The following is a 57,671-nucleotide window of genomic DNA, read 5'->3' as shown; positions in this document are numbered from 1 at the left end:
AGTTTAAAGTGAAAAACTAAAAGTGAAAAATTATGAGCAAAAGTATTTTAAAAGATAAGAGTTATGCTTTCGCAATCTTAATTGTAAAGCTATCTCAATCATTAGTAAGTAAAAAAAAGGAATATGTTTTAAGCAAACAACTATTAAGAAGCGGAACGGCCGTTGGTGCATTAATTCGCGAAGCTGAATTTGCTCAAAGTAAAGCTGACTTTATCAATAAAATGAGTATTTCTTTAAAAGAAGCAAATGAAACTTTGTATTGGTTAGACTTGTTAAAAGATACTGATTATGTAACCGAAGAAACGTATTTAATTCATTATAACTTAAATAAAGAATTGATTGCAATGTTGGTTAGTTCAATTAAAACAACAAAATCTAGATTGTAAAATGATAAATTTTAAACACATAAATCAAAAGCGGAAGCGTGTCGTAATTTTTAGTTTTTCACTTTTCACTATTCACTTCAAAAGCGTCTTAATCACTGCTATTTTACTTTTTTCTATCAATTCAATAAATAGTCAATCGCTGGATGTATTGGTAAATGAAGCTTTGGAAAGCAATCCAGAAATTCAAAAATTTGAGTTGCAATACAAAAGAGCTTCTGAAAAAGTAAACGAAGTTAATACCATTCCTAATACCGAATTTGGCGTAGGTTACTTCGTAAGCGAACCAGAAACACGAACAGGAGCGCAACGCTTTAAAGTATCGGCTAAACAAATGTTACCGTGGTTTGGTACAATTACATCGAGAGAAAATTATGTCAGTTCATTAGCTGATGCAAAATATCAAGACATTGTTATTGCAAAGCGAAAATTGATGGCTTCTGTATCACAATCCTATTATAATTTATACGCCAACAAAGCGAAACAAAAGGTGCTAATAGAAAACATTAAACTATTGGAAACCTATGAGACATTAGCACTAACCTCTGTTGAGGTTGGTAAAGCATCTGCTGTAGATGTGTTGCGATTGCAAATGCGTCAAAATGAAATGCAACAACTAAAAGATGTTTTAAGTCAACAGTTTTTAGCAGAGCAAACTAATTTGAATAAGCTTTTAAATAGGAAAAATGATGTTGCTGTTACTGTGGTAGAGCGTTTAACAATGCCTTCAGAAGACTTTGAAATCATTACTGAAAATTTAGCATTACATCCCGAATTGTTGAAGTATGATAAACTATACCAATCCATAGAACAATCAGAACTATTAAACCAAAAAGAAAGCAGTCCTATGATTGGTTTTGGCTTGGACTATATCAATGTTTCCGAAAGACCAGATATGAATTTCTCGGATAATGGAAAAGATATTGTGATGCCAATGGTTTCGGTGTCTATCCCAATTTTCAATAAAAAATACAAATCTCAGACCAAGCAAAATGAGTTGCAACAGCAGGAAATAAAAGCTCAAAAACAGGAACGTTTAAACACTTTGGAAACGCTTTTAAGTAAAGCAATTAATAAGCGTATTTCTGCAAGAATAAGTTATGAGACTCAAACCAAGAACTTAAAACAAGCCAAAGATGCCGAGGATATTTTAATCAAAAGCTACGAAACAGGAACGATTGATTTTAATGATGTTCTTGATATTCAAGAATTACAATTAAAGTTTCAAATGAACCAAATAGAGTCTATTAAGGGCCACTATGTTCAGAGTACTATCATTAATTATTTAACCCAATGAAACATACATATCACGCACATGGTATGACTTGCAACGGATGTCGCAGTCATGTAGAAGATGCTTCAAAAGCAACAGTTAATTTAGAAAAGGCAGAGTTAACTATTATTAAAATATAACACTATGAAAAAATATATAATTTACTTCGGAATATTGGTAGTTGGGTTGTTGTTAGGATGGTTGCTCTTTGGTGGTTCATCAAAAGAAGAAATAGACCATAATCACGATAAGGTTGCAGAGACCAATCAAATGTGGACCTGTTCTATGCATCCACAAATTATGCAACCAGAACCAGGTGATTGTCCGATTTGTGGTATGGATTTAATCCCTGCCGAAAGTGGAAGTAATGGCCTATTAGCAGACCAATTCAAGTTAACCGAAAATGCGATGGCATTAGCCAATATTCAAACAACTGTTGTGGGCAAAGGAAATATTGATGGCAACACAATTAAATTATCTGGTAAAATTGCTGAAAATGAAGAAGAAAACGCTGTACAAGTCAGTTATTTTTCAGGCAGAATAGAACAATTGAATGTCAGTTTTACAGGCGAAGAAGTTCGTAAAGGTCAATTATTAGCCACCATTTATTCGCCAGAATTATACGCAGCACAGCAAGAATTGATTATAGCATCATCTTTAAAGGAATCACAACCTGCATTGTACAAGGCGGTTCGTAATAAATTGAAGTTATGGAAACTTTCTGAAAGTCAAATCAATCAAATAGAAGAAACTCAAAAAGTAAAAGAAAATTTTCCAGTCTATGCTACGGTTTCAGGAACAGTTACCGAAAAATTAATAGAACAAGGTGACTACATCAAACAAGGTCAACCATTGCTTAAAATTGCAAATCTCAATACGGTTTGGGCAAACTTTGATGTATATGAAAATCAAATCGATGTATTTAAAAAGGGACAAGAAGTTTTAGTGACTACAAACGCTTATACTAATAAGGAATTTAAAGGGAAAGTAGATTTCATTGGCCCAATTTTAAATACCAAAACAAGAACTGTAACCTTGCGCGTAGTACTTAATAATAAAAACGATGTATTTAAACCAGGAATGTTTGTAACCGCCAATATTGAACGAGTTTCAAGTAGTAATGATGGAGTGTTAACAATCCCAGCATCTGCTGTACTTTGGACAGGTGAACGTTCTGTGGTCTATTTAAAAACCAATCCTGACCAAACCGTTTTTGAAATGCGTGAAGTTGTTTTAGGCAATCAAATTGGTAATAAATATGAAGTTTTAGAAGGCTTATTTGTTGGCAATGAAATCGTAACTAACGGAACATTTACGGTTGATGCAGCAGCACAATTGCAAGGCAAAAAATCAATGATGAATAAGGATGGTGGCAAAGTAATGACTGGTCACGAAGGGCATTTAGGAATGGATAATAATGCATCAAAAAAAGAAAGTGACCATACTAATATGAACGAAAGATTGACAGTATCAGAAAAATTTCAAGAACAATTAAAAGTTGTTTACAATGATTATATCAATTTAAAAGATGCATTAGTTAAAGAAGATTCAAAAAACACTTCAGCTAATGCAACAAGTTTAGTAAACAATTTAGGTAAAGTGGATATGAAATTATTATCAGACAATAATGCTCATACACATTGGATGTCATTAGTCAAAGAAATAAAATCTTCGGCAACAGCTATTTCTAAAACGTCAGATATAAAAGAACAAAGAGACCATTTCAAACACCTATCATTAAACTTAATAAACGCTGTACAACTGTTTGGTGTTAAAGAAAAAGTGTATGTGGAATTTTGTCCAATGGGTGATAATAATAAAGGAGCGTATTGGTTGAGTAAAGAAGAAAAAGTAATCAATCCATATTTTGGTGAAGCAATGCTAACCTGTGGAGAAGTAAAACAAGTAATAGAATAATAAATCAAGTAATAACAATTAAATTTAAAACAATGAATTTTTCAAAGAAAAATCACGAACACAAAAACAAAAATGCAAACAACGTGAGTAAAAAAGTAATTTTAAGTATCGCTGTAATAGCAGCATTAGGTTTAACAAGTTGTAAAAACGAAACCAAAAAGGAAACAGAAACTACAACAATAGAAGTGTCAAAAGAAATCGCAATGACAGATTTATCTTTTGGAGTAAGAGGTAATTGCGGTATGTGTAAAAGTACTATTGAAAAAGCAGCTAACGGAGTAGAAGGAGTTTCCAAAGCAACTTGGGATGTTGATAAAAAGAAGATTGATGTGTCTTTTGATGATACCAAAACAGATGTAATGACAATTCATAAGGCAATAGCAGCTTCAGGTTACGATACCGAAAAAGTTACAGGAAGTGAAGAAGCTTATAAAGATTTACCAAGTTGTTGTAAATACGACCACGAAATGACTATGAATCAATAAAATGAAACTAAAAGTGATAACAATTTCAATCACAACTACTATATAAGTAATTAGAAGAGTCTTTTTCGAAAGGCTCTTTTTTATTCCCCACAACCCAAAACCCGGATCAAGCGTTTAGAATCTATCCAGTGGATAGATGTAGCGAAGAGGCCAGCTGCCGTGGTGGGCTTAAAATAACCCTCTGTCTTTTGTGTTGTATAGTTTATCCTGAGCGTACTCGAAGGGCGCGCCACCGCACTTGTAGTTTTTGGTTGCCAACCCTCACACAGCACATTACTTCTTTTATTTAAACTATTATATTTTGATAAATAAGTACAATAAAAAAGTAAAGAGCTGTTGCCAACGCACACACCAAAAACTCCCCAAAGCTATATTTACATAATGCGCTGTTATAGGTACATTCATTCACTTTCTGCCCTATAACGCCATTATGTAAAATAGCCCCACCCAGCCGCACACATCAGAACTCCACAACATCATTTAGGCTATTCATGAACACCCGAAAAATAAAAAAGTCGTGAACTAAATAGCCCCACCCAACCGCACAAATTGGAACTTCAAATAATACTTAATACGAAAAGGGATGTTTATTATAAAAAAAAACTCACACCATAGAGATGTGAGGAAAAATTGCTATAATTGACCTTAGAAAAGGTCTATTGAAAAAGAAAATTTAAATATAATAAAAATAAAAGATATAATCATATTCCTTATCTCATTCAAGCTGCACAAAACCATCGGTAAGCCTGTACTGAGCGTAGTCGAAGTATCAAAGTATTCCTAACCTCAACTCTTTGTTTGTTTCATTTCGCTAACAAATCTATTTTTAACACAAAAATCAAGGACTAAAACTATAAAGCATAGTTCCATCCCCACGGTCATTAAGAGTTCAGCGAAACAATCTCATATTAGCTAACAACAATCTCACATTAGAAACAACAATCTCACAAACAAGTTACCATCTCCACTGTCATAGAATCTGGCAGGCGAGCGTCAATCAATTGAAGCGAACGTAAAAAGAAAAACTGTCTGAGCAAAGCGAGTTTTTTTCTTTTAGAGAGCAAAAGTGTAATTGACCGCCGAAGATTCAAGACTAGATTTTTGATTCTTTTCATCAATGGAAAAGAATAAGAAACAAAGAAAGGAGAGCCTTGGATTTTAGTTTCATCCCCACGGTCATTAAGAGCTCATAGAAACAATCTTACATTAGCAACAATAATCTCACATTAGCAACAACAATCTCACAAACAAGTTACCAGCTCCACTGTCATAGAATCTGGCAGGCGAGTGTCAATCAATTGAAGCGAACGTAAAAAGAAAAACTGTTTGAGCAAAGCGAGTTTTTTTCTTTTAGAGAGCAAAAGTGTAATTGACCGCCGAAGATTCAAGACTAGATTTTTGATGAAGCCAGTGCTGAACTTGATTCAGTATCCATCAATGGAAAAGAATAAGAAACAAAGAAAAGAAAGCCTTGGATTTGTCCACTTTCCCCACCACCCTTTCAAAGGAGTAGGTTCCAGCAATTGGCAATGTTTGCCATGTGTCTGCGGTAAGTACATTACATTCTCAAAACCCTTTCAGGGAATTGTTCATTACATATACTCACCTCAACACCGCACATAAAAAAAGAGTGTTTTTTCCAAAATACCCTTTATTTATTTTTTCCATTTCTCAAACATCACCAATTACCTCCACCTACGCACTTTTCCCCAAAAAGAGTAAAGATCTTCAAAAAGAAAACCCACATCGGTAAGAGGTGGGTTCTCAGGTTACTTTTATAGGGCTAACCAAAAAGGAGTTTAAAAATAATAAAAAAAATTAAAATAAAAAAAGACAGCAAATATAAGTGCCTCACTTCACCCAGCGCACGCAGGCTATAAAGGTCAAGCCCTTCGGGTTTTGAATAAAACTTTTTTTGATTCACATTCTTTAATTAAAACAAAACTCGCACTTAAAAAAACTTTTATCCAAAAACCTTGACAGCCTTTTCCCAGGCACTTTCAGAGAGCACATCTTTTTCTTCTTTTTTCCAAAAAAATAATGTGGCGAAATGGAGTGAAACGGAATTCGCGAACTCCATTGAGTAAAAACAAAAAATAGTGAGCAAACGCAGCAAAGCATAATTTTAATTTGGAGAACTATGTCAACTTTTCAAATCAAAACCCACAAACCAGGGCGCACTTACTCAAGCCCACATTTTTTTATTTTAAGTAGGGCTGAACGTGAAGAAATAGTCCAGTGGACTATTTTAGTGAAAGAGCCAGCTGGCGGAAAAGAAACAGCGGAAACCCCTTATTTCTCCCCTGCCCTAATTGTTTTGTAATAACTATTAAAACAGAAAAAGAAAAAAACACATTATATCATTTATCTATGATGCTGCAAATAGGCGGTTTTTACGCATACTATTTAAAAGGCAGTGTTATTCCTTTTATTTCTATAAACGATTGCAAAAAAACGCTAATAAAAGGTTTTGAGTCAAGTGAAAATTCAGAATTTAATAAACATATAAAAGCTGTCACGTTAATTTCTAAAAATGAAAAAGAGTTACAAAATGTCATTGAAAAAATGGCACTTTTAAAAAAATCATACATTAAAAATATCTTTAAAAAAGCAAATTAGGGCAACAAAGGGCAACAAAAACCAAACACTCTTTTTTGCATAAAAATTGCTATACATTACAATAGTTGGTACAAGTTAAAACCAAGTCCGTACCAACTCCAAATGTATATTAATTTTTAAATCGTAGTAAAATGGGAAAAATTTCACAAGGTATTTTAGGTGGATTATCTGGTAAGGTTGGAAACGTTATCGGAGGAAATTGGAAAGGTATTGATTATTTAAGGATCAAACCATCAAGCGTGGCAAATCCACGAACAGAAGGACAAGTAAATCAACGTAATAAATTTACGATTACATTGGAATACTTACAAGCAAACAAAGGATTTATAAAAATTGGTTATAAGTCGTTTGCTACGAAGAAGACTGAATTTAATGCAGCTATGTCTTATATTTTAAACAATGCAGTAGGTGGTATTGCACCAAATTTCACAATTGATTATTCTTTAGCATTATTGAGTAGAGGTTCTTTATCTGGAGTTTTAAATGGAACTACTGATTTAACTACTGCTGGAGAAGTAACTTTTAATTGGGATGATAACTCAACAGAAGGAAATGCAGATGTAACAGACAAAGCAATGGTTTTGGTTTACAATCCAAGTAAAAAAGAATCAATTTCTATTTTAGATGGTGCTGATAGAACTGTAGGTTCTCAGATTGTAACTATTCCTGGTACATATGTAGGAGATACAATAGAGCTATTTATGGCATTTGTTTCAGAAGATGGTAAAACAGTATCAAATAGTGTTTATTTAGGCTCTGGAATAGCTAATTAATACTTGATGTTTTTTAATTCAAAAACCACTCATTTGAGTGGTTTTTTTTATTCTAAATTTGTACTTCAATCTGTTTTTATTAATCACAAAATTTCCTTTAATTTGAATAACTTGTACCCTATTTGTTGCCCTACTTCATCAAACCCAATAATAGTAAGGATAGTAAAATATTGTATAGGAAAGTAAAATCCATCTTATTTATTCATTACAACTTATATTATTCTTTTCAGACTAACAAAGTAGTATAAGAACCTCAATTTTTTACTATTTTATCAACATATTCAATAATGCGAATACCATAATTGTTTCAAGTAAATTGTATTTAGAATCATTATAAATTAGGCTTTTTGTTGTCATATTCATAATATTTAACAAAAAAAATAAATTATTCATATTATATTTATGCCATTAAAAATTAAAACTAACTAATTTATGGCTAATGTTTTATGGTTACAAGGAGGCGCATGTAGTGGTAACACTATGTCTTTCTTGAACGCAGAAGAACCTACTGTAGTTGAGCTCATTACGGATTTTGGACTCAATATCTTATGGCATCCAACTACAGGTTTGCAAATTGGAGATCAGGTTCAAGATTTATTAAGAGATATAATTGCAGGAAAAGTGCAAATGGATATCTTAGTGTATGAAGGCTCAATTATTCAAGGTCCTAATGGTACAGGAACAATGAACTATTTTGCTGATCGACCAATGATGGATTGGATTAAAGAACTATCTGAAGTTGCAGGCTATGTTGTAGCAATTGGAGATTGTGCCACATGGGGAGGAATTCCCGCTGTCGCACCAAATCCAAGTGAATCTACTGGAATGCAATTTTTAAAAAAGAACAAGGGTGGTTTTTTAGGTGCAGATTATGTTTCTAAAGGAGGTTTACCTGTTATTAATATTCCAGGTTGTCCAGCTCATCCAGATTGGATCACTCAAATTTTAGTTGCTATTTCAGTTGGTAGAATTGGAGATGTTTTAATTGATGAATATCACAGACCAAAAACATTCTTTACAGATTTTGTACAAGATGGTTGTACTAATGTTTCCAATTTTGCTCAAAAAGTAGATGGAAACTTTGGTAAACGAGGCGGATGTTTATTTTATGAAGTAGGTTGTAGAGGACCAATGACTAGAGCTAGTTGTAATAATATATTATGGAATCGTCAATCAAGCAAAACACGTTCCAATCATCCTTGCTTAGGATGTACAGAACCAGGTTTTCCTCATAACGATTTAATGAAAGGAAGTGTTTTTAAAACCATGAAATATATGGGCGTTTTTCCTAAAGAGGTACCGGAAGGAAGAAGTAAGTTAGCATACTATATGGAAGCAGGTTTCCAAAAAGTAATGCCTACAAACAAACGTATTACAGAAACTTCTAAATAATAATCAACTAAAAAAACTAAAATGTCAACAGTAAAAGAATTAAATATATCACCAGTTGGAAGAGTTGAAGGTGATTTAGATGTTAAAGTATATATAGATAACGGAAAAGTAACCAGAGCACATACACAAGCCGCAATGTTTAGAGGCTTCGAAAAAATTATGGCTGGTAAAGATCCACAATCTGGATTAATCGTTACACCAAGAATTTGTGGTATTTGTGGTGGATCACATTTATACTGTGCATCTTCTGCATTAGATACTGCATGGGGAACAAAATTGCCTCCTAATGCATTACTATTAAGAGCAATTGGTCAAGCTACAGAAACTATACAAAGTATTCCAAGATGGTTTTATGCAATATTTGCTACTGATTTAGCGAATAAGAAATACGCAAACAAACCTTTATATCCAGAAGTTGTAAAACGATGGTCTGCATACGTAGGAACAACTTTTCAAAAAGGTTTAACTGCTAGTGGTTTACCTGTACAAGTCTACGCCTTATTTGGTGGTCAATGGCCACACTCTAGCTACATGGTTCCCGGAGGCGTAATGTGTGCTCCTACCCTAAAAGATATCACAAGAGCACATGCAATTATGACACAATTTAAAAACGATTGGTTAGAACCAATTTGGCTTGGTTGTTCAATTGAACGTTATCTAGAAATTAAATCTTGGGATGACATGCTTGCTTGGGTTGAAGAAAATGAATCTCATAAAAATAGCGATTTAGGTCTTTTAATTAGAGCAGGTATTGAATTTGGATTAGATAAGTTTGGTCAAGGAGTTGGTAAATTTTTAGCAACAGGAACCTATTTACATAAAGATATGTATAACAATCCTACTATTGAAGGAAGAAATGATGCTTTAATTAGCTCAAGTGGCTTCTTTGATGGTGAAAATTGGCATGAATTTGATCACATGAAAATAAGTGAAGACGTAAAACATTCTTGGTATAAAAATCAAGAAGATGGTTTACACCCATGGGACGAACCTTTACCAGATCCTGCTAAGTCACATACTTTGCATGATTCTGATTTTGACAAACAATATTCTTGGGCTAAAGCTCCTCGTTATGACGGACATGCAGCAGAAGCAGGACCTTTAGCTCGTTGCATTATGAATGCAAATCCAAACAATAAGGATCATCAAATTCAGGACCCTTTATTTGGAGATATCATAAAAAAAATGGGACCAAGTGTATTTACACGTGTTTTAGCGAGAGTTCACGAAGCTCCACGTCTTTATAAATTTATTGACAAATGGTTATCTGAAATTGATTTAGATGGCGAATTCTATATCAAACCTGTAGAAAAAGATGGTAAAGGATTTGGAGCTACAGAAGCTGCACGTGGATCATTGGCTCACTGGATTGAAATTAAAGACGGTGTTATAAAAAATTATCAAGTAATGGCACCTACTACATGGAATGTTGGTCCTAATGATGCAAAAGGAAACCCTGGGCCTATTGAAGCTGCTCTAGAAGGAATTGATATTGAAGACCCTACAGATCCAGTTGAAGTTGGTATTGTAGCTCGTTCTTTTGATTCTTGTTTGGTATGTACAGTACATGCCCATGATGAACAGAGTGGTGTCGAACTATCCAAATTTAAACTATAAACAATTAAATATAAGATAGTTAAAAAAAAACTTTCTTAAGTTAAAAGCTTAAGAAAGTTTTTTAAGTTATATATAAAATGATATGGAAAAAATAGCAATAATGGGTTTTGGAAACCCAGTACGTAGTGATGATGGTATTGGAATGTATGTTATTGAAAAATTAAAAGAAATAATTGGAAACAATTCTTCTATCAATATTTTTGACATGGGTACCGCCGCTTTTGAAATTCTCTTTGGATTAAAAGGTCATCAGAAAATAATTTTAGTAGATGCTGTTATTAATAGCAACGAACCTGTTGGAACATTGTTTAAAGTCCCTGCTAGTGAAGTTTTAGCTGCACCAGAAGAAAACCCTTTAGTGTTTTTACATAGTATGAAATGGAACCAAGCATTATCTTATGCTAAAAAAATATTACAGGACGAATACCCAGAAGATATTCAAGTATATTTAATTGCTGTTGAGAATACAAAATTAGAATTTGACTTAAGTAAAGAAGTACAAGATGCTGGAGATAAAGTTGTTAATCTAATCTTAGAAGAGTTAAAGCCATTGGTTATTTTATAAAAATGAATAGAATATCACTTAAATCATCTCATATTTATATAGAACATGATATAGTAACTTCTATTTTTGGAAACATCCATTATGCTTATGTAACTTTTATAAAAGAACAAAAAAACTTACTTATTACACCCGTAGACAGTCAGTGGTTTGTAAAAATATATAAACCTACTCAATTTTTATTAAAATCTAGAAATTTAAAAGGTGACAAAACATTAGCTATAAGAGAAATTTTGATAGATAATGACTTAAGTATGCTAGATAGAAATTTAGATTTTACCATTATAAAAAAAACAAATTTGATAAAAATTAGTTTAAAGTGAGTAAAAGAAATAAACCTGAAGATGCATGGTTATTAGATGCTCAAGTACAATATAGAATAATAGAAAATAAAAGTCGTTGGGAAGTATCATTGGTTTTTATAGATTCAAAAGACCCAAAACATCTATTGATACAAAAAATTGGAGATTATCATTCTAAAAGATTAGCAGAAATTTATGCTAGAAACATTCAAAATACTGCCGCCAAAGATAGTAGAGGAAAACAAAAAATAAATAAAGATGATTACCATATTAACAACAACTAATTTTGAAAATCAAATACAACAAGTAGTTTCTTCTATAGATAGATTAAATGAATTAGTTATAGTGGTTACTGAAACTGATACTGTAAATTTTGATGATAAAAAAATTATCGTAAAGAATAACCTTATACAAACTCAATTAGATTGGAATGATACCGAACCTCCCTATATTTTTCCAAACATTCCTTTTTCTTCAGAAGATTTACTTGCACTTATTTTCTATAAATTAGGAAACCATCAAAAAGCTTTTCAATTTATTTCAGAAAAAAATAAAATATATCACCATTTATTAATTGCTACCCACCTACAATTTGGATATACAATTACAAATGAACAAATTAACTTTTTAAAAAAAACCTCATTACATAATTTAGCAATTGCGTATAACTTTGGGGATTTAGAAACAAAAGTTGACAAAACAACATTACAAAACATATTTGAAGAGGCTTTAAAAAATGCACAAACCAATAGTTTAAAACTGTTTTCCACAAAACATTATGTAAATCTATTATTAGATAATGGATTATATAAAGATGCCGAGAAATTAATTAATTCTGTTAAATCAAAGGCCAATTCTAATGAAGAAAAAAATGCACTAAATCATTTGCTGGTCAATGCTTTAATGCCCCAAATAACAGTCCCATATGATATCGAAAATCTAAAAAGTATTTTAAATTTACAATTAAATTCTATTTCCTATTACCAAAGCATAAACCTTACAGTCAACGCAGGTTTATTATTGATAGATGCCTCTGAAATTGCCAGTTATTTAAAAGATTATATTCAAGCTAAAGATTTAATTAATAAAGCAATTTTATATTTTAAAGAAGCCGAAATTCCTGAATTTTTAGGTGAAGCAACACTACAAAAAGCAATTTTATTATATACTTGGTCTAAAAATGGAAACCCACAATATTACAAACCTGCAATTAATACTTTTCAAAACGCCTTAAAAGTTTTTAAACGAGATACTCATCCTCAAAAATTTGCCAATATTCATCATAATTTAGCTCTAATTTATTCTGAAATTCAAGTTTCTGAAAAAGAAAAAGCCATTTGGACAGCCTTTTGTGCCTCTTCTTTTAAAGAAGCATTGGAATTTTATAACAAAGAGCAATTTCCTTATGAAAATGCCATGATTTCACATAATTACGCAACAGCTTTAATGGGGTTTCCGGAAGCAAAATTGCATAATAATCTTAAAAAAGCTTTTGACTTATTTGAACAAGCCTTAAACATAAGAACCTCTAAAGAATATCCTTTTGAACGTGCATTAACACTTTTAAATCAATTAGAATTATATTGGTTAATACATAATGAAACAGAAAAAGATGAAGTAAAAAATTACGAAATAATGCTTCAAAAAGCCAATGAAGTTATAAAATTAGTTACAGACAATGAATTGATAGAAAAGGCAAACAATCATAAAAAAGAATTAAAAAAATTAAACATATTTATAGACTAATTATGCACGAAACATCCATTGTAAATAGTATTATGAAAACTTTAGAAGTTGAGTTTGAAGAAGAAAAACTCAACAAAATGATCGCTATTTATTTAAAAGTTGGAAAATTATCTAATATAGAGCCCAGATTATTACACAATGCATTTACAGCTAAACATTATTGTGGCACTAAATTTCATCATGTAAAATTACATATAGAATCTACAGAAATAAAGATACAATGCGAAAGCTGTAATCATATAACACAAATAGAAAACTATAAATTTACTTGCGAAAATTGTCATAAACCCAGTAAAAATTTAATACAAGGAGAAGAAATGTTAATTCATAAAATAGAATTTAACGATTAAAAAAGATTACAAAGAGTTTTATAACCATTAAAATAAAAAACATCTTATGAGTGTAGATAAATCAACGAAAGCTGCTCGCGGAACCGTACAGTGTGAGAACACAAATATAAACTTGTTAAAGGCAAACGATTATGTTGCTGATATTATTAAAAGTGAAATGAAAAAAAACAAAACACTTTTAATAAATGTTACTTCTTCTGCAGGTAGCGGAAAAACAACCTTAATGCAAAAAACTGCCGAAAAATTAAAAGATAAAATTACAATGGCAGTGATGGTTGGCGATTTAGAAACCGAACGTGATGCGGAGCGAATTAGAGAAACTGGAATTCAAGCACTACAAATTGTTACAGGTGGTATATGTCATCTAGAAGCACAAATGGTACACCAAGTATTACCAGAATATCAGTTAGAAAATATTGACCTTTTATTTATAGAAAATGTTGGAAACCTAGTTTGCCCTGCTTCATTTGATTTAGGTGAAGATTATAGAGTAACCTTAATGGCTACAACAGAAGGAGATGACAAACCTAAAAAATATCCGAGAATGTTTTTAACCAGCGATTTAATGTTGGTATCAAAATCTGATTTATTGCCGTATTTACCTTTTTCTGTTGATGCCGTTATAAAAGATGCTAAAGAAGTAAATCATCAAATTGAAGTAATGCAAATTTCGGCGTTAAAAGATGAGGGTATTGATGCATGGTGCGATTGGTTATTAGAAAAAGTAAAACAAAAACAAAATAATTAATTTTTTTGCAAGCAAACACATATAAAATACAAATTAAAGGACTTGTACAAGGAGTAGGATTTCGTCCGTTTGTATACAACCTTGCTACACAAAATAAATTAACCGGAAATGTTAGTAATAACGCCAACGGAGTGGTAATTCACATAAACACTACAGAAAAAAAAATAGACGCTTTTGTACAACAAATACTAAACCAAAAACCCAAAGTATCTGTTATTACTTCTTATAATATAAATAAAATTACACCTAAAATATATATTGATTTTTCAATTGTATTATCAGAAGTAAACCACCAAATTCAAAGCCCATTAACCCCCGATTTTTCTGTATGTAATTCATGTAAAGAAGAATTAAAAGATAAAAAAAATAGACGCTTTCAGTATGCTTTTACAACTTGTGTACAATGCGGACCTCGTTATTCTATAACAACAAAATTTCCTTTTGAAAGAGAGCACACATCACTTTCTAAATTTAAAATGTGTAATACTTGTAAAAAAGAATATAACAATCCAGAAGATAAAAGGTTTCATTCTCAAACCAATTCCTGTTCAACATGCGGAATTAAACTTCAATTTAAAAACGATAAAGGTGATTTACTTGAAGAAAATCAGCAAACAATACTCCTAAAAATTGCAAAAAAATTAAAAGAAGGAAATATTATTGCTATTAAAAACACAAATGGATATTTATTATGCTGTGATGCTACAAATACAAAAGTAATTCAAAAATTAAGAAAAAATAAAAAACGACCAAACAAACCCTTTGCTGTTCTATATTCAAATATTGAAACATTAAAAAAAGATTTTGAACTTTCTGATACCCAAGAGAAATTAATTAACTCTAACATAGCTCCAATTGTAATTTTAAAAAACAAAACAAATACAATTATTAAAACAGATATAATTGCTCCAAAATTACATCAAACAGGTGTCATGCTTCCATCCTCTTCTTTATTTGAATTAATAATGAAAACTGTAAAAACTCCACTTGTTGCAACAAGCGGAAATATACATGGTTCTTCAATTATTTCTAACGAAAAAGAAGCGCAAGAAGAATTAAAAAATGTAGCAGATTATTTTATACATCATAATTTAGATATTCAATTCCCTCAAGATGATTCTGTTCTAAAAATTATAGACAAACAAACAATTATTTTACGAAGATCACGTGGGTTAGCTCCAAATTATATTGATGTTAATGCAAAAACAACAGAGCCTATTTTAGCGATGGGCGCACATTTAAAAAGCACATTTACTTTTTCTCCTAATACACATATTTATGTAAGTCAATATTTTGGAAATTTAGATAGTTACAACGTTTTACAACGATATAAAAAAACGATAAATGATTATATTCAATTATTTAATGCCACTCCAAAAACCATTTTAATTGATACTCATCCTAATTACCAAAGTAGTGTTATAGGCAAAGAATTCGCTTTAAAATGGAATACAAATCTTATAGTAGTTCAACATCATAAAGCACATTTTGCAAGTGTTTTAGGCGAACATCATTTATTTTCTTCAAAAGATCAAATACTTGGTGTTATATGGGATGGAACTGGTTTGGGAGATGACAACAACATTTGGGGAGGTGAGTTCTTTACTTATCAAAATAAAAAAATGAAAAGACTTACTCATTTTAATTATTTTAATTGGATTGCTAACGATAAAATGGCAAAAGAACCAAGATTGGCTTTACTAAGTTTAATGAGCAATGAAAATAAACAACTTATTGAAAATAAATTTTCTAAAACAGAATGGAGTGTTTATAATAAAATGTTAGCTTCAAATAAATTAAAAACATCATCTGTTGGTCGTTTGTTTGATGCCGTTGCTTCCTTATTAATAAATACAGATATTAATACTTATGAAGCAGAAGCCGTAATGTTATTAGAACAATTGGCCAGTGAATACCAACAAAAATCTTATCTAAATTTTTTAGAGAATGAAAAACAATTATCACCACAAAAAATTATAGAAAACATTATAAAAGCAAAAGAAAACAATATTCCTAAAGAAAAAATTGCAGCAAGTTTTATTTATACTTTATCAAAATGTATTCTCAAAATTTCTAAAAAAGAAAACATAAAAATAATTGCTTGTAGTGGAGGTGTTTTTCAAAACTCTTTCCTAGTAAAAATGTTACTTAAAATGACCAAAGAAGAAAATATAAATTTAAAAATTAATTGTAAATTGTCTCCTAATGATGAGAATATTTCATTTGGACAATTAATGTATAATCAATATTGTAAAAATTAAAACTATGTGTTTAGCAGTTCCAGGAAAAATAAAAAGTATTGAGCATCTTTATGATGGAAAGGTACGTATGGCAAAAGTATCATTTGGAGGGATTATAAAAGAAGCTAGTTTAGAAATGTTACCAGATGCCAATATTGATGATTATGTTTTAGTGCATGTTGGTGTTGCTATTAGTAAAGTTGATGAAAAAGAAGCCCAAAAAACATTTAAATATTTAGAAGAAATTGGAGAGTTAGGAGAATTAGAAGATGTAGATAATTATTTACCAAAAAAGGAATAGATATGAAATACATGTCAGAATACAGAGATCCAGAATTAGCAAAACAATATCTCGAAGAAATAAAAAGAACAGTTACCAAACCTTGGTCTATAATGGAAGTTTGCGGTGGGCAAACACACAGTTTGGTGAAAAACGGAATTATAGAAATGCTTCCAAAAGAAGTAACAATGATTCACGGACCTGGTTGCCCGGTTTGTGTAACTCCCTTACGTTTAATAGATAAAGCAATTCATTTAGCACAACAAAAAAATGTAATTTTATGTTCATTTGGTGACATGCTACGTGTTCCTGGATCAGAAAAAAGTTTATTAGAAGCCAAAGCAGAAGGTGGAGATATTCGTATTTTATATTCCCCTCTTGAAGCAGTAAAAATTGCCGAAGAAAACCCTAATAAAGAAGTGGTATTCTTTGCGGTTGGATTTGAAACTACAGCTCCAGCAAATGCGCTTTCTGTGATTCATGCACATAGGAAAAACTTAAAAAACTATTCTATTTTAGCGTCACATGTATTAGTACCTCCAGCCATCAAAGCTGTGATAAATGATGATGAAAGTAAAATTGATGGATTTCTTGCCGCAGGACATGTTTGTACAATAATGGGAAATTCGGAATATTATCCTATTGCTAATAAACACAATGTACCTATTGTTGTTACAGGTTTTGAACCTCTTGATGTTTTACAAGGAATATTAATGGTAATTCGTCAATTAGAAAACAAAGAAAACAAAGTAGAAAATCAATACGCTCGTATTGTTAGGGAAGAAGGAAATCCAAATGCACAACAAATAATTTTTGATGTTTTTCAAACTCAAAATCAAACCTGGAGAGGAATCGGAGAAATTCCAGAAAGTGGTTATGGTATTAAAGAAAAATATAAAGATTTCGATGCTATAAAAAAGTTTGATATTACCATTAAGGAAGCTCCAGAAAATCCAGATTGTATATCCGGTCTCATAATGAAAGGCATAAAAAAACCTTTTGAGTGTGTTCAATTTGGCAAAAAATGTAAGCCTACAAGTCCTATAGGAGCACCTATGGTAAGTAGCGAAGGTGCATGTGCTGCTTATTATCATTTTTCTGGCTTAATAGAAGCTTAATTTTTAAAACAACAAAATGTATCAATCAGATAAAATTAAAATGCAGTTACAGTGCCCTATGCCTAAGTTAGATTTTGATGTTATTACTTTAGGACATGGGAGTGGTGGTATATTAACCAATAAACTTTTAGATAGTGGTGTTTTTAATATTTTAAGCAACCCTATTCTAGATGAAAGACACGATGGTGCATTTATCAATTTAGAAAGTAAAACAGCTTTCTCTACAGATAGCTTTTTAGTTTCACCAATTTTTTTTCCAGGAGGCAATATAGGTGAATTAGCTATCAACGGAACAGTAAACGATTTAGCTATGTGTGGCGCAATCCCCAAACACCTTTCTTTAAGCTTTATAATTGAAGAAGGATTAAAAATGTCCGAATTTTGGGAAATATTAGTATCCATAAAATTTGCTTGTGAAAAATCGGGTGTTCAAATAGTAACCGGTGATACTAAAGTAGTAGAAAAAGGAAAAGGAGATAAAATATTCATCAATACATCAGGTATTGGAAGTATTCACCCAAAAGCAAATATAAACGCAAAGAACATTAATATTGGTGATAAAATTATTCTTAGTGGTAATATAGCTTCCCATGGAATGGCAATTATGTCAGTTCGTGAAGGTTTAGAATTTGAATCTCAGATACAAAGTGATACAATTAATTTAAATCATACCATCATCAACCTAATAGAAAAATTTGGATCGGACATTCATTTAGTTACAGATCCTACACGTGGTGGTGTTGCTACTGTTTTAAACGAAATTGCCAAACAAATAAATTTAGGTATTGAGATCTTTCAAAAAGATTTTCCTATTGAACAACAAGTAGCAAGTGCCTGTGAATTATTAGGACTAGATCCTTTATATGTAGCAAATGAAGGATTGTTTTTAAGTTTTGTTTCAGAAAATATTGCAGAAAATTTATTACAAGAACTACAGAATGATGAAAATGGTATTAATGCCAAAATTATAGGCTCAGTAGTAAAAAACCATCCCAAACAAGTTGTTTTAGAAAGTAATATTGGAGGAAAACGTGTGGTTAGTATGCTTCCAGGAGAACAATTACCAAGAATTTGCTAGTATGAATTACAATACTTTAGGTACAAAAATTAATAATGCTTATACTTTTAAAGGAGCTGAAGAAAAACCTTTTTTAGCTCCACGTGGTGTTTTTGTAGCAAATGATATGTTATTTGTTTCAGATACAGGTCAAAATAGAGTTTTTGTTTGGAATACAATTCCAACATCAGAATTTCAAAATCCTGATGTAATATTAGGCCAAATGGAAGTTTCTACAATAGGACGAAATTCTGGAGGAATTGCTAGTGCAAGCACTTTACAGTATCCTTCAGGAATATGGAGTGATGGAAAAATTTTAGTTGTTGCAGATGCCTGGAATCATCGTGTTTTAATTTGGCTTAAAATGCCTACAAAAAACGGTCAATTAGCAGATGTAGTTTTAGGTCAACCAGATTTTAATGCCAACAAACCAAATGTAAAAGGGATTGGGAATGATCCAACTTCACAAAGTTTAAATTGGCCTTATGGAGTTTTTTCTGATGGAACCCAACTTTGGATCGCTGATACCGGAAATAGACGTATTTTATATTATAAAAGCATTCCTACTACAAATTATGAAAAAGCAGATGCTGTAATAGGAAAACCTGATTTTACAACACGTGATTATGAAAATAACGATGTGATTTGGCCTTATTCTATTAAAATTAACTCTAAAGGACAAATGGCAGTTGCTGATACTCAATTTTACAGAGTTTTAGTATGGAATGATTGGAAATTTGCATTTAAGAACAAAGCAGATATTATAATAGGTCAAGATAATTTTGATGCTTGTGGGCAAAATCAATTTAGGTTATCTCCTGAAGCAAATACATTAAACTGGACTTACGATGCCTGCTTTTATAAAAATGGAATTTTGGTTAATGATACAGGTAATAGTAGAATTTTAGGTTTTGATACTATTCCTAAAAAAAATAATACACCAGCAGATTGGTTAATTGGACGACCAAATTTTAAGACAAGTAGCGAGTATAAAGAAAATATGCATGGAACTCAAAAAGCAATTTATTGGCCCTTCTCTATTACAACTTATAAGAACAAACTTTTTTTAGCAGATACAGGAAATCATAGATTAGTGATAGGTGATTTATAAACTTAAATACATCCAATAAAAACCTATAATTAAGGCAAATAATCCTCCTGCAACACGAATTCCATTTAACAAATAAAGATTATTACTAGATTTTTTGGTTATTCCTCCTAAAACAAGTGTATAAACTGTCATTGCAAATACAGTACCCATAGCAAAACCAATTATATATTGTAAACTTTGATATGAAGATTCAAAACCTAAAGCTGGTAATAATAATAAAAAATGAGCAACTCCTGCTAAACCATGTAAAATTCCTATGCTAAAAGATGATTTAAGGTGTTTTTTACCATTTTTATGGTGATCCTGATTCTTATGAGCTTTGGTGTGTTTGTGTAAATAGACATCATCATTAGCATGTATATGTATACGATTATGAATTTTTTCTTTATAAAATAATTTATATAAAGACCAAATACCAATACCAATCAAAACAAATGCAACAATTTGTTCACTATAAACCGAAATGGTTTTTATAGGAATTACTTCTTTAAAAAATAAAAAAAGAATTCCAATGATTAACATTCCTAGTAAATGTCCAGTACCCCACATAAAACCAATACGCCAAACTTTTCGTTTCGTTTCTATAGCAATAGGTGTAACTGCTGCCAAATGGTCTGGTCCAGATACTACATGTAAAATAGAAGCAATTATACCTGCTATTATTGGAAGTTCTTTAATCATAAAAACAAATATAATATTTGTTTTTAAATAATACTATCTAATTTAGATCCTCAAAATAAATTATAAAAAAAGTTCATCTTACAAATTGTATTTCTAATTTCTATATTGAGAAGTAATTTGTTATATTTGGAAATATTAATTGGTTTACCAGTTTGGTAAACCAAAAAATAAAATCCATTATGATACTGAAAAACATTTTGCCATTACTGTATATATTCATCTCAATGAATTCTTTTTCTCAGAAAAAAAATATTCTTGTAAAAGATATCACAGCATATAATGTTGCAATTAAAAAAGCAACAGCAGGTACAACTATCATTTTAAAAAATGGAGTTTGGTTAGATGTTAAAATTAATGCCTTTGGAAATGGAGAAAAAGAGAATCCAATTATAGTTAAAGCAGAAACAGCAGGAAAAGTTCTTATTAAAGGAAATTCAACACTTACTATTTATGGAAAATATATAGTAGTTTCTGGACTATGGTTTAAAGATGGAAACCCTACAGCAAAATCAATTGTTTCTTTCAGAAAAAACTCTAAAGAGTTTGCTAACAATTGCAGGTTTACACAAAACACAATTTCATATTACAATCCTATTGATGCTACTTTAAAATCTCATTGGGTAGACCTATGGGGGAAAAACAACAGAGTAGATCATAATAATTTTACAGGAAAGACAAATGATGGAACAACTTTAGTTGTTTGGCTAAAAGGTAAAGAAGATACAGAAAACAATCATCAAATAGATCATAATTTCTTTGGAAGTAGGCCTGATTTAGGTAAAAATGGAGGAGAAACAATTAGAATTGGTACTAGCACCAATTCAATGAAATCATCAAAAACAATTGTAGAGAGTAATACTTTTAAAAATTGCAATGGTGAAATTGAAATTATATCTAACAAATCTGCTGATAATATCTATAGAAATAATTTATTTATAGAGAGTAAAGGAACTTTAACGTTAAGACATGGAAATAATGCTTTGGTAGAAAACAATGTTTTTATAGGAAATAAAGTTCCAAAAACAGGAGGAATTAGAATTATAAATGAAGGTCATATTATTAGAAACAATTTAATGATTGGTTTAGCAGGAAACGGTTTTAGAGGACCAATTGTTCTTATGAATGGAGTACCAAACTCTCCTTTAAACAGATACAATCAAGTAAAAAATGTGAGCATACAAAATAATACATTAATCAATTGTGGAACACTCGAATTTGCGGCTGGGAAAAATGATGAACGAAGCTTACCTCCTATTAAAACTCTTTTTGCTAACAATTTAATTTCTAATAACAATGGAAATCAAATTTTAAATTCTTCTGATGATATAAACGGAATAACTTTCAAAAATAATATTGTAGATTCTAAAGCTTATATTGATGTAAAACAATTTATAAAGCAAACTATAGATTGGAAAATGTTAAGCTCAATACCAATCCCAACTTCTAGAAATCAATTTTTGATTTCTACCTTTAAAAATGAGAAAAGTCCAAAATTAGATATTACCGAAATAGAAAAGACCCCTTTTGTGGTAGGAGCATTTAATCTAGATTCATACATTTTCCCTAAAGCATTATTAATAAAACCTGGTCCATACTGGAAACCCAAAATTATTGAACCAAAAACAATAATTACATCTAAAAGAATCACTATAGAACCAGGATTGCAAACTTTAGAAAATGCATTAAAAAAAATAGGAACATCAGCAATATTATTACTTAAAGATGGTGAATATTATATTTCAAAAAACACAAAAATTAAAGGAAACATTCGTATTGTTGGTGCTAAAAACACAGTGCTAAAAGCCCCAAGTAACCTAGAAAAACCTTTGAGTTATTTTTTACGAGTTGAAGAAAAATCAACTTTAAAAATACAAAATATCATTTTTGATGGTAATAATGATACCAAAGTAAAATATGCAATCGTTTCTCCAGATAAAGAAAATAATGAAACATATAAATTGTTTATAGAAAATTGTGTTTTTAAAAATTTTAATAATAAAAACGGAGGAAGCATTTTTAAAGCTTATGCAGGTACTTTAGCTGATACTATTAGCATAAAAAATTCTAGCTTTTTAGATAGTTACAGAGGTTTAAATTTATCTTACGAAAAAAATAGTTTTGGTAAATACAACGCAAATACTATTATAATACATAATTCTACCTTTAAAAATATTGATGAATTTGCTATAAATTATTCTAAAACAGGCCCCTATTTTAATACAGGATTAGGGAGTTTACAAATTTCAAATTCAATTTTTAACCGTGTTAACAATATAAATAAAGGAAATATAATAAAAGCAAAAGCTATTCCTTCTGTTACAATTAAAAATTCAGTTTTTATAAACAGTTACGAAATTGAAAATCCAATTAGTTTATCTGGCAGTTGGCAAATTATAGAAAATAGTTTGATACATCATTGTGGGAAAATAAAAACAACCAATAATGCGATTCAAAAAAACATCTTTTATAAAAACCCTAAATGGGATGATAAAGAGAAATTTATACCCAATAAAAAATCTATTTTGTTAAAAGAAAATAATACAATTGAGGATATTGGTTTGTTACAAACTAATTAAAATTTCCTTATTTTGAAGATTTATACTTTATATAAATATTGTAAATTAAACCTGTTAAAATTAATAAAATCCCCAATAAAGTCCATAAATTATAAACTTCACCAAACCAAGAAGCACCAATAATAATCATAAAAATTACTTCTAAATATTTTAACGGAGCAATTACATTTGTTTCATGAGATTGTAATGCTTTTGTCATATATAGTTGACCTATATACCCAAAAACACCTAAACTAAGTAATAAACCCCATTCGATTAAGTTAGGATTTCTCCAATAATTGATAGACATCAATCCTCCAAAAACAAAAGCCATTACCATAAAGTAATTTATAATAACTAAAGGATTTTCAGTTTCTCCAATTTTTCTTATCACAACAAAAATTACTCCTAAAGAAATAGCAGATAACAAAACAAAAACTAAACCTATAGTATCTACTTCAACACCAAATCCTTTTATTATTAAAACGCCAATAAAAGCAAGACAAAACAAAAACCATTGAATCGTTTTTATTTTTTCTTTCAAAAAAAACATTGCAAAAATAGCTGCAAAAATAGGAGATGTATATCTTAAAGATACTGCCGTACCCACTGCTAAATAATTTAAAGATTGAAAAAAACAAGTTAAAGAAATTACCCCAGCAAAACCTCTAATTAGTAACAATTTTTTATGAGTTCCAAGTATTGGAATTTTATATTTTAGTAGTAACGGAATAGTAAAAACCAAAGTTCCTATTGATCTAAAAAACACTATTTGATAGACATTAAATACCGTTAAATATTTTACAACTGCATTCATTAGCGCAAAAGAAATTACGCTAAAAATCATATAAAGAATAGCTTTATTCATAAATAACATTAAAAAAACCTTCAATTTAAGAAAATTGAAGGTTACTTATTTCTTAGATTAAAAGTACTATTATTTAAGAGATTTAATGATGTCTAAAGCTCCTTTTGTTGTACTCTGAATTTTTTCATAATCAAAATTCCCATCAGCATCTTTTGTCATCAATTTAGATCCCATACCAACACAAGTAACACCTGCATTAAACCATCCTTCTAAATTTTCTTTGGTTGGAGAAACTCCTCCTGTTGGCATTATACTTGTCCAAGGTTGTGGTCCTTTAATTCCTTTTACGAATTGCGGTCCATAAATATCACCTGGAAATAATTTTACAATTTCACACCCTAGTTCTTCTGCTCTTGCTATTTCTGTTAAAGTTCCACAACCAGGAGACCATAAAACTTTTCTTCTATTACAAACAATTGCAATATCTTCTCGTAAAACAGGAGTTACAATAAAATTTGCTCCTAAAGACATAAACCTTGAGGCAGCAGCTGCATCTGTTACAGAGCCAACTCCCATTACCATCCCTGGTAATTCTTTTGTTACATATTTTACTAATTCTCCAAAGACTTCGTGTGCAAAATCTCCACGAGCTGTAAACTCTAATAATCTTGCTCCTCCTTTATAACAAGCTGTAATTACTTTTTTACTTACTTCTAAATCTTTATGATAAAATAAAGGAACCATTCCTGTATCTTTCATAACCTGAGCTACTTCTAATCTTGTATATTGAGCCATAATTTTATTTTTTATCTTGCTACTCTACCAGAAGCATCACCTCCCATTAATTTTTCTACCTCAGAAACTGTTACCAAGTTTGCATCACCTTTAATAGTATGTTTTAAACAAGATGCAGCAACTGCAAAATCTAATGCATTTTGGTCATCTTCTGGATATTTTAATAAACCGTAAATTAAACCTCCCATAAAAGAATCTCCACCACCTACTCTATCTACAATATCTGTAATTTGGTATTGACGTGTTTCATACATTTTTGTTCCATCATATAAAACTCCTGCCCAAGTATTATGAGAAGCAGAAATAGAACCTCTTAAAGTTGTAATTACTTTTTTAGCTCTTGGAAATTTTTCCATCATTTGTTGACAAACAGATAAGAAAGCTTCTGCTTTTACATCATGTCCTTGCGTTTGTACAGATATTCCTTCTGGTTTAATACCAAAGTGCATTTCTGCATCTTCTTCATTTCCTAAAACAATATCACAATAAGAAGTTAACTCTGTCATAACAGATTCTCTATGAGCATCATCACAGTATTTCCAAAGCTTAGCGCGGTAGTTTAAATCTGTTGAAATTGTAATCCCTTTAGAGCTAGCAACTTTTACTGCTTCTAAACATACATCTGCAGCACCTTGAGAAATAGCAGGTGTTATACCTGTCCAATGAAACCATTCTACACCTTCAAAAACTGCATCCCAATCTATCATTCCAGATTCAATTTCCGCAATAGCAGAATGTGCTCTATCATAAACTACTTTAGAACCTCTAGATACAGCACCTGTTTCTAAAAAGTAAATCCCTAAACGATCTCCACCCCAAACAATTTTATTTACGTTTACACCACGTTTTCGCATTTCCATCATTGCACATTCTCCAATATCATTTTTTGGTAAGCGAGTTACATAATCAACATCTACTCCGTAATTTGCTAAAGAAACTGCTACATTTGACTCACCTCCACCATAAACAACATCAAAATTGTTTGCTTGCGAAAATCTTAAAAATCCTTGTGGAGCCAATCTTAACATGATTTCTCCAAACGTTACTACTTTACCCATTTTAATTATAAATTTAATGTTTTTAGTACTATTTGCTTAAACGTTTAAGCAGTTTATGAAAATAAAATCAAAATCTATATTTTACTATCCATTTTGATTATAAAATTTAACGCACTATATTTGCTTAAACGTTTAAGCAAATATATAAAAAATTTGAATACTAAGAAAAAAACAACGATAAAAGATATTGCTAATGTTTTAAACATTTCTCCTGCAGCTGTTTCTAAAGCTTTGCATAATGATTCTAGAATTAGCGAAAAAACAAAAAAAGCAGTTAGGCAAGTTGCAAAAAACTTAAATTATCAACCCAATCATCTTGCAAGTGCTTTAAGAAGTGGAAAAAGTAAATTAGTTGGCGTAATTGTTCCTAGAACCAATAGTAATTTTTTTTCATCTGTAATTCAAAATATAGAAGAGGTTTTAAACAAAGAAGGATATAATATAATTATAACTCAATCTAATGAATCATATAAAAAAGAATGCGATAGTATAGATACATTATTATTTACACAAGTAGATGGAATTATTGCTTCTATGGCAAATGAAACGATTGATTTGTTCTATTATGAAAAAATAAAATCAAAAGGAATTCCTTTAATTTTATTTGATAGAGGTGAAAATGATTTAAACGTAGATTATATTGGTATTAATGATTATGATAGTAGTCATGTAATAGTAAAACATCTTGTAAGTCAAGGATGTAAAAGAATAGCACATATTGGTGGTTTTAAGCATACAAGAATTTATAACAACAGAATTAATGGATATATAGATGCCTTAAAAAAACATCATTTACCCTTAGATGATGAATTGTTAATAGAAAGTAATCTTACCATTGAAGAAGGAAGAGAAAAGATGAAACAACTATTAAGTTTAAAAAACAGACCAGATGCTGTTTATGTAGCAGGTGATTATGCAGCCTTAGGAGCTTTACAAGTTTTAAACGAAGAGAAAATTAGTGTCCCAAATGAAATAGCGTTGGTAGGTTTTGGAAATGAACCTTTTACGGATATGGTTACTCCAAGAATTACAAGTATAAACCAACATAGTGAAGAAATAGGCAAACAGGCAGCCTTCGTTTTTTTAAAGCATGCTAAAAACAGTATCATAAAACAAAAATTAGATAAAAAAATTCTTGATGCAGAATTGATAATAAGAGATTCTTCCAATAAAAAAACCTTTCTTTAAAAGAAAGGTTTTTACATTCAAATTATATAAAAAACTTTGGTTAAATTCCTAAAGCTTGTCCTCCACCAATTTGGATCGTTTCTGCTGTAATAAAAGCAGCATCTTTGCTTGCCAAAAATGAAATTACAGATGCCACCTCTTCTGGTTGACCTAACCTTCCTAACAAAATATTATTTTTCCAAGAAGCAAACACTTCTGGTTTAGTCGATTTTATTTGAGCATGAAATGGTGTATCAATTGTTCCCGGGGAAACAGCATTAACTCTAATTCCATATTCTGCTAAATCTTTTGCTAATGCTCTAGTTATTGCATGAACCCCAGCTTTAGATGTTCCGTAGATACCTGCTCCTGGTCCACCTGCATTCCAAGCGGCATTAGATGTATAGTTAATTATAGTAGCATTATCTCCTTTTTTAAGAAAAGGAATTGCTGCTCTAGAAGCAAAAAATACAGAATCTAAGTTTAATGCCATAACAAATCTATAGAATTCAGTTGTCATTTCTTCAAATCTAGATCTTCCACCTAAGCCACCAGCATTATTTACAAGCACATCTATTTTTCCAAATTTTTCTCCAATTTTTGTGATGTTAGAAGTTACAGCTTCTTCATTAGTAACATCAAAACCATAATATTCTGCAGTAATTCCTTCAGCAGTAAGTTCATCAATTCTTTTTGCGCCAGCTTCATCATCAATACCATTTAAGATTACAGTATAACCATCTTTACCCAATCTTTTAGCTACTTCAAAACCTATACCACCTGTAGCCCCCGTTATTACAGCTACTTTACCTTCTAATTTACTCATTTTGTTACTTTTTAAATTTTATATTTAGTTCTATTGTTATTGTTCTATTGTTTTTCTTACTGGTTCTATTTTCTTAATTAAAATAAAGATTGATAAAACACCTAAGATTACTGAAATGGTAATTGCTATAAATGCAGGTGTATAAGATTCTGTTGTTATTCTACCGATGAACCAATTCATAATCATTGGAGAAATAGCAGCTATTGTACCTGCCAATCCTGCTAAAGTTCCTACAGAAGGCCCTCTAAATAAATCACTAGAGATGGTTTGTATGTTACCAATTGCAAACTGAAAACCAAAAAGTACTAATCCTGCTAAGTAAATAAACGTCATAAAGTTATTTTCATTTACAAATTGAATAATACTAACAAATCCAATAAATACTAATACACCTCCCAAAGTGATTGTAATTTTTCTAGAAGTATCTACCGATTTTGTTTTCATTAAAAATCCAGAAAACCAACCTCCAACAATACTCCCTGCTGCTGCTAATAAATATGAAATCCACATTGTAGATGCTATTTCCTCAATACTTAAACTAAATGTTTTATGCAAATAAATAGGCATCCAAGCTGCAAAAAACCACCAGATTGGTTCTATAAAAAAACGACACATTAACACCCCCCAAGATTGTTTATAACTTAAAATTTTAGCTACAGACAAACTCTTAGATTTTTTTTCAGAAATATTTTCTTCTTTATCAATTCTATCAGAAACAATTAAATCTCTTTCTTCTTGCGTTACCCAAGGGTGTTTTTCTGGAGTAGATTTATTTAAAAATAACCATGGAATTACCCAAAGCATTCCAACACCCCCAAGTATAATATAGGTAGTTTTCCAGCCAAACCTTGTGTATAAAAAAACGATTATAAAAGGAGCAATAACGTTTCCAATAGAAGCCCCAGCATTAAAAATACCTTGAGCTGTAGCTCTTTCTTTAATAGGAAACCATTCTCCGTTACTTTTTACAGCTCCTGGCCAGTTTCCTGCTTCTCCAATACCTAACAAACCTCTAAAAATAGATAGCGTTATAATACCTCTTGCAAAAGCATGAAAAATTGAAGCTAAAGACCATACGATAATTGAGACTGTGAATCCTAAACGAGTTCCAATAGTATCATATAATTTTCCTGATGCAAATTTACCAAATGCGTAACATCCTAAAAAAATATTAAACATTAAAGCATAATCTGCTTGATCCATTCCTAGATCTTTTCCCATTTCTGGCCACAAAAGAGCAAAGGCTGTTCTATCTATATAATTTATAACAGTGGCAATAAATATTAATATTATAATCCACCATCTTAGTCCTTTAATTTTCATATAAATGATTATTTAATAACACCCTAAAGTGTTAAATTATTATTTGTAATTTATTTTTTGGTAAATAAAATGACTGCTCGAAAACAATAAGGTATCTATCTTATTTATTTTCAATCTTATATAGATATTAAAAAAACAGCTTTTTATTGAATATTATAACAATATTGATACAATGCTTTAAAGTGAGTCTTCATTTTTTCTTTTGCTAATTTTGGATCTTGTTTTAAAATGGCATCATAAATATTTTCATGTTCAATAATTCCTTCTTGTGCAAGGCCAATATCGCAAACATGATATTTTTCGAAATTTGTTATAATTTCTGGGGTTATTATTAACATAAAAGTATTCATGGTACTATTACCACTAGCTTTTGCAATTGCTAAATGAAATAATAAATCTTCTTGTACCGCATCTTCTCCGTTTAGAACTTTTATTTTATATGCTTCTAAAGCATTTTTAATTTGTTCTAAATCTTCATCTGTTCTTCTTAATGCAGCTAATCTTGCTGTTTTTAATTCTAGCAAAATTCTAGTTTCTACTAAAGATTTAAAATCTGTTTCTTCTAACCTTAAAATATCTTCAATCATTCCATTAAGAGCAATAACACCAATATTTGCAACAAATGTTCCACTTTGTGGTTTAGAAGTTAATAAACCATAAAGCTCTAACTTGTGAATTGCTTCTCTTACATTGCTTCTGCTTACTCCAAATTTTTCCGATAACATTCTTTCCGAAGGAAGTTTATCTCCAGGTTCTAAATTTTTATAATTAATAAGATCTCTAATTCCTATAATTATTAAATTTAGAACTTTTTGATTTTCGTTTTTAGTAAGCACTTCTAATTTCATATCTTGTATTTAAGGTCTTAATTGGTTAACCAGTTTAATAGTATAAATATATAAAAACTAATGATCTTATCAAACATAATTTGAGCCTTCTAATTGTTAATATTCTGTTTTAGATTTAATTTAAAAAAAAACTGTTCTTAAATTACCTATAACAGGATATACTTTTATTGTAATGCAGTTTCTCAATCAGGCTTAAATATTACAATACTAATTAGTTGGCAGCAATAGATACATCATCTACTCTAGCCTCTGCAACTTGGTTTGTATCCATCCAAATAGCTATTTCTGTTCTATTTCCTGAATTAAATGCCAATTTTAATTCTACATATGTACTTGAACTTGATTGATCAGTACCGTTTACAAAAGCAAAAATTTCTGCTTCAGCTTCTGAAGCATTTGATATATGCTTTCCTAAAACTGCAAGTCTCATTTCTCCACCTACAGGAGAAGTTTTCATTGTATAAAAAATTGTGATTTCATAATCTGTATTTGGACTAACTTCTAAAGCTTGATAAGCAACCCTTCCATCAGTACTAAATTTAGCTCCTTGACTTCCAGTTCTAACAGGACTACTAGTAATTCCAAAAACAGATCCACCAGAAATTCTCCAAGAATCTCTTCCATCTCCAGTTCCACCAGCTAACATACCGTCTTCAAAACCAGCTTCTAAAATATCCGGAACTAAAACTACAGGTACAGCAGGTTCAATAACTTCAACAGTTGTAGAAAAAGTACTAGAAGCACCTAACTTATCTGAGGCTACTAATGATACTGTGTAAGTCCCTTCTCCTATAAAAGTATGAGATGGTTCTTTATCTGTAGATGGTACTCCATCACCAAAATCCCATACATAATCTGTAGCACTTACAGATTGATTAGAGAAATCATATGTTTTCCAATCTCCATTACTTACAGTTGCAGAAAAACCTGCTTGTGGAGGAGTTACATCAGCAATAGATCCAGTTTCTGGAAGGTTATTATCTTCACAAGAGAAAATAAACCCAGAAGAAATTAATAATAGTAATATTCCTAATTTTGAAATATTAGATTCTATTTTATTTGTTATTTGTTTCATAATAATTAAAATTTTATTCTAGTTATAACCTGGGTTTTGTGTTAATAAATCATTACTCAAACCAATTTCTATTTGTGGAATAGGTAGTAAAAGATCTGTACTTGTAAACCCTAAACCATTTGCTGCAGAAAAAGCAGATAGTATACTTTGAGCAAGATTAAAACGAACCAAATCAAAAAGTCTATGATTTTCAAAAGCTAACTCTACTCTTCTTTCTTCTAACAATTCTTCTTTTGTGATACTTGTTACTGCAGTTGTTAAACCTGCTCTATCTCTAACTTTCTGAAAAGATGCTATTGCATTAGAACTTGTTGTTGAGGGAGCTCCAGCTAAAATGGATTCTACATGCATTAATAAAACATCTGCATACCTAAGAACAATCCAATCATTACCTGCGGAAGTTGGATCTGATGATGTTACAGGAATTCCTAAATTTGAATCTCCATTTGGCAAGTATTTTATTACTTGATATTTACCTGCTTGTGACTGATCTTCTCTATAAGATAATGCCGTTCTGTTTCCACCATTTGCATCTAATGAAGCTTTAGCATCTAATGATACATAGTTTACACCACTTGTTCTACCTACCGAATTTAACCATTCTGCAGAAAAAGATTGACTATCGTCATTTGAACTAGGTACATAACCAATTGCAAAAATTACTTCTTCATTTCCTTCATCATAAAAAACATCTTTAAAGTCGTCTTCTAATTCAAATCCTCTTGAAGGGTTCATAATAGATTCTAACAATGATTGAGCTTCTCCGTATCTTCCTAATGTTAGATAAACTTTTGCTAAAATTCCCTCTGCAGCTGCCTTACTTGCCTGATCTTTTGGACCATTATCTGTTAAACCAGATACTGCTGTTAAAAGATCTGTTTCTATTAAGTTATAAATTGTACTTGTTGGCATTCTTGTAAAAGATGTTTTAATATCTAAAGGCGCAATTACTTTGTCAATCAATGGAATATCTCCAAAAAGTCTTACCAAATTAAAATATGCATAAGCCCTTAAAAACTTAGCTTCTGCTTCATATCCTAATTTCTTATCATCTGAAGCAGCTCCTAAATTATCTAAAACAAGATTTGCTCTATAAATTACATTATAATAACTTCTATAATAATCTGCTACAATTCCATTTGTTGGTTGAACATTAAATGTTTCAAATTGTGCTGCTTCTCCTTCACTACTTTTAGTTTGCGTATTATCACTTCTCATTTCAGTAAGATAAAATTCTACTTGAACTCCGTGATTTAAATCATTACTTGTGTTTTTTAAAGCATTAACACCTTGAATACCATCATATATATTTAATATACCCGTTTCAATTTCAGCATTAGTTGTATAATAATTATCTCCGTTGATACCGGTTTCTAACTCTGGTGATAAAAAAGTGTCCTCACAAGAAGTGATAAACAATGATATCATCAGTATTAAAATTAATTTTATTTGTTTCATAATATTTTATATTTTAAAATTTATAATTTTTTAAAACTGGACATTAAGTCCTACAGACATTGTTTTAAATACTGGCGAACCTGCTCTTTGGTAACCATAAGTTGTAGCACTAGTAGTGTTTACAGACTCTGGATTAAAACCTGTATAATTACTTGCGGTAAAGTATAATAGATTCTGTGCAGAAAAATAAACTCTTGCGCTAGACATTTTAAGTTTTGATAAAACTTTACCAGAAAAATTATAGCCAACATTTACGTTACGCAATGCTACATAAGATGCATCTTGTACAATACTATTTGTAAATATTTTTTGTTTGATAAACTCTTGATTTGGTGTTGTAGCTGTATCATAAAGTTGAGAGCTATTAAAGTGATTAAAAATATATTGGTCTCCCATATTTCTAATTTCAGCACCATGACTTCCTTGAAACATAAAACTAAAATCGAAGTTTTTATATTTAAAATCATTTGTAAAACTCCAAACTAAATCTGGATAAGGATTTCCTAAAATAGTTTTATCATCATCATCAATTAAACCATCACCATTTAAATCTTTTACATATACATCTTGAGCTTGTCCTCCTATTGGATGATAAGGATTCACAATGTATTCTAAAGGTATTTCTTTATCTACAACCCATCCATAAAAAGATGAAATTGGATTTCCTTCTAAATTGATCCATTCTGAAGCTCTTTTAGAATCTACATTTTGAATTTGCCCATTAGAATCTGCAAAATCAGTTAATTCATTTTTATTTCTAGAAGCTAATATAGTAGAAGACCATTTAAAATTTTCTGTTGAAATATTTTTAGTTCTTAACTCTACTTCTATACCACTATTTTTAACTTCACCTAAATTAACCAAAGCTTTAGAAAAACCTGTTGTACTAGACACGGGGTTATCTAACAATAATTGATCACTTGTTCTTGTATAATAATCTACAGAACCTGAAAGAATATGGTTAAACAATGTAAAATCTACACCTGGATTAAATTCAATTTGTCTTTCCCAAGAAAGATCTGGGTTTGCTATATTTAATGGGTTTACAATTAATGAAGATGTTCCGCCACTAACTGCAGTTGTAGTATTGTCTAAAATTGCTAAATAAGGATAGTTATCTACAAGTTGTCCACCTGAAGTTCTAAAATCATTATTTCCTGTTACACCGTAACTTACTCTTAATTTTAAATTATTGATAATATCACTATCTTTTAAAAAGTCTTCTTTTGTTAAAATCCAACCTAAAGAAACCGCCGCAAAACTTCCGTATTTTTTATTGGGTCCAAAAACAGAACTTCCATCTACTCTATAACTTGCTGATAATAAATATTTGTTATCATAAGCATAATTTACTCTACCAAAGAAAGATAATAATGTTCTTTCCCATTGATAAGCATCTGTATCTGTAATTGATTCTGCTTTAGCAATTGTAGGATTGATATCATTTTCGAAAACCGATCCTTGTATACTTTCATAAGTTCTTCTTCTTCTTTCTAAAGAAGTACCTGCTACAGCATTAATTTCATGATTTCCAAACTCTTTACTATAAGATAATGTATTGTCTAAAACCCATCTTACTGTTTTTGTAATTGTACTGTCTAATCTAGATGCACTTGCTCCATTTCTACTAGATAATACTCCTTGATAACGTTCACCTCTTGTGTATTGATAATTAAGAGCTGCTGAAGAATTAAAAGTTAAATCATCTGTAACTTTATATTTACCATATATACTACCTAAAAATTTATTTCTGTATTCAACTCTATCTCTTTCTAAAATTTTGGCAGCTGGGTTTGTGTTAGAGGTATTACTAATATCTGTACCACTGCCTGTGCTTGGTTGTCCTGCAGCTAAATCATAATCATCAAACATACGTTGTTGTGCGTAGTCACCAATTTTAGCATTTGCATATTTACCACCATCTCTATATCTATTTACAAATTGAATCGTATTTTCATCTAAATATACTGGCAACCAAGAAGGTTGTCTTAATATATCGTGTGTAGAACCATCAAATCTTTTTCTTGTTGTAAAAGATGGATTAGCTCTTATTCCTAAGGTTAATCTTTTATTTACCTTATAACTATATTTAGCATTAACACTTGTTCTACTAAAGTTATCTGATAATAATACTCCTTCATCATTTAAATAGTTAAAAGAAACATTAAAATTAGCTTTGTCTGTTCCTCCACTTGCAGCAACCGTATGATCGGTGTACATACCTCCGTCAAAAATAATATCTTGCCAGTTGTTGTCTACACCAATTAATTGTTTGTATCTTGTTTTATCAGAAAGTGTTCCTGTAGCACTTAATTCTTTTTCAACAGTTTCAGCTACTGAAGTATAATAAGCATCACTTTGATGAGCCGATTTATAACCTGTTATCATATTATAACTAAGTTTCATATCTCCATTTTTACCACTTTTTGTTGTGATAAGAATTACTCCATTTCCACCTCTAGAACCGTAAATTGCACTTGATGCAGCATCTTTTAAAACTTCAAAAGACTCCACATCATTCATATTTAATGAACCTAAAAAATCTTCATCTACGGGAACTCCATCTACAACCACTAAAGGCCCAGAATTACCATTAATAGAACCTGTACCCCTAATTCTAATTGTTGGTGCAGAACCAGCTTCTCCTTCTGTAGCTTGTATATTTACACCTGAAACTTGCCCTACTAAAGCATCATCTACTCTTGCAACTCCAATTTGATCTAGTTTTTCATTCTTCACTTTAGAAATAGCTCCTGTTAAGTGAGATTTTTTTTGCGATCCATAACCCACAACTACAATCTCATCTAAAACACTAGCATCTTCTACCATAATAATGTTTAAATTAAGTTGATTGGTAATTATAATGTTTTGAGCAGCATAACCTAAATAAGAAAATTCTAAGGTTTGCCCTTTAGTTACTTGAATAGAATAATTACCATCAAAATCTGTTTCAGTTCCTTTTGTTGTATTTAGAATTCTAATTGTTACACCAGGAAGCGGAGCATTATCTCCTTTTGATTTTACCACACCTTTTAAAGTGTATGCATCTTGTGCATAAAAGCAAATGTTGACTAACATTACTAGCAATAATGTTATCTTAAATTTTAAGTTCATAATATTATTTTATGTTTAAAAATGTAAATGTTCACGTTTTGTGAATTTGTTTTTTTACACATAATTTTAAATTAAATTTCAAAAAAAAATGACTCTATAAAAAATAGTTTATTTACTTTTGATATTCCTAATTACTTAATTTTAAAAGTTATGTGATTGTTCATACTTCCTTTAGACGAAGTATTTTAAAAGGATAGGCGAAAGCTTATCCTTTTTGTTTTAACTTAATTCAAATCAGTTTATTCATATAGTTTAGTTTAAATTTCATATTGGTTTACCAGATTGGTTTACCAAATATATACTTTTTTTTATTACAATCAAATTTTTCTTAAAAAAATGTTATCAAATTGTTAAAAAAACTATACAAAAAATGCTTACTCCATAAAATCCTCTCTAATAGGACTAAAAACATCTACTAAAGTTCCTGCTTTTTTACAAATAGCTCCGTGAAGTACATGAGGAGGAATATATACAGAATCTCCACCTTTTACTGTTTTAGTAACATCACCAATAGAAAAATCAAACTCTCCACTTTCTACATAGGTAACTTGCGAGTGATGGTGCTCATGCTTATAACCAATACCTCCTTCATCAAATTCAACAACAACAAGCATGATTTTATCATCATAACCCATAATTTTTCTTTTTACTCCTTCACCTACAACTTCCCACTCTAAATCGTCTGCCAGAAGAAATTCTTTACTTGCTCCAAATGTTTTCATTTTTTATACTTTTTAATTGATTTATTTATTTGTAATAATAAGCTCCTACCCAATTGTATTTCTTATGATTAATATTTAATGAATGTTCTTTCTTAGGATTACTATCTGTATTTGATAGAATTAATATTTTTTCTCTTCCATCCTTAAACTTTATTTTAAAAGATGAATAATTAACATCATCAATTATCTTTTCTATTTTAGAAAAATTACTATATGCATTTTTAGCAACTTCTTTTACTGCACTGTAACTTCCATGAGATTCTATAATAGAAGCATATATCGTATTTTTAATTTGCTTTTTTCTAATAATGATTGTTGGGTCTTTACGTAAATTAAATTCTGGATCATTTGCTCCTATTCTTGCAAAAACAATCTCATCTTCCTTATTGGTAGCTGTTGTAATTGTATAAAACCTTTTATTATCTAACCATGTAAATTGAACATTCTCTGCATTTGCCATTCCTGCTCCTTCTTTCCATAAATGCTGGTATCCACTTTTATCTCCAAGAGTTGAGAGTGTTTTTGGTGTTTGATATTTAAAATTCATAGAAATGATTTGTCCAAAATAATAATAAGGCAAATCATAATTATTCTTTTTATCGGCAGTTACTTTTGTAATATCAATAATAAATGGTTTTGATAGTTTATCATCGTTAACCATAATCATGGTTCTGTGTAATTCTGTTCCTGGATATGCATTTTTTTCTTTTGCACTTACTATTTGAAAATCAGGATTGGAAACATCAAATAAATATTTCTCTGAATGATTTTTACTAGCAATGGCATAATTATTCTTAAAATGTGAAGTTTCGTTTTGTATAACCGTATTATGTGCAATTGTTTGTTTAGCAAAAGTTTTATTCTCTTTTAAATATCCACCTCCATTTTTTTGCTCAACATTTACAAAGCGTGATAAACCGTAATCTTGAATTACTTCATTTCCGTTTTCATAAAGTGAAAAAGAAAGTTTATCATAATGCCCATGGCTTAAACCTTGCCCTGTGTATTTCATAACCAAAGCCAAAGTTTCTTCTTCTTTTTGATATCTTAAAATACCAACTCCCCCTTCATCTCCTCTAGAACCATCTGTTAATTCCATAGATTTTTTAATAAAAGACTTTTCTTTGTGTTCTCTTAAACCAATTGCCACACTTAATCCAGTAGCATCTAATTGTACTTTGTTTTGTTTTTTTGCAATGGATAATAGTTCTGGTTTTTTTGTTCCGTAATAGTATGCAATGTCTACTGCAGAAACCAATGAAGACGTGTAATATGACATGCCCTTTTGACCGTCATTTAATGGAAAAAATTCCCCATCAGCATCAGTTAGATTTAACAAAGCATCTACAGCTTTTATTAAAACCCCATTTTTATATTCAAAAATTTTTAATTCTGGTTTCTTATTTTGAAGTGCTTCTGCAAAAATGAGAAAAGGATACATTGCATATCTTTGATAATAAGGTCCTTCTGTATAAAATCCATCAGGAGAAAAAGGAGAATCTAAATTGGCTAAAAAACCTGCTTTTCCTGCTTTATCTTTTATAAAGCCTCCATCATTATCTTTTGCTTTTGGATCAATATTATCATTTTCTAATCCATACAAAGCTCTATTTACAAGTTCTTCATCATCCATTACCAATCCAATCATTCCAACAGCTACATTCCCCCAAGTAGAATGATTATGAACTCTATTAAAGTATTGAGGTGTTTCTACAGAAAGAAAATCTGCAAATGGTTTAAATAATGTTTTGTTTAAATACTCTGTTTGTTCTTTTGGCAACCAACTATAAATACAATCGTAAGCCTGACTTGTAAATACCAACCAATTAGAGTCGTTTAAACACTGCCAAAATATTTTACCTCTTGCATAACTTCTTTTTTGTGGATGTCTTGGCAATGTTGGAAACATTTTTGCATACTCTAACAACATGTCTCTTATATAAATTGCATATTTTTCATCTCCTAACAACTGAAATAACACACCTGCTTTTTGCATTGTTGCATAATTTTTTTTGTGCTGCGTATGAGTATAACCTCCAGCCATATCTTTTGGAATTGGCACATCAATTCCTTTTTTAATTGCAGCATCAACTTCTTCTTTGGTTTTATTTAATGTCTGATCAAAAACAGGAATTGTACCTAATTGTGATTTTATTTCTAAAACACTTTTAGAGGTTAAAATTAAATTTGGATGTTGTGTAACATCGTTTTCTTTTTGTATTGATTCATTTTTTTTAGTACATGAAACAAAAACTAAGAGAATTAAGAAAAATTTATATAGATAATTCATTGCTGTTTTTTTCTAATTAACAAAAGGAAAACACATTAAATCAAAATTGGTTTACCACTTTGGTTTACCAAAAATACAAATAAATATCAATTGTCAAAATTTTGATGATATTATTTTAAGAATATGATAATAATAATGTTAAAAAAATACTAGAAAATAAAAAACTGTAAAGGAGAAATATGATTCTCTTTTAAAGAACTAGAAAGTTTTACTTTAAAAGATTTGTAAAAGAGAGATTGAATCTTAATCTCATTCTTTTCATCGGTTACATAAACATCTACTTTTTCTGAAAAATGAATTGTTTTTTGTTTGATTTGAATTTGTTTTACACCAAAGAATAAATGTTTATGATCTTTTGAAAGTGTTTTTTGAGCATTCGATTGAATTGAAGCATCGTTTAAAACCCACCCTTTTAAATTAGGATTCTTTTTTTCTTCATCAATTCTATTATTATATTTTGAGAAAGGAAATAAAATGGTAATAAAACTAAAATCTTTATTACTCGTCTTTGAAACTACATTCCATTGTTTTCCTCTAGCTCCGTCAACAATAACTTTATCAACCATATTTAATTGATAAATATCCAATCCAGAACCATTTTGAAAACTAGAACGCAATAAATTGGGAGAATTTTCTAAACTATAATGTCCCTGCCAAACTTGTTTGTATACATGATTTTTATCTGAAGAGAAATTATCTTTAACAATCCAAAAATCATTTTCTACATTTAATACTTGTCTTGAATATTGCACACCAACATTTTCAAAACCATCATGTGAACCTATAAAAACTTCTAAATCCTTATTATCTTGAAAACCAATCACTTTTGGATTTGGTAATTGTTTAAATTTCCCAAAACCACTTCCTCCTTTGTTTGAAGTATATTTCTTTCCTTGCAACTCATCATCAACCAAAGCTACATTTTTTGTCATAGAATTTTTAAACAACTCTAAATCTTTTAATGAATAGCGAACTTGATAATTTGGCAAAATTACATTTCCGTTTGCCATTGCTTGAATTCCTAACATATCTCCATGCTGATGATCTGGTTTTAACGAATCCAATCCTGCAGAAATTGCTAACATTTTATTATTCAACTCCCAACCTTCACGCAAGAAATAATAACCTGTTTCAGAAAAAGCATATGAATTAAAACTTGGTTTTTCTTTTTGAATATTTTGTAAATTTTCTAATTGACTTTTACCTGCATACCAATACATTTTGCTGCTAACTTTATGATTTGCGAAGTAGCCAAAAGTTGGATTTTCAAATAATAAATATCCTAAAGTTAAAGCATTTGAAATGTCATTTTTTTCTGCCCATGGTGTATCTGTATCATCAGAAAAAACAGGTGCTGATTTATCTGGGAAAGCAATTTGAGTTAATGTTGTAAATAAAGATTCTAATTTATTTTTCCAAAAGCTATCTACTTTTAAAGTACTGTTTTTTGCCAATTGATAAACATAAAAATAATTACCAATATCACTTAAATGATAATGAACTGATCTTTCAAATTGAAATCCGTCTTCGTTAATTTCTCTACGCAAATGTTCTGCCAGTAATTTCATAGAATGCTGATACCAAACATCTGTATCTACAAAATCTCTTAATAAGATAGCAACCATTGCCAAAGCAGATAATCCTCTTGTTTGATGGTTTCCCGATGCAAACTCTTGATTTCTTTCAAACAAATAAGAGGCATGCTGTAACAAAGTAGCTATTGTAGTTAGCTGTTCTTTGTCTGAATAGGCTTTTTCTCCTAAAAATAAATTATGGATTTGCAACCAATTTAAGACTCTATATCCAGATCTAAATGCTTCGTAAACCCCATTTCCATCTTCAATAATTTCAAATTTATTTTGGTGTAATGCTCTATTTAAAGATTGCATTTGTTGGGTAAAATAATCGATGTATTTATCTTCTTTTTTCTGATAAAAATAATAGAAAGCAATATCTACCATTTTATGTTGTCTTGCCAAATGTCTTAAAGCATATGCGTTTACTGGTTTTCCATTTTGGTAATTAAAAGGAAGCTTCCATTGGGCTTCTGAAGAAAATTTGTTCAAATGATCTAAAGCTCTTACAGCATGATTTTCTGCTGCTTTTGGATATAAATTTGAATACGATGTAAAACGATTATCCACTGTTTGATAATCATAAAAATAACGTTCAGAAAATTTTTGTCTAAAATAATTAGCCAATCTTTCTGTTGAAATTTCTCCTTTTTCTGATAACTTTTTTTTTACATTTATTTTTAAAAAACTAGATAATTCAGCAACTTTTATAACTTTTTTACTCGGTATTTTTTGTCCATAAACAGAAAAAGTAAACAATGCAAAAAATAAAATTCTGAATAGTTTCATAGATTTAATACATTAATTTCATTACTAAATTTTCTTCAGTTTTTATTTTTCCAGAATTACTTAAAGTGTTATCAGATTCAAAATTATTTTTTGCTCCCCATAAAATAGAAACAAAATCAACTTTATTATTTTTAAATACATTTTTTTTAATGTTTACATTAACAATACCTCTATGATTTAATAACATTTTGTTTTTTTCCTTACTACCACAATTTGAGAAAGTAGAGTTAGAAACTAATAAATTACCTCCAATTGTAGACTCATCATAACCACCTCTATAATAATCAATTACATTTTGCCTAACGTTTGTAAAATCACAATAATCAATAGTCAAATATTCCGTATTATAATCACCTCTATCATTTGTCTCTTCAGACAATTCTATTCCATTTTCACAATTTGAAATTGAAGTATTTGTAAACGTAATTTCTTCTGCAAACGTTTGTTTGTATGCTTTTAATACATAATTGAAGTTATTGATTTTGCAACCCGAAACAGTTAATCCAAAATGATTGAACATGTTTTCTTTTAGACTAGCAAAAGCTTGTTGTTTTCCATTTCCAGAAAGTACAACGTTTTTAATATTTAAAATTCCATAAGGGTTCAATTCAAACATAGGAGTGTTTTCTGCACCGCTAAAAACTATTTCGGATTTGCCTCCTTCTTTTGATTGAATTGTAATAGATTTATTAATTACAATAGATTTTGACACATCATATTTACCCGAACTCAAAACGATAATATCTCCAGGATTCGCCGCGGATATTTTAGCCTCTAAATCTCCTATGGTTGCAGAAGCGGTTATTGTATTAGGTTTTTTAATTTCTTTTACATTAGAATACCAATTTGTTCCATATTTTGTTTTATCTAAAATTAATGGATCTTTCAACTCTCCTTGAACTGTTGCTCCTATTGAATTTAAATTTGCTCTAGAATTACCAAAAAGGTCTTCTGTAATTGTATCAAAACCAAATCCATCGTATATATCTAATTCACTTGTTAACTTTGGTATATAAATATTATCACTCAATTTTGTCAATTCAAATGTATTCGCTTTGATTCTTTTTGTATCAGCAAAATCTACACCTTGGTTATTAATAATGTTATTTTTAAATTTTACACCATCTGCTTTGTCATGTTCAATAATAGGATTTTTATCTCCTACTTTATTATAAATTATATTGTTTGCAACTACAGTTCTTAATGCTCTTGCAGAACGTATTTCTGATTTAGGCAATACATCTTTTTGAGCAATGTTTGTTCCTACTCCAAATTGCCATGGCGATTTACAATTTACGTATGTGTTAAAGGCTACAACAACATCTGTAACTTGATTGTATCTATTTAAAGGTGATTTAGGTATTCCATTCATTACCGCTAACGGACTTCTAAAATTTTCTCCAATAATATTGTAGAAGTAGTTATTAATAATCCAATGACCTGTGTTTACAATTCTAATACCCCCATATTGTTTGTTTACTCCATCACCAATAAAATAGTTTCCATCAATGGTAGCATAATTACCATGACGAGTCACTACAGATCCTTCACTTTTATAAAACACATTATTTTTAATAATGTTAAAATTTGTTTTACTTGAAATAATTTCAACCTCTCCATTACATTCTTCAAATAAATTATTTGCAATAGTTGTGTTACTTGGAGACATTGAAGTAAAACTACTTCCTAATTGAATAGACTCTCCTCTTGCCCCACCTTTTCTAGGTCTTGGTCCAAAATGATTGTTTATAATTTGATGGTAATTTCTAATGCTTTGATTTCCTTTCAAATCAACTCTAACAGTTGGTCCTCCATTTGTTTTTCCTGCAATATAACAATTGGCTAATTTATTGTGAGTCCCATAGAATTGAACCCAAAGATCATCTTTATCTCGTTGAAGCTGATTGTAATCTAAAATCACAGAATTGTTAACGCTACAATAGTTTGCTACCTTATCATTATCAATTCTAAACGCAATAACATTTGTTGTTGGTGAATGCCCATTCCTAAAAAACAATCCATTTACTTCTAGATAAGTTCCACCAATTTTTAAGTTAGATACTCCTTCAATAAATACTTCACCAGCTGTTTCTGCTCTTAAAGTAATTGGTTTTTCTTTGGTCCCTTCTCCAAAAAATTCAATTTCAATATCTTTCCAAACTCCATCTTTTAAAACAATATTATCACCTGGTTTTGCCTTTTTTATTGCTTCTTTTAATTCAGTTTCTGTTTTTACTAAAGTGATACTTTCTTCGTTTTTACAAGATATTACTAATAGAAAAAATGCAATTATAAATAATAGTTTAGGTAGAAATTTCATAATAAATATAGATTGGTTTACCAAATTGGTTTACCAAAAGTAAGAATTTTTAATAAAAAAAGTATTAAAAGCATAAAAATAAGTTTCAAAACTTTTACTTACATTTGTTTCTACTTCCCTAAATAAATATTGTTTTATGAAACAAATAATCATTTTTCTACTACTAATTATCGCTTTTTTTATCGGATTTGGAAAATACCATCAGTACAAAAGATATAATTCTCCAGCAGTAAATTATACAACTAATAAAACTTTAGATTCTCAATATTACGACCAAGAATTAGTTATCAATTACCATAAAGCCATAGAAGAATTAAACAGTTTTGTGATGATGCAATGGACTGTTAATGGTATTGACGTTAGGACTCCAGAAGATGACAATGAACAAACAAAACTAGCAGTTAAAAAATACGCTAAAAAGCTAGCTTCTATTAAGTACTTTGAAACTAAATTAGAAAATTCTGCTTCTTTAAAAAATAAAGGTTTATCTAATAAAGAAATACAATTTTTAGAAAAAACAGGAACAAATTTAGCTTCTTACAATAAAGCTCAAAATGCTACTAAAATTAAAAGCATGTTTGATGTTAAAGAAAAAATGTTTTACGGACAAAAAAGTGCCTTAGTTTATGAGGTGCAAAAAAAGCTCGTAGCAAATGGTTTAAATATAAAAGCAGACGGAATTTATAAAGTTGAAACCCTAAATGCTATCAAAACTTTCGAAGAAAAAAACAACCTTTTTGCTGATGGAATATTAGATATTTTAACTTTAGACGCATTATTTCATTAAATTAAGAACCTCATCTTATTATATAATAAAATGAGGTTCTTTTTATTTTTTATTTTTTTTATCACGCTTTTTAGAAACTTTCTTTTTCTTTGGCATTTTACTTTTAACACGTTCTTTTTCGGTGTTTATATCTGTCATAAAATCTGAATTAAACGTATATTCTTTTGCCTTTTTTATATAAATCAACGCTTTTTTATATTCTTTTAATTGCTCATATAATATTGCTTTTTTTAAATACAACATTGCTTTGTCAGATCCTTTCATCGTCAATCCAAAATTAATAAATTCTTCTGCTTCTAAATAATCTTCATTCCACAAAAGTGTATTAATATATGGCATATAAACCTCAAAAGCATAAATATTTTCAGTCAAAGCTTGTTTAAAATAAGAAATTGCTTCTTTATATTTATATAATTTTTCGGCATAAACTCTTCCCATTAAAGTTAAAGCCATGGTGTCTTTTTCATCATATGATAACGCATAGTTTAACGCTTCCATTACTTCTTCTAAATCGTAAGGATAATTTTCTAATGCTTTAAAAACATAGTTATTTATTAATGTTCCCATATTATTCTATTTCTTTTTTTAAATCATTTTTAAGTTGATTTCTTTTCCCTTTAAATGATTTGTCTTTTTTAGTTTGTTTAAAATCAATCCCTGTAAAAACTCTAACAGGATTTCCTCTTTGAATCTCTTGATGATTTTTCCATTGATTTTTAATTTGCTCTTTAGTATGTTCAACATTAAAATTTGCCACTTTTTCTTGTAATATTTTAATTGCTGTTTTTTTATTTTGATGCTGAGACCTACTATCCATAACCAGTACTTGTAACCCTGTTTTTAAATGTTTTGCTCTAACTGCAGAACTTACTTTATTTACATGCTGCCCTCCTGCTCCCGAACTTCGTATTGCTTGAAATTGAATCTCATTCTCATTCATTTCTAATGAATGAGAAACATCTATTTCGAAGCAACCAATAAACCAATTTTTACGTTTATTGTACTTTCTAAAGGATGAATTACCAATCCATTGAATGGATCCAATCCAATACTGTAAAAAATCAGCAAGTTGATTTCCTTTTAATTGCATGCTTACAGATTGTATTGTGCCATTTTCTATTCCATTTTCTTTATACAAAATTGTATATTCAATATTATTGTTTACCAATTCTTTTAAGAATATTTTTAAAACTTTAGCAACTACAAAAGTACACTCTAATGGTCCTTTTCCTGCTGATATTTGTATTATTTTTGTTTTCATAATTATCTATCCATTCTTACAATTTTAGGTGTAAAAGTTCCTAATACTTGTACTAATTCTTGCTGATTTTTCATCACTTTCTTTATGTCTTTATATGCCATTGGTGCTTCGTCAATTCCACCTCCAATTAGCGTTACATCGTTCATTTTTAATTGATGCTTTACATCACTTGTTGTAAACTTTTCTTTACACATTTTACGAGAATATTTTCTACCTGCTCCATGTGAAGCCGACTGTAAACTATTGGCATTTCCTAATCCACGTACAATAAATCCTGGTGCTGTCATAGATCCCGGAATGATTCCTAATTCGCCTTTTTTAGCAGGAGTTGCCCCTTTTCTATGTACAATACATTCTTTATTGTTAACCGTTTCTTTCCAAGCAAAATTGTGATGATTTTCAATTTTTACAACTGGTTTGGCACCTAATTCTTTGGAAATTCTATTGTGAATATTATCATGACAGGCTTTAGCATAATCGCCAGCTAAATTCATTGCTAACCAATATTCTTGTCCGTCGTGCGTGTTTAAATCTAACCAAGCTAAATGTTGTACATTTTTTGGTAACGGACATTGTTTAGTTGCCAAATACGTGTAATTTTTCGCAATATTTGCTCCTAAACCTCTTGACCCACTATGTGATAGAACACCAATGTATTCACCTATATTTAAACCAAATTCATTTTTTTCTTCTGTGATTAATACGGAACCAAATTCTACAAAATGATTTCCTCCACCAGAAGTTCCTAATTGTTTAAATGCTTTGTCTTTTAAACGTTTTATGATTGGAATATCTTTAAATTCATTTCTATAAAATATTTCATGATCTTGTTTTTTATCGTGTGTTTCTCGCATTCCAAATTTTGTGTGATTCTTTAAAATATTTTCATATTGATGAACTTTTCCTTTCAAATAAGAAATCGGAATTGGATATATGGTTAAACACATTCTACATCCAATATCTACACCAACTCCATATGGAATTACAGCATTATCTGTGGCTAAAATCCCTCCAATTGGCAAACCATACCCATAATGAGCGTCTGGCATTAATGCACCTTGTACAGCAATTGGCAATTTTAAAGCATCATACAATTGAAACTTTGCTTGTTCATCAATTTCATTTTCTCCATAAATAGAAAACGGAACTCTTGTATTTCTTAATTGATGCATTTTAACTTCTACAGGTTTTACCAAACCTTCTGCAACTTTACCCCAAATGGCGTTTCCTTGAAACTTTTCTGGTGATAAAAGCACTTCTTTGGCTTCTTCTAAAATGCGCTCTTTCTTTTCTCTTTTTCTGTATCTATTAATTTGCCCTAAAGCAATATTGATACTGTTATTCTTTGGAAAGCCTAATTTAATTAGATCTTTTCCTTTTAATTTATTTCCCATTATTAAATTTTGAGATGTTTTGTTTTAAGGAAATCAACTTTTGGTTGATTCCTGTTCTTAAAATTTATTTCGGAAAAGTTTTAGGAAAAAAATGACCATAAAAAAAGTCCGAAATTTCACAACTTCGAACTTTTCATATATATAGTTTGATATTTCTATTTGTGAAAGTCGCGAAGTAAACAATAAAAAGAACCTGATTCTCTTTGTATGTTTTGGTTAATTAGATAATTGAACATTATACTTCGTATTTTTACTGATTGTATTTCAGTGATTATTGTTGCTTTATTGCGATGCAAACCTATAACTACTTTTGGAATTACACAAACAAAAAAAACACATTATTATATTGATTTACAGATTGTTAACTCTTTTTTAAACAATAGAGTCCCTGCCCGCATTTACGCAGTAATTAGGAGTTTAGATAACTCTTTGATTTCTTGCTATGTAACTAAAAACTACACTTTGTCTTGGCATCTAAGAAATTTCATAAAAAAAACGTCCAAAAAATGAATTTTGGACGCTTTTACTATTTTTAATTAAAGTTATTCTCTAGAATATGCATTTAAATAGTCGCAAATCGCGTCCTTTATTATGTTGTTTAAATATATTCATAGATTTATACTTTAGTTTATCTTATTAATCTGAGTTGCAAATATGCAAAAAAAATATTAAAATTTAATTTTTCTTTTTTATACTAATTGCAAGGCCTCCACCTTTAGCTAAATTAAAATTCAATTTAGACTGTTTTGTAACCTCTATTGTTTCAAAAATAATATCTAAAGGGTTCTCATTCCAATCTGCTGTTTTTCCATCTCTATAAACTTTAGCTTCATAGACCTTTTTATCATCTAAAAATCTAAAATCAATTTTAATTTCTCTTGAATTTTCATCAGTAATACTTCCTAAAAACCAATTATCCGTTTTGCGTTCTTTTCTAACAATAGTTACAAAATCTCCAACTTCACCATCCAAAACTTTAGTTTCACTCCAATCTACCCCAACATCTTTTATAAACTGCAAAGGTTTAGGATTTGCTTCGTAATGCTCTACCAAATCTGCTGCCATTTGTACAGGACTGTAAATAACCACATACAAAGCAAGTTGATGTGCCAATGTAGTGTTTACTTGATTCTCTTTTTTAAATTCGTTAAACTTGATATTAAAGATTCCTGGAGTAAAATCTATGGGTCCTGCCAACATTCTTGTAAAAGCCACAATTGATAAATGTTCTGGCGGGTTTCCTCCATCACTAGACCAAGCATTAAATTCTTGTCCACGCAGACCTTCTCTAGAAATAATATTTGGATATGTCCTTCTTAAACCTGTTGCTTTAATGGGTTCGTGTGCATTTACAGCAACTTGGTATTTAGCAGCTTTTATGACTGCATTGTTATATTGATTTACCATGTATTGCCCATGATGATATTCTCCTTTTGGCAATATTTTTCCAACATAACCAGATTTTACTGCATGCATTCCGTATTTCTGCATTAAAGTATAGGCATCATCTTGTTGTTTTTCATACGTTTCTGTTGCCGAAGAAGTTTCGTGATGCATGATAATTTGGACTCCTTTTTCTTTTGCATACCGAGTAACTTCATCAATATTATAATCTGGGTAAGGCGTTATAAAGTCGAAAACTCCTTCTCTATCTTCAAAGCCAATCCAACGTTCCCATCCTGTATTCCAACCTTCAACCAAAACACCTCCAATGTTATTTCTTGCCGAAAAATCAATAAAACGTTTTACATTTTCTGTTGTTGCTCCGTGTTTTCCATGTGCTTTTCCTGTGTCTGTCCATTTACCATCAACCATTTCCATTCCATAATCCCAAGAAGATTTCCCTAAATGCATTTCCCACCAAACACCTGTGTATTTCATTGGGGTAAACCAAGAAACATCTCCTAATTTATTGGGTTCATTTAAGTTTACAATCAAATTAGATTCAATTAAATCAGGTGCATTATCTGTAATCTGAATGGTTCTCCAAGGAGTATGAAAAGGCGTAGTTCTTTTTACCTTATAATTTGTATTTTTAGAACCTACTAAATTACTTTTAAAACTTAAATTTTTAGTATCAACTTTTAATGTCATGCCTGCATAATCTACTAAAGCAGCTTCATGAAAACTCAAATGAATTCCATTTTTACCAACCATTGTAACAGGAGTATTTACTGCATTTTCTGGGATAAAAGTTTGCCCTAAACTTGGATGGTTTCTTTTTTTAAGTGCATTTATTTCTGATAATTTTGTAGTACTATACAAATGCTCATAAATATCCCAATCACCAGGTATCCAAAAGGTTTTATAATCTTCTGTTAGATTGAACTGGGTGTTTTCTTCTGTAATAACAACTTCTTTTAAATTTTCTTGTTCTGGAAATTCGTAGCGAAAACCAATTCCATCATTGTAGACTTTAAAAAAGATATTTAATTTTCTTTTTAAATCTGATTTCTCTTGCAGCTCAACTCTCAATTCATTGTAATGATTGACAACATCTACTTGTTCTCCCCAAGGCATTTGCCAAGTTTCATTAAATGTTGTTGTAGATGAATTCGTAATTTTAAAATCGTTTGAAAATGATTTTGAGTCTTGAAAATCAAAACCTAATGATGATTTTTTAATGATTGTATCATTTTTAAAAACAACTTCATAAAAAGGTTTTCCGTTTTCATTCAAAGAAAATTCTAGAAATATTTTTTCATCAGGAGAAAGCAAAACTGTTTCTGATTCTGCCCAACAAGAAGATAAACTAACACAAACTAAAATCAATAAAAAATGAATTTTCATAACCTATTTTTTTTCTAATAATACAATATCAAAATCTGAATCTACAGAAACTTTCCCCTCTTTAACTTCAACTATTTGATTGGAATAAGAATCATACAATTTTTGTCCATTTTTAAAAACAGAAGCAACATTTATCACTTTTTTTCCTTTTGATAAATTGATTCCTGCAATAATTTTATCATTCTTTCTAATTCTAGAAAAAACCAATCCATTTTCTTCTGAAATCAAATGATGTTTCCCAGCTCCAACAGCAGGATGATTTGCTCTAAACTGTCCTAATTTTTGCCAGTGAAGCATTATTTTTTGAATTTCTTCTTTCGATTCAATATCGCTCCAATTCATCTTAGAACGTAAAGTTGCATCTCCAACAGTTCCATCAATAATTAAACTTCTTGCAGATTCGTCACCATAATAAACTTGTGATGTTCCTGGAGTTAACAACAACATAGTTGCCGTTTGATAAGGCATCTTTCTTTCTTTATCAAAAGGTTGACCATCATCATGAGAAGTCATATAATTTAAAACACCATATCCTTTTAAACCATTATGAAGAATACTATCATATTTTTGAAACACTTCTTTTTCTTCCATTTGTTTGGCATTCCATTTAATTTCAAAGTTGATTAAACTATTAAATGCGTTGTCAAAATAATTTACTTTTTTATTCCCAAAATTAAAGGCTTTTTCAGCTGAAATACCATAATTATACACTTCACCAACTAAATAAAAACCATTATTATCTAAAACTTTATCAGGATTCTTTTTTTTATATTCGGCAAAAGCAACATCACATTCTTGCTTAAATTCTTGCCAAACAAATTCTTCTGTATGTTTTACAGTATCAACTCTATAACCATCAATTCCGAATTCTGTTATATAATCCGACAACCATTTCATGATATAAAAACGAGGCGCTCTCGGATAACCTGTTCTTGTAAAAAAGGCCTCCAATTCTTTTACTTCTTGCTCATAACGTCCTTCTGCTTTCCATTTTTCAATTAATTGAGGTGGTAAATCCACATTTTGATTACTTTCTGTCTTAATATCTGGCAAGTTTTTTACCAAAGTACAGGTAATGGTATTTTCATAATTATTGTACTCGCATTGAGGACTTGTTCTAACCCAATCACTTGGCCAAACAGGATCTTTTTCTGTAACAGGTCCAGTATGGTTAATTACTGCGTCTAACAAAATTCTAATTCCGTTTTTATGCGCAACTGCTACCAATTCTTTTAAATCTTCTTTTGTTCCATAATTTGGATCAATATTGGTCCAATCTTTTGTCCAATACCCATGAAAACCATAAGATAAACCAGTTCCTTCATCAGTACCTCCATGAATTTGTTCTACAATTGGCGTCATCCAAATGGCATTAATTCCTAATTTTGTAAAATAACCCTCTTTTATTTTTTGCGTAATTCCTTTAATATCTCCCCCTTCAAAACCACGTAATTTCCCAGTTTTTTTAGTTCTATCAAAATTGATATCATTGGTTGTATCTCCGTTATTAAAACGATCTGTAAGCAAAAAATAAATATTAGCTCCTTCCCAAACAAACTCTTTAACTTCCTTTTTTGCTATTTTTTTGGTTGATGTATTTTCTTTACAGCTCAATAAAACAAATAGACTGATGATAAAAATGATATTTTTCATAATGGCTACTTTTTAATCCTGAATTTTTAAAATAAAAGATGCTAATGGTTTCAAATCAACTCGAATACTTGCTTGCCCCTTTTCTACTTTTAATATTGAAGAATATTCTTTATATAATTGGTCTGTTAGTGTGTATTCACCATCTTTTAAATTCCATTTTTCTATGATATCACTTGGCAAACTTAAATCAAAACCATACCTATTTTCTGCATTAAAATTTGAAACCACAATTAACTTCTCATCATCACTCCAACGGACAAAAGACAATACTTTATCATTATACCATTCTGTATTTTCTCTATTAAATTGATGAATATCTTGGTATTCTCCCATTAAGGCATTCGAAGAAATTGTAAAATTTAACAATCGTTTGTAAAAATCTCTTAATGATTTTTCTTCTGATGTAGATTGACCTCCATCAAACTTCTTATCATTTACCCATCTTTGAAGTGACGGGACACCAATATAATCAAAAATGGAAGTTCTAGACGGAGTTCCAAATCCTGCATTTTCAGAACCATCTTCTCCTAATTCTTGTCCAAAATAAATCATGGTTGGAGCTGTAGAAATGGTTGCAGAAACGACCATTGCTGGTTTAGCTTTTTCTGCATTTCCGACAAATTCAGGACTTGCAATTCTTTGCTCATCATGATTCTCTAAAAAATGTAACATATGGTGCTCTATATCTTTTAAATCTTCCTGAATAGGAGGAATATGATCTGTTAATCCATGACCTTGCATTACATGTTTTATGGTATCATATAATTGAACCTTATCATATAAATAATCCATTTTTCCTTTTTGAATATAATCTCTATACATTTTAGGATTGTAGACTTCAGCCAATAAAAAAGCATTTGGTTTTTTCATTTTTATAGCCGAATTCATAAAACTCCAAAACTCTACAGGAACCATTTCTGCCATATCATAACGAAATCCATCAACTCCTTTTTCAATCCAATACAATGCAATGTCTCTAAATTTCACCCAAGAACTCGGTATTTTTTTATCTTGCCAAAATTCGAAGTGTTTTTTATAATCTTCATGTTCAAAACCTGCTGGTAATGCATCAAAATCTTTTTTACCATCAGGAGAAACACCATAATTTACTTTAACAGTTTCGTACCAATCGTAAAAACTAGGTTTTGGAGAACGAGAACCATTTCCTGTCCATTTTGCAGGATTTTCATCAAATTTATGATCAGACAACGGATTTTTATCACCACCTAAAGGTACATATCCATTTAAAAAATCGGGCACTTCAAAAGGTGTATTGGGTACATAATAAAAATTATTATCTACATCATATTCTACAGAAGTATTGTCATCTGCTCCAAAATCTTTTGTTCCTTCTGGATTAGACAAACTTTGATAATTTCTTGCTACGTGATTAGGTACAATGTCGATAATTACTTTCAATCCGTTTTTATGAGAACGATTAATTAAAGCTTCAAATTCTTGTAAACGATTTTCTACATTTACAGCCAAATCTGGATTTACATTATAATAATCTTTTACAGCATAAGGAGAACCTGCTCTTCCTTTAACTACATCTGGATCGTCATTTGAAATACCATATTTTGTATAATCACGAATTACATCATGATGCGGAACACCTGTGTACCAAATATGTGTAACACCTAGATCTTTAATTTCTGATAAAGCTTTATCTGTAAAGTCATTAAACTTACCCACTCCATTTTCCTCGATGGTTCCCCAAGGTTTATTAGTAGTATTTGTATTACCAAATAACCGTGTAAAAACCTGGTAAACTACTGCTTTCTTCTTAGTATTTGTGCTGTTCATTTTCTTTTCTGACACTTTATCTGTGGTACAACCAATTACAATTGATAAAACTACAACTAATGAGTATATATGTATTTTTTTCATAATTGATTTTTTATTTTAATGTTATTTTAATGTTATTTTAATTTTTAATTCTTTTTTTGGATTCCATTTTACAGGAATTGTAAGTGTGTTTTTTTCTGTTGAAATTTGCTTTCTTTTTCCTGCTACTTTTATCTTTTTAGGGTTCAAAGTTAGGTTATGGATAATTAAAGAAACTTCTTTTTCTGATGATTTCCAGTTTTCTCCAAATTCAGCTTTAAAATCAATTTCTAAACAACTTTCTGTTAATTCAGATTTAAATTCTAGAAGTTCGTATTTCCCTTTCTCAAAAGCATTTCCTGTTAAACCATCATCATTGTAAAATTGTCTTTTACTTTCTTTTACTGATGCATCATAATAATAATGAACTTCTAAATTATTTCCAGCATAATCGTCGGTTGTTTGCACAGCTTCATTTGTCATTAAAATAAATGCACCACCTCTAACATAGGTAGGTATTGAATTTCCAACAACATTTACGTTTTTAGTTTGTCCACCGGCTACTTTTTCGTCTGAATAAAAATTAAACCAATTTGCGGTTTTTGGAAAATAAATTTCTTTAGTTATTACTGCATCTTTTAAAATTGGTGTTATTAAAAAATCTTTCCCCCACAGATAAGTAACAGAATTTGTCATTAATTTCTCATCATCTTCTTCAAAGAAAATAGGACGCATTAAAGGTGTTCCTTTTTGATTGTTTTCAAAAGCCAAATTGTAGTTGTAAGGCAACATTTTATAACGTAACTCTATGGCTTTTTTTGCATGTTTTTTTGCATAATCACTTCTAAAAACGGGTTCGCTTGCAACATCTTCTTGCGCATGAGGTCTAAATATTGGCTGAAAAACTCCATATTGCAACCACCGTGTATATAAATAATCATCTAAATTAGCACCTGCAAATCCACCTAAATCAGAGTGCATATACCCCAAACCTTGCATTCCCATTTGTAGTGCAATTTCTGGTTGAGATTGCAAACCTCCCCAGGTTCTGTTTACATCACCAGACCAAGGAATCATTCCAAATCGTTGCGAACCAGAATATCCAGCACGCATTAAAATAAAAGGTCTTTCGTTTGGAAACTCTTTTTGATAGCCTTCAAAAATTAAACGCGCCCAATCATGACCATAAATATTATGAATTTCATCTGCTTTTTTAGCATCAAAGTTTACCCAAGAAGGCAGTACTTCTGGTTCTCCTAAATCTCCCCAAAGTCCTTTTGCTCCTAAACTTAAAATGTCTTTGTAAATATTCCAAAACCAATCTTTTCCTTCTTTTTTGTAGATATTTACAATTCCTGTATTTCCAAAATAGAAATCATATGTTGCTGGGTTTCCAATAGAATCTTTAGCTAAAACACCTTTTTCTACAGTTTCCTTCCATTTTTTAGAATTTGATAAAATAAATGGCTCCGTTATTAAAACTGTCCTAACACCTTTTTCTTTAAATCTAGAAATCATGCCTTTCATATCAGGAAAAGAATCTTTATCAACTTCTAAATTTCCCATAGTACCTTGAATCGTTTTTCCAAACCAATACAAATCTAAAATTACGGCATCAACAGGAATTTTTTCTTCTTGAAATTTTGCAATTGTTGCTTCTGTTTCTTGTTGAGAATGATACCCGAATCTGCTCGAAAAATTACCTAAAGTCCATCTTGCCGGCAAAGGTTGTTTCCCTGTTAAATTGGTATAATTATTTACCAAATCTATCCAAGAATCACCAACAATTACTTGATAAGTTTTACGCCCAGAAATCGTTTCATAAGTTAAAGAATTGTCTTTTTTACTATCTAAATCTAAATAACCAATGGGTGCATTATCAAAATTAATCATGTATTTTTTTGATGAAATTACCAATGGAATTGTAAAATTCATCAACTCAGAATGCGTTTCATAACCATATTGTGCTCGGTTATACAATGGCAATCTATACCCTCTTCTGTTCATTCCTAAAGCTCTTGCCCCTGTTCCAAATAAAACCTCATCATCTGTTAAATTAAATTCAATTTTTTCTGTATTATCGTATTCAATATTTCCTTTCACCATATCTAAAGGAATGTGTTTTGACTTGTAATAGCCTAATTTTTCTGATGTAATAATCTCTCCATTAAACTTATAAATAATTTGAAATGGTTGATGGTTGATGTGTACTGAAATTCCATCGGTAGAAAAAACACTTTCGGTTTTAGTTATCACCGGAATTATATCAACTTTTTCTGACTTTAAGATTACAGCGTGAGATTTGTTATTTAATACTTCTCCATTTGGTAAAAAGGTAGTTTCAACTATTTTATCATTTAAAAAATGAATGATGTATTTACCATCATTTACATTAATTTCTAAACCCGCATCTTTTTCTTTTATATTTTTAAAAATTCTATTTGCATTTTGTGCAAAAGAAAATGAAGTAATTAAAAGAAATATATAAATAAATTGAAAGTGTTTCATGCTTATTTTTTCAATAAAAATGTTAAAGGAATGTGTACTCTCTTTTGCCAAGAAAGTTCAGAGTGGTTTGTTCCTTCAAAAAATAAATTTTTAAAATTTAAATCTGAATATCCGCCATTTTTAAAAACTGAATCTACTATTGGTGCGTATTGAGGATAAAATTGGTCTAAAGTTTTGTTTCCATAATCAAAATACATTTTATGTGTTTTTGCATCTGGTAAATTGTTTTCTAAATATTTAAAAATAGCAGTTGGCATAGGATTCTTTTGTTTTGGAGTTGCTCCAACCCAATGTGTAGATAAACAAGCTGCACCAGCAAATACTTTTGGATATTCTGCAATTGCATACATAGACATTAAACCTCCCATAGAAGAACCTGCCACAAATGTATTTTCTTTATTTGAGTAAACCGAATAAGTAGTATCTATGTATGGTTTTAATTCTTCAACCAAAAACTTCAAATATTCATCTCCTGTTAGATTAATGCTAAAATTATTATTTTTAGCTTCTTCAAATAAGGTATTTCTATCTTTTTCTGATAAAAAATCCATTGTTTTTTCTGGATATAAATCTTGCCAACGTATTTTAGGAATGTTATGTATTCCAACAACTATAAAGTTTTTGGTAAGCCCTTCTTTCATTAATTTTGTAGCAACCTCATCAATCATCCATTCTTGTTTGTTCCAAGTAGTTGTGGCATCAAACAAATTCTGTCCATCATGCATGTACAAAACTGCATATTTTTTTTTAGACGAATAATTTTCTGGTAACCAAATATCTACGGATCTTGGCACAATATTATTAGACGGAAATGAATCAATTCTTATTAGTTTTCCTCCAGCTAAAACTGCGTTTTCTAAAACAACTGCTTTTACATTTGTAAATTTAGTTACTTTTTTGTTCTGACTTTCTGATTTACAAGAAATGAATCCGAAAACCAATAGTAAAATAAAAATATTTTTCATGATGCTTTTATTATTTTGTAGTAAGAATAATACTACCTTTTTGAGTTAATTTTATTTCATTAGCCCAAACAAAACTTTCTCCGGAAATTACATTTTTTAATGTTTTCCCTTCTAAACCAACTTCTGTAAACCTATTTAAATCTATTGTAATTGGCTGTTCATTTTTATTAAGAATATGGACAACAGTTTCATTTCCTTTTATTCTAAACAAAAAGTAAGTACCTTTAAAGGGAGCAAAATGAATTGTTTTTCCATCTTGAATCGCCTCACTGTTTTTACGATAATTTAAAACTTTACTTACAAAATTTTGCATTGATTTTTGGTCATCAGTTAAACCTAAACCTGTAAAAGCATTTATTTTATCGCCTTTAAATCCACCAGGAAAATCAGTTCTAATTAAACCATGATCACCTGGTTTTGCTGTATCATTCATTAAGATTTCTGTTCCGTAATAAACTTGTGGTATTCTTGGTAACATTAATATATAACTCAAAGCCATTTTAGCTTTTGTAGCATCTTCTTTAACTTCTGTGTATAGTCTGCTTTTATCATGATTATCTAAAAAAATCATAATATCTTTTGGTGTAGCATAATGAAAATCATTTGCCAAACCTTCATACAATTTCACCAAACCTTTCTCCCAAGATTCTTCTTCATTAATTCCATCTATAATTGATTTTTGCATCGGAAAATCCATTGTAGATTTTAAATTAGAAGCATATCCATCTTTATTATTTGCACCTTGTTGCCAATATCCTACTAATAGTGGATTGTAACTCCATTCTTCTCCAACAATAGAAAAATTAGGATATTCTTTCATAATAGCTCCGGCCCAATTTGCCATAAATTCTTTGTCGGAATAAGGATAAGTATCTTGTCTAATACCTCCTAAACCTAAAGTTTCTATCCACCAAATACTATTCTGAATAATATATTTTGCCATAAATGGATTTCGTTGATTTAAATCTGGCATTCCTGCAACAAACCAACCTTCGTTATTTCCTTTTCTATCAATTTCTGAAGCGTAAGTATCTTGATTTGTAGTTCTTCTATGATTAGAATTGATGTTTGTTTTCCAATTCCAATTTTGAATATTTTCTTCGTAGTTTT

At 30.1% G+C, this 57,671-nt stretch carries 46 protein-coding genes (2 of these 46 cut by a window edge); 23 read left to right on the top strand and 23 right to left on the bottom strand.

Annotation, left to right across the window (positions count from 1 at the left end; translation table 11 throughout):
• From MC378_RS03715 to MC378_RS03615, 20 genes are all read left to right on the top strand, one after another.
• Window positions 1-20, top strand: partial view of an efflux RND transporter permease subunit gene (locus MC378_RS03715; protein WP_242177379.1) — the final stretch only. 3,772 nt of this gene lie to the left of the window's left edge; the window shows 20 of its 3,792 coding nt (coding positions 3,773-3,792); its start codon lies beyond the left edge, outside the window; the stop codon is at window positions 18-20.
• 12 nt (window positions 21-32) lie between these two features.
• A complete protein-coding gene (locus MC378_RS03710) occupies window positions 33-386 on the top strand; it encodes a four helix bundle protein (RefSeq protein ID WP_242177378.1) in 354 nt (117 codons plus the stop codon).
• 1 nt (window position 387) lies between these two features.
• Window positions 388-1,680 (top strand): TolC family protein, encoded by a 1,293-nt coding sequence (locus MC378_RS03705; RefSeq protein WP_242177377.1) that lies wholly within the window; start codon window positions 388-390, stop codon window positions 1,678-1,680.
• 120 nt (window positions 1,681-1,800) lie between these two features.
• A complete protein-coding gene (locus MC378_RS03695; protein ID WP_242177375.1) occupies window positions 1,801-3,573 on the top strand; it encodes an efflux RND transporter periplasmic adaptor subunit in 1,773 nt (590 codons plus the stop codon).
• A 32-nt stretch (window positions 3,574-3,605) separates the two neighbouring features.
• A complete protein-coding gene (locus MC378_RS03690; protein WP_242177374.1) occupies window positions 3,606-4,058 on the top strand; it encodes a heavy-metal-associated domain-containing protein in 453 nt (150 codons plus the stop codon).
• 2,238 nt (window positions 4,059-6,296) lie between these two features.
• On the top strand, window positions 6,297-6,677 hold the full coding sequence (locus tag MC378_RS03685; RefSeq protein WP_420850999.1) for a DUF6943 family protein: 381 nt from the start codon (window positions 6,297-6,299) through the stop codon (window positions 6,675-6,677).
• 131 nt (window positions 6,678-6,808) lie between these two features.
• The gene (locus tag MC378_RS03680; protein WP_242177372.1) at window positions 6,809-7,450 is read left to right on the top strand and encodes a DUF6266 family protein; all 642 of its coding nucleotides are present in this window, start codon (window positions 6,809-6,811) and stop codon (window positions 7,448-7,450) included.
• 432 nt (window positions 7,451-7,882) lie between these two features.
• Window positions 7,883-8,842 (top strand): NADH-quinone oxidoreductase subunit B family protein, encoded by a 960-nt coding sequence (locus MC378_RS03675; protein ID WP_242177371.1) that lies wholly within the window; start codon window positions 7,883-7,885, stop codon window positions 8,840-8,842.
• A gap of 21 nt (window positions 8,843-8,863) precedes the next feature.
• Window positions 8,864-10,459 carry a nickel-dependent hydrogenase large subunit gene (locus MC378_RS03670; RefSeq protein WP_242177370.1) on the top strand — a complete coding sequence of 532 codons (1,596 nt, stop codon included), beginning with the start codon at window positions 8,864-8,866 and terminating at the stop codon, window positions 10,457-10,459.
• A gap of 82 nt (window positions 10,460-10,541) precedes the next feature.
• Window positions 10,542-11,024 carry a hydrogenase maturation protease gene (locus MC378_RS03665; RefSeq protein WP_242177369.1) on the top strand — a complete coding sequence of 161 codons (483 nt, stop codon included), beginning with the start codon at window positions 10,542-10,544 and terminating at the stop codon, window positions 11,022-11,024.
• 2 nt (window positions 11,025-11,026) lie between these two features.
• On the top strand, window positions 11,027-11,344 hold the full coding sequence (locus MC378_RS03660) for a hypothetical protein (protein WP_242177368.1): 318 nt from the start codon (window positions 11,027-11,029) through the stop codon (window positions 11,342-11,344).
• Complete coding sequence (locus MC378_RS03655; RefSeq protein ID WP_242177367.1) at window positions 11,341-11,607, top strand: hypothetical protein; 267 nt, start codon at window positions 11,341-11,343, stop codon at window positions 11,605-11,607. The genes MC378_RS03660 and MC378_RS03655 overlap by 4 nt, the downstream gene beginning before the upstream one ends.
• The gene (locus MC378_RS03650; protein WP_242177366.1) at window positions 11,582-13,069 is read left to right on the top strand and encodes a hypothetical protein; all 1,488 of its coding nucleotides are present in this window, start codon (window positions 11,582-11,584) and stop codon (window positions 13,067-13,069) included. Before MC378_RS03655 ends, MC378_RS03650 begins: the two co-directional genes overlap by 26 nt.
• Before the next feature lie 2 nt (window positions 13,070-13,071).
• The gene (locus MC378_RS03645) at window positions 13,072-13,419 is read left to right on the top strand and encodes a hydrogenase maturation nickel metallochaperone HypA/HybF (protein WP_274704098.1); all 348 of its coding nucleotides are present in this window, start codon (window positions 13,072-13,074) and stop codon (window positions 13,417-13,419) included.
• A gap of 46 nt (window positions 13,420-13,465) precedes the next feature.
• On the top strand, window positions 13,466-14,167 hold the full coding sequence (gene hypB, locus MC378_RS03640) for a hydrogenase nickel incorporation protein HypB (protein WP_242177364.1): 702 nt from the start codon (window positions 13,466-13,468) through the stop codon (window positions 14,165-14,167).
• Between the two features lie 5 nt (window positions 14,168-14,172).
• Window positions 14,173-16,428, top strand: coding sequence for a carbamoyltransferase HypF (hypF, locus tag MC378_RS03635; protein WP_242177363.1), 2,256 nt, complete (start codon window positions 14,173-14,175; stop codon window positions 16,426-16,428).
• Window positions 16,429-16,432: 4 nt separating this feature from the next.
• Window positions 16,433-16,708, top strand: a complete 276-nt coding sequence (locus MC378_RS03630; protein ID WP_242177362.1) for a HypC/HybG/HupF family hydrogenase formation chaperone — start codon at window positions 16,433-16,435, stop codon at window positions 16,706-16,708.
• A gap of 2 nt (window positions 16,709-16,710) precedes the next feature.
• Entirely contained in the window at window positions 16,711-17,805 is a 1,095-nt protein-coding gene (gene hypD / locus MC378_RS03625) for a hydrogenase formation protein HypD (RefSeq protein WP_242177361.1), read from the top strand.
• Between the two features lie 16 nt (window positions 17,806-17,821).
• Window positions 17,822-18,883 carry a hydrogenase expression/formation protein HypE gene (hypE, locus tag MC378_RS03620; protein ID WP_242177360.1) on the top strand — a complete coding sequence of 354 codons (1,062 nt, stop codon included), beginning with the start codon at window positions 17,822-17,824 and terminating at the stop codon, window positions 18,881-18,883.
• A 1-nt stretch (window position 18,884) separates the two neighbouring features.
• A complete protein-coding gene (locus MC378_RS03615) occupies window positions 18,885-19,973 on the top strand; it encodes an NHL repeat-containing protein (protein ID WP_242177359.1) in 1,089 nt (362 codons plus the stop codon).
• On the opposite strand, the gene MC378_RS03610 is transcribed toward MC378_RS03615, so the two are convergent.
• Window positions 19,968-20,654, bottom strand: a complete 687-nt coding sequence (locus tag MC378_RS03610) for an urease accessory protein UreH domain-containing protein (protein WP_242177358.1) — start codon at window positions 20,652-20,654, stop codon at window positions 19,968-19,970. The two genes, MC378_RS03615 and MC378_RS03610, sit on opposite strands and share 6 nt — an antisense overlap.
• Window positions 20,655-20,878: 224 nt before the next feature.
• Here MC378_RS03610 and MC378_RS03605 point away from each other — a divergent pair, with 224 nt between their 5' ends.
• Complete coding sequence (locus MC378_RS03605; protein ID WP_242177357.1) at window positions 20,879-23,230, top strand: polysaccharide lyase 6 family protein; 2,352 nt, start codon at window positions 20,879-20,881, stop codon at window positions 23,228-23,230.
• 7 nt (window positions 23,231-23,237) lie between these two features.
• On the opposite strand, the gene MC378_RS03600 is transcribed toward MC378_RS03605, so the two are convergent.
• From MC378_RS03600 to MC378_RS03590, 3 genes are all read right to left on the bottom strand, one after another.
• Complete coding sequence (locus MC378_RS03600) at window positions 23,238-24,077, bottom strand: DMT family transporter (protein WP_274704097.1); 840 nt, start codon at window positions 24,075-24,077, stop codon at window positions 23,238-23,240.
• A gap of 69 nt (window positions 24,078-24,146) precedes the next feature.
• Window positions 24,147-24,812 carry a bifunctional 4-hydroxy-2-oxoglutarate aldolase/2-dehydro-3-deoxy-phosphogluconate aldolase gene (locus MC378_RS03595; RefSeq protein ID WP_242177356.1) on the bottom strand — a complete coding sequence of 222 codons (666 nt, stop codon included), beginning with the start codon at window positions 24,810-24,812 and terminating at the stop codon, window positions 24,147-24,149.
• Between the two features lie 11 nt (window positions 24,813-24,823).
• Window positions 24,824-25,870, bottom strand: a complete 1,047-nt coding sequence (locus tag MC378_RS03590) for a sugar kinase (RefSeq protein WP_242177355.1) — start codon at window positions 25,868-25,870, stop codon at window positions 24,824-24,826.
• A 153-nt stretch (window positions 25,871-26,023) separates the two neighbouring features.
• On the opposite strand from MC378_RS03590, the gene MC378_RS03585 reads away from it, so the two are divergent.
• Window positions 26,024-27,058, top strand: a complete 1,035-nt coding sequence (locus tag MC378_RS03585; protein WP_242177354.1) for a LacI family DNA-binding transcriptional regulator — start codon at window positions 26,024-26,026, stop codon at window positions 27,056-27,058.
• A gap of 40 nt (window positions 27,059-27,098) precedes the next feature.
• On the opposite strand, the gene MC378_RS03580 is transcribed toward MC378_RS03585, so the two are convergent.
• The 10 genes from MC378_RS03580 to MC378_RS03535 form a co-directional block, all read right to left on the bottom strand.
• A complete protein-coding gene (locus MC378_RS03580; protein WP_242177353.1) occupies window positions 27,099-27,863 on the bottom strand; it encodes an SDR family NAD(P)-dependent oxidoreductase in 765 nt (254 codons plus the stop codon).
• A 36-nt stretch (window positions 27,864-27,899) separates the two neighbouring features.
• Window positions 27,900-29,186, bottom strand: coding sequence for an MFS transporter (locus MC378_RS03575; protein ID WP_242177352.1), 1,287 nt, complete (start codon window positions 29,184-29,186; stop codon window positions 27,900-27,902).
• 143 nt (window positions 29,187-29,329) lie between these two features.
• Complete coding sequence (locus MC378_RS03570; RefSeq protein WP_242177351.1) at window positions 29,330-30,034, bottom strand: FadR/GntR family transcriptional regulator; 705 nt, start codon at window positions 30,032-30,034, stop codon at window positions 29,330-29,332.
• Window positions 30,035-30,245: 211 nt separating this feature from the next.
• Window positions 30,246-31,109, bottom strand: coding sequence for a PKD domain-containing protein (locus MC378_RS03565; RefSeq protein WP_242177350.1), 864 nt, complete (start codon window positions 31,107-31,109; stop codon window positions 30,246-30,248).
• 18 nt (window positions 31,110-31,127) lie between these two features.
• Window positions 31,128-32,567 carry a RagB/SusD family nutrient uptake outer membrane protein gene (locus MC378_RS03560; RefSeq protein WP_242177349.1) on the bottom strand — a complete coding sequence of 480 codons (1,440 nt, stop codon included), beginning with the start codon at window positions 32,565-32,567 and terminating at the stop codon, window positions 31,128-31,130.
• 30 nt (window positions 32,568-32,597) lie between these two features.
• Window positions 32,598-35,681, bottom strand: coding sequence for a SusC/RagA family TonB-linked outer membrane protein (locus tag MC378_RS03555; protein ID WP_242177348.1), 3,084 nt, complete (start codon window positions 35,679-35,681; stop codon window positions 32,598-32,600).
• A gap of 374 nt (window positions 35,682-36,055) precedes the next feature.
• Window positions 36,056-36,403: a cupin domain-containing protein gene (locus tag MC378_RS03550; RefSeq protein ID WP_242177347.1), complete on the bottom strand. Its 348-nt coding sequence runs from the start codon at window positions 36,401-36,403 to the stop codon at window positions 36,056-36,058.
• 25 nt (window positions 36,404-36,428) lie between these two features.
• Window positions 36,429-38,693 carry an alginate lyase family protein gene (locus tag MC378_RS03545; protein ID WP_242177346.1) on the bottom strand — a complete coding sequence of 755 codons (2,265 nt, stop codon included), beginning with the start codon at window positions 38,691-38,693 and terminating at the stop codon, window positions 36,429-36,431.
• A 149-nt stretch (window positions 38,694-38,842) separates the two neighbouring features.
• On the bottom strand, window positions 38,843-41,056 hold the full coding sequence (locus tag MC378_RS03540) for a heparinase II/III family protein (protein ID WP_242177345.1): 2,214 nt from the start codon (window positions 41,054-41,056) through the stop codon (window positions 38,843-38,845).
• A gap of 4 nt (window positions 41,057-41,060) precedes the next feature.
• The gene (locus tag MC378_RS03535; protein WP_242177344.1) at window positions 41,061-43,376 is read right to left on the bottom strand and encodes a chondroitinase-B domain-containing protein; all 2,316 of its coding nucleotides are present in this window, start codon (window positions 43,374-43,376) and stop codon (window positions 41,061-41,063) included.
• A 136-nt stretch (window positions 43,377-43,512) separates the two neighbouring features.
• Between MC378_RS03535 and MC378_RS03530 the strand changes: the two genes are divergently transcribed.
• On the top strand, window positions 43,513-44,163 hold the full coding sequence (locus MC378_RS03530) for a peptidoglycan-binding domain-containing protein (RefSeq protein WP_242177343.1): 651 nt from the start codon (window positions 43,513-43,515) through the stop codon (window positions 44,161-44,163).
• A gap of 42 nt (window positions 44,164-44,205) precedes the next feature.
• Here MC378_RS03530 and MC378_RS03525 read toward each other — a convergent pair whose 3' ends face one another.
• The 9 genes from MC378_RS03525 to MC378_RS03485 all read right to left on the bottom strand — a co-directional run.
• Window positions 44,206-44,730 (bottom strand): tetratricopeptide repeat protein, encoded by a 525-nt coding sequence (locus tag MC378_RS03525; protein ID WP_242177342.1) that lies wholly within the window; start codon window positions 44,728-44,730, stop codon window positions 44,206-44,208.
• Window position 44,731: 1 nt separating this feature from the next.
• Window positions 44,732-45,424 carry a peptide chain release factor H gene (gene prfH / locus MC378_RS03520; RefSeq protein WP_242177341.1) on the bottom strand — a complete coding sequence of 231 codons (693 nt, stop codon included), beginning with the start codon at window positions 45,422-45,424 and terminating at the stop codon, window positions 44,732-44,734.
• Between the two features lie 2 nt (window positions 45,425-45,426).
• Window positions 45,427-46,818 carry an RtcB family protein gene (locus MC378_RS03515; protein WP_242177340.1) on the bottom strand — a complete coding sequence of 464 codons (1,392 nt, stop codon included), beginning with the start codon at window positions 46,816-46,818 and terminating at the stop codon, window positions 45,427-45,429.
• Between the two features lie 675 nt (window positions 46,819-47,493).
• Window positions 47,494-49,608, bottom strand: coding sequence for a glycoside hydrolase family 97 protein (locus MC378_RS03510; RefSeq protein ID WP_242177339.1), 2,115 nt, complete (start codon window positions 49,606-49,608; stop codon window positions 47,494-47,496).
• 3 nt (window positions 49,609-49,611) lie between these two features.
• Window positions 49,612-51,261, bottom strand: a complete 1,650-nt coding sequence (locus MC378_RS03505; RefSeq protein ID WP_242177338.1) for an alpha-amylase family glycosyl hydrolase — start codon at window positions 51,259-51,261, stop codon at window positions 49,612-49,614.
• 12 nt (window positions 51,262-51,273) lie between these two features.
• Complete coding sequence (locus MC378_RS03500; protein WP_242177337.1) at window positions 51,274-53,151, bottom strand: alpha-amylase family protein; 1,878 nt, start codon at window positions 53,149-53,151, stop codon at window positions 51,274-51,276.
• Between the two features lie 21 nt (window positions 53,152-53,172).
• On the bottom strand, window positions 53,173-55,596 hold the full coding sequence (locus MC378_RS03495; RefSeq protein WP_242177336.1) for a TIM-barrel domain-containing protein: 2,424 nt from the start codon (window positions 55,594-55,596) through the stop codon (window positions 53,173-53,175).
• 2 nt (window positions 55,597-55,598) lie between these two features.
• A complete protein-coding gene (locus tag MC378_RS03490; protein ID WP_242177335.1) occupies window positions 55,599-56,561 on the bottom strand; it encodes an alpha/beta hydrolase in 963 nt (320 codons plus the stop codon).
• Between the two features lie 10 nt (window positions 56,562-56,571).
• Window positions 56,572-57,671, bottom strand: partial view of a glycoside hydrolase family 13 protein gene (locus tag MC378_RS03485; protein ID WP_242177334.1) — the 3' portion only. The gene runs 799 nt beyond the window's last position; 1,100 of the gene's 1,899 nt are visible here — the last part of the coding sequence; its start codon lies beyond the right edge, outside the window; the stop codon is at window positions 56,572-56,574.

It is taken from the genome of Polaribacter marinus (genome assembly GCF_022662535.1).
Taxonomy (GTDB): domain Bacteria; phylum Bacteroidota; class Bacteroidia; order Flavobacteriales; family Flavobacteriaceae; genus Polaribacter; species Polaribacter marinus.
The sequence above is the reverse complement of the archived record's forward strand: the minus strand, read 5'-3'. Positions and strand labels throughout refer to the sequence as shown.

Coding starts and splice junctions, on each gene's coding strand:
- MC378_RS03595 (WP_242177356.1), bottom strand. CDS start 24,812: ATGGCTCAATATACAAGATTAGAAGTAGCTCAGGTTATGAAAGATACA.
- MC378_RS03590 (WP_242177355.1), bottom strand. CDS start 25,870: ATGGGTAAAGTAGTAACGTTTGGAGAAATCATGTTAAGATTGGCTCCA.
- MC378_RS03670 (WP_242177370.1), top strand. CDS start 8,864: ATGTCAACAGTAAAAGAATTAAATATATCACCAGTTGGAAGAGTTGAA.
- hypE (WP_242177360.1), top strand. CDS start 17,822: ATGTATCAATCAGATAAAATTAAAATGCAGTTACAGTGCCCTATGCCT.
- MC378_RS03560 (WP_242177349.1), bottom strand. CDS start 32,567: ATGAAACAAATAAAATTAATTTTAATACTGATGATATCATTGTTTATC.
- MC378_RS03540 (WP_242177345.1), bottom strand. CDS start 41,056: ATGAAACTATTCAGAATTTTATTTTTTGCATTGTTTACTTTTTCTGTT.
- MC378_RS03695 (WP_242177375.1), top strand. CDS start 1,801: ATGAAAAAATATATAATTTACTTCGGAATATTGGTAGTTGGGTTGTTG.
- MC378_RS03690 (WP_242177374.1), top strand. CDS start 3,606: ATGAATTTTTCAAAGAAAAATCACGAACACAAAAACAAAAATGCAAAC.
- hypD (WP_242177361.1), top strand. CDS start 16,711: ATGAAATACATGTCAGAATACAGAGATCCAGAATTAGCAAAACAATAT.
- MC378_RS03515 (WP_242177340.1), bottom strand. CDS start 46,818: ATGGGAAATAAATTAAAAGGAAAAGATCTAATTAAATTAGGCTTTCCA.
- MC378_RS03630 (WP_242177362.1), top strand. CDS start 16,433: ATGTGTTTAGCAGTTCCAGGAAAAATAAAAAGTATTGAGCATCTTTAT.
- MC378_RS03525 (WP_242177342.1), bottom strand. CDS start 44,730: ATGGGAACATTAATAAATAACTATGTTTTTAAAGCATTAGAAAATTAT.
- MC378_RS03680 (WP_242177372.1), top strand. CDS start 6,809: ATGGGAAAAATTTCACAAGGTATTTTAGGTGGATTATCTGGTAAGGTT.
- MC378_RS03575 (WP_242177352.1), bottom strand. CDS start 29,186: ATGAAAATTAAAGGACTAAGATGGTGGATTATAATATTAATATTTATT.
- MC378_RS03645 (WP_274704098.1), top strand. CDS start 13,072: ATGCACGAAACATCCATTGTAAATAGTATTATGAAAACTTTAGAAGTT.
- MC378_RS03605 (WP_242177357.1), top strand. CDS start 20,879: ATGAATTCTTTTTCTCAGAAAAAAAATATTCTTGTAAAAGATATCACA.
- MC378_RS03500 (WP_242177337.1), bottom strand. CDS start 53,151: ATGAAAAAAATACATATATACTCATTAGTTGTAGTTTTATCAATTGTA.
- MC378_RS03505 (WP_242177338.1), bottom strand. CDS start 51,261: ATGAAAAATATCATTTTTATCATCAGTCTATTTGTTTTATTGAGCTGT.
- MC378_RS03570 (WP_242177351.1), bottom strand. CDS start 30,034: ATGAAATTAGAAGTGCTTACTAAAAACGAAAATCAAAAAGTTCTAAAT.
- MC378_RS03710 (WP_242177378.1), top strand. CDS start 33: ATGAGCAAAAGTATTTTAAAAGATAAGAGTTATGCTTTCGCAATCTTA.
- MC378_RS03545 (WP_242177346.1), bottom strand. CDS start 38,693: ATGAATTATCTATATAAATTTTTCTTAATTCTCTTAGTTTTTGTTTCA.
- MC378_RS03615 (WP_242177359.1), top strand. CDS start 18,885: ATGAATTACAATACTTTAGGTACAAAAATTAATAATGCTTATACTTTT.
- MC378_RS03550 (WP_242177347.1), bottom strand. CDS start 36,403: ATGAAAACATTTGGAGCAAGTAAAGAATTTCTTCTGGCAGACGATTTA.
- hypB (WP_242177364.1), top strand. CDS start 13,466: ATGAGTGTAGATAAATCAACGAAAGCTGCTCGCGGAACCGTACAGTGT.
- MC378_RS03495 (WP_242177336.1), bottom strand. CDS start 55,596: ATGAAACACTTTCAATTTATTTATATATTTCTTTTAATTACTTCATTT.
- MC378_RS03580 (WP_242177353.1), bottom strand. CDS start 27,863: ATGAGTAAATTAGAAGGTAAAGTAGCTGTAATAACGGGGGCTACAGGT.
- MC378_RS03705 (WP_242177377.1), top strand. CDS start 388: ATGATAAATTTTAAACACATAAATCAAAAGCGGAAGCGTGTCGTAATT.
- MC378_RS03660 (WP_242177368.1), top strand. CDS start 11,027: ATGAATAGAATATCACTTAAATCATCTCATATTTATATAGAACATGAT.
- MC378_RS03675 (WP_242177371.1), top strand. CDS start 7,883: ATGGCTAATGTTTTATGGTTACAAGGAGGCGCATGTAGTGGTAACACT.
- MC378_RS03535 (WP_242177344.1), bottom strand. CDS start 43,376: ATGAAATTTCTACCTAAACTATTATTTATAATTGCATTTTTTCTATTA.
- MC378_RS03490 (WP_242177335.1), bottom strand. CDS start 56,561: ATGAAAAATATTTTTATTTTACTATTGGTTTTCGGATTCATTTCTTGT.
- MC378_RS03610 (WP_242177358.1), bottom strand. CDS start 20,654: ATGATTAAAGAACTTCCAATAATAGCAGGTATAATTGCTTCTATTTTA.
- MC378_RS03555 (WP_242177348.1), bottom strand. CDS start 35,681: ATGAACTTAAAATTTAAGATAACATTATTGCTAGTAATGTTAGTCAAC.
- MC378_RS03530 (WP_242177343.1), top strand. CDS start 43,513: ATGAAACAAATAATCATTTTTCTACTACTAATTATCGCTTTTTTTATC.
- MC378_RS03600 (WP_274704097.1), bottom strand. CDS start 24,077: ATGAATAAAGCTATTCTTTATATGATTTTTAGCGTAATTTCTTTTGCG.
- prfH (WP_242177341.1), bottom strand. CDS start 45,424: ATGAAAACAAAAATAATACAAATATCAGCAGGAAAAGGACCATTAGAG.
- MC378_RS03510 (WP_242177339.1), bottom strand. CDS start 49,608: ATGAAAATTCATTTTTTATTGATTTTAGTTTGTGTTAGTTTATCTTCT.
- MC378_RS03565 (WP_242177350.1), bottom strand. CDS start 31,109: ATGAAACAAATAACAAATAAAATAGAATCTAATATTTCAAAATTAGGA.
- MC378_RS03650 (WP_242177366.1), top strand. CDS start 11,582: ATGATTACCATATTAACAACAACTAATTTTGAAAATCAAATACAACAA.
- MC378_RS03665 (WP_242177369.1), top strand. CDS start 10,542: ATGGAAAAAATAGCAATAATGGGTTTTGGAAACCCAGTACGTAGTGAT.